At 64.3% G+C, this 56,685-nt stretch carries 52 protein-coding genes and 1 riboswitch (1 of these 53 cut by a window edge); of the genes, 35 read left to right on the top strand and 17 right to left on the bottom strand.

Annotated features, from left to right (window positions below; translation table 11 throughout):
• Positions 1–473, bottom strand: partial view of a flagellar basal-body MS-ring/collar protein FliF gene (fliF, locus tag BUS12_RS32135; RefSeq protein WP_074301336.1) — the start only. Its footprint begins 1,315 nt before the window's first position; the window shows 473 of its 1,788 coding nt (coding positions 1–473); it begins with the start codon at positions 471–473; the stop codon falls past the left edge of the window.
• A 266-nt stretch (positions 474–739) separates the two neighbouring features.
• Here fliF and fliE point away from each other — a divergent pair, with 266 nt between their 5' ends.
• From fliE to BUS12_RS32160, 5 genes are all read left to right on the top strand, one after another.
• Positions 740–1,075 (top strand): flagellar hook-basal body complex protein FliE, encoded by a 336-nt coding sequence (fliE, locus tag BUS12_RS32140; RefSeq protein WP_074301337.1) that lies wholly within the window; start codon positions 740–742, stop codon positions 1,073–1,075.
• Positions 1,076–1,317: 242 nt separating this feature from the next.
• Positions 1,318–1,761, top strand: coding sequence for a flagellar export chaperone FliS (gene fliS, locus BUS12_RS32145; protein ID WP_074301338.1), 444 nt, complete (start codon positions 1,318–1,320; stop codon positions 1,759–1,761).
• Positions 1,758–2,084 carry a flagellar protein FliT gene (locus BUS12_RS32150; RefSeq protein WP_074301339.1) on the top strand — a complete coding sequence of 109 codons (327 nt, stop codon included), beginning with the start codon at positions 1,758–1,760 and terminating at the stop codon, positions 2,082–2,084. Before fliS ends, BUS12_RS32150 begins: the two co-directional genes overlap by 4 nt.
• A 72-nt stretch (positions 2,085–2,156) precedes the next feature.
• On the top strand, positions 2,157–3,737 hold the full coding sequence (locus tag BUS12_RS32155) for a flagellar hook-length control protein FliK (protein WP_074301340.1): 1,581 nt from the start codon (positions 2,157–2,159) through the stop codon (positions 3,735–3,737).
• On the top strand, positions 3,737–4,057 hold the full coding sequence (locus BUS12_RS32160) for an EscU/YscU/HrcU family type III secretion system export apparatus switch protein (RefSeq protein ID WP_074301341.1): 321 nt from the start codon (positions 3,737–3,739) through the stop codon (positions 4,055–4,057). The genes BUS12_RS32155 and BUS12_RS32160 overlap by 1 nt, the downstream gene beginning before the upstream one ends.
• A gap of 73 nt (positions 4,058–4,130) precedes the next feature.
• Here the strand turns inward: BUS12_RS32160 and BUS12_RS32165 are convergent, their stop codons facing one another.
• Together BUS12_RS32165 and BUS12_RS32170 are read right to left on the bottom strand one after the other, a co-directional pair.
• Positions 4,131–5,549: a coniferyl aldehyde dehydrogenase gene (locus BUS12_RS32165; RefSeq protein ID WP_074301342.1), complete on the bottom strand. Its 1,419-nt coding sequence runs from the start codon at positions 5,547–5,549 to the stop codon at positions 4,131–4,133.
• Between the two features lie 123 nt (positions 5,550–5,672).
• Complete coding sequence (locus tag BUS12_RS32170) at positions 5,673–7,352, bottom strand: isovaleryl-CoA dehydrogenase (RefSeq protein WP_074301343.1); 1,680 nt, start codon at positions 7,350–7,352, stop codon at positions 5,673–5,675.
• A 329-nt stretch (positions 7,353–7,681) separates the two neighbouring features.
• On the opposite strand from BUS12_RS32170, the gene BUS12_RS32175 reads away from it, so the two are divergent.
• Positions 7,682–9,322, top strand: a complete 1,641-nt coding sequence (locus BUS12_RS32175; protein ID WP_074301344.1) for a GMC family oxidoreductase — start codon at positions 7,682–7,684, stop codon at positions 9,320–9,322.
• A 419-nt stretch (positions 9,323–9,741) separates the two neighbouring features.
• Positions 9,742–11,472 (top strand): OmpA family protein, encoded by a 1,731-nt coding sequence (locus BUS12_RS32180; RefSeq protein WP_074301345.1) that lies wholly within the window; start codon positions 9,742–9,744, stop codon positions 11,470–11,472.
• Between the two features lie 16 nt (positions 11,473–11,488).
• Here BUS12_RS32180 and BUS12_RS32185 read toward each other — a convergent pair whose 3' ends face one another.
• Positions 11,489–12,466, bottom strand: coding sequence for a LysR family transcriptional regulator (locus BUS12_RS32185; RefSeq protein ID WP_074301346.1), 978 nt, complete (start codon positions 12,464–12,466; stop codon positions 11,489–11,491).
• A 231-nt stretch (positions 12,467–12,697) separates the two neighbouring features.
• On the opposite strand from BUS12_RS32185, the gene BUS12_RS32190 reads away from it, so the two are divergent.
• The 12 genes from BUS12_RS32190 (at position 12,698) to BUS12_RS32245 (ending at position 26,202) form a co-directional block, all read left to right on the top strand.
• Entirely contained in the window at positions 12,698–13,471 is a 774-nt protein-coding gene (locus BUS12_RS32190; protein ID WP_074301347.1) for a glycosyltransferase family 2 protein, read from the top strand.
• Between the two features lie 120 nt (positions 13,472–13,591).
• A riboswitch (S-adenosyl-L-homocysteine riboswitch) is annotated at positions 13,592–13,727 on the top strand.
• A 33-nt stretch (positions 13,728–13,760) separates the two neighbouring features.
• Positions 13,761–15,182: an adenosylhomocysteinase gene (gene ahcY, locus BUS12_RS32195; protein WP_074301348.1), complete on the top strand. Its 1,422-nt coding sequence runs from the start codon at positions 13,761–13,763 to the stop codon at positions 15,180–15,182.
• Between the two features lie 175 nt (positions 15,183–15,357).
• Positions 15,358–15,711: a phage holin family protein gene (locus tag BUS12_RS32200; RefSeq protein WP_074301349.1), complete on the top strand. Its 354-nt coding sequence runs from the start codon at positions 15,358–15,360 to the stop codon at positions 15,709–15,711.
• 33 nt (positions 15,712–15,744) lie between these two features.
• Entirely contained in the window at positions 15,745–16,587 is an 843-nt protein-coding gene (metF, locus tag BUS12_RS32205; RefSeq protein ID WP_074301350.1) for a methylenetetrahydrofolate reductase [NAD(P)H], read from the top strand.
• A 221-nt stretch (positions 16,588–16,808) separates the two neighbouring features.
• Positions 16,809–18,452, top strand: coding sequence for an ABC transporter substrate-binding protein (locus BUS12_RS32210; RefSeq protein WP_074301351.1), 1,644 nt, complete (start codon positions 16,809–16,811; stop codon positions 18,450–18,452).
• A gap of 202 nt (positions 18,453–18,654) precedes the next feature.
• Positions 18,655–20,283 (top strand): ABC transporter substrate-binding protein, encoded by a 1,629-nt coding sequence (locus tag BUS12_RS32215; protein ID WP_074301352.1) that lies wholly within the window; start codon positions 18,655–18,657, stop codon positions 20,281–20,283.
• Positions 20,284–20,402: 119 nt separating this feature from the next.
• Positions 20,403–21,413: an ABC transporter permease subunit gene (locus BUS12_RS32220; protein WP_074301353.1), complete on the top strand. Its 1,011-nt coding sequence runs from the start codon at positions 20,403–20,405 to the stop codon at positions 21,411–21,413.
• A gap of 87 nt (positions 21,414–21,500) precedes the next feature.
• Complete coding sequence (locus tag BUS12_RS32225) at positions 21,501–22,418, top strand: ABC transporter permease subunit (RefSeq protein WP_074301816.1); 918 nt, start codon at positions 21,501–21,503, stop codon at positions 22,416–22,418.
• The gene (locus BUS12_RS32230; protein WP_253190240.1) at positions 22,419–23,552 is read left to right on the top strand and encodes an ABC transporter ATP-binding protein; all 1,134 of its coding nucleotides are present in this window, start codon (positions 22,419–22,421) and stop codon (positions 23,550–23,552) included.
• Positions 23,549–24,577 carry a peptide ABC transporter ATP-binding protein gene (locus tag BUS12_RS32235; RefSeq protein ID WP_074301354.1) on the top strand — a complete coding sequence of 343 codons (1,029 nt, stop codon included), beginning with the start codon at positions 23,549–23,551 and terminating at the stop codon, positions 24,575–24,577. The genes BUS12_RS32230 and BUS12_RS32235 overlap by 4 nt, the downstream gene beginning before the upstream one ends.
• Positions 24,570–25,721 (top strand): TraB/GumN family protein, encoded by a 1,152-nt coding sequence (locus BUS12_RS32240; protein WP_074301355.1) that lies wholly within the window; start codon positions 24,570–24,572, stop codon positions 25,719–25,721. The genes BUS12_RS32235 and BUS12_RS32240 overlap by 8 nt, the downstream gene beginning before the upstream one ends.
• Positions 25,722–25,779: 58 nt before the next feature.
• Positions 25,780–26,202: a type II toxin-antitoxin system VapC family toxin gene (locus BUS12_RS32245; RefSeq protein ID WP_083640699.1), complete on the top strand. Its 423-nt coding sequence runs from the start codon at positions 25,780–25,782 to the stop codon at positions 26,200–26,202.
• Here the strand turns inward: BUS12_RS32245 and BUS12_RS32250 are convergent.
• The 6 genes from BUS12_RS32250 to pxpB form a co-directional block, all read right to left on the bottom strand.
• A complete protein-coding gene (locus BUS12_RS32250) occupies positions 26,191–27,990 on the bottom strand; it encodes a tetratricopeptide repeat protein (RefSeq protein WP_074301356.1) in 1,800 nt (599 codons plus the stop codon). The two genes, BUS12_RS32245 and BUS12_RS32250, sit on opposite strands and share 12 nt — an antisense overlap.
• Positions 27,991–28,192: 202 nt before the next feature.
• Positions 28,193–29,149: a DUF979 domain-containing protein gene (locus tag BUS12_RS32255; RefSeq protein WP_074301357.1), complete on the bottom strand. Its 957-nt coding sequence runs from the start codon at positions 29,147–29,149 to the stop codon at positions 28,193–28,195.
• Positions 29,146–29,889 (bottom strand): DUF969 domain-containing protein, encoded by a 744-nt coding sequence (locus BUS12_RS32260; RefSeq protein WP_074301358.1) that lies wholly within the window; start codon positions 29,887–29,889, stop codon positions 29,146–29,148. The genes BUS12_RS32255 and BUS12_RS32260 overlap by 4 nt, the downstream gene beginning before the upstream one ends.
• 330 nt (positions 29,890–30,219) lie before the next feature.
• Positions 30,220–30,972, bottom strand: coding sequence for a 5-oxoprolinase subunit PxpA (pxpA, locus tag BUS12_RS32265; protein WP_074301359.1), 753 nt, complete (start codon positions 30,970–30,972; stop codon positions 30,220–30,222).
• Between the two features lie 18 nt (positions 30,973–30,990).
• On the bottom strand, positions 30,991–32,043 hold the full coding sequence (locus tag BUS12_RS32270; RefSeq protein ID WP_074301360.1) for a 5-oxoprolinase subunit C family protein: 1,053 nt from the start codon (positions 32,041–32,043) through the stop codon (positions 30,991–30,993).
• Positions 32,040–32,693: a 5-oxoprolinase subunit PxpB gene (gene pxpB, locus BUS12_RS32275; protein ID WP_074301361.1), complete on the bottom strand. Its 654-nt coding sequence runs from the start codon at positions 32,691–32,693 to the stop codon at positions 32,040–32,042. Before pxpB ends, BUS12_RS32270 begins: the two co-directional genes overlap by 4 nt.
• A gap of 214 nt (positions 32,694–32,907) precedes the next feature.
• Between pxpB and BUS12_RS32280 the strand changes: the two genes are divergently transcribed.
• A complete protein-coding gene (locus BUS12_RS32280; protein ID WP_074301362.1) occupies positions 32,908–33,420 on the top strand; it encodes a winged helix DNA-binding protein in 513 nt (170 codons plus the stop codon).
• Positions 33,421–33,515: 95 nt separating this feature from the next.
• On the opposite strand, the gene BUS12_RS32285 is transcribed toward BUS12_RS32280, so the two are convergent.
• Positions 33,516–34,067 (bottom strand): 5-formyltetrahydrofolate cyclo-ligase, encoded by a 552-nt coding sequence (locus tag BUS12_RS32285; protein ID WP_253190241.1) that lies wholly within the window; start codon positions 34,065–34,067, stop codon positions 33,516–33,518.
• 77 nt (positions 34,068–34,144) lie between these two features.
• Here BUS12_RS32285 and BUS12_RS32290 point away from each other — a divergent pair, with 77 nt between their 5' ends.
• The 4 genes from BUS12_RS32290 (at position 34,145) to BUS12_RS32315 (ending at position 39,868) form a co-directional block, all read left to right on the top strand.
• On the top strand, positions 34,145–36,115 hold the full coding sequence (locus BUS12_RS32290; RefSeq protein ID WP_074301363.1) for a lytic transglycosylase domain-containing protein: 1,971 nt from the start codon (positions 34,145–34,147) through the stop codon (positions 36,113–36,115).
• A gap of 74 nt (positions 36,116–36,189) precedes the next feature.
• Positions 36,190–37,143 carry a complex I NDUFA9 subunit family protein gene (locus BUS12_RS32295; RefSeq protein ID WP_074301364.1) on the top strand — a complete coding sequence of 318 codons (954 nt, stop codon included), beginning with the start codon at positions 36,190–36,192 and terminating at the stop codon, positions 37,141–37,143.
• Positions 37,144–37,329: 186 nt separating this feature from the next.
• Positions 37,330–38,565, top strand: a complete 1,236-nt coding sequence (locus BUS12_RS32305) for a multifunctional CCA addition/repair protein (RefSeq protein WP_074301366.1) — start codon at positions 37,330–37,332, stop codon at positions 38,563–38,565.
• A 167-nt stretch (positions 38,566–38,732) separates the two neighbouring features.
• Positions 38,733–39,868, top strand: a protein-coding gene (locus BUS12_RS32315; protein WP_253190019.1) for an IS3 family transposase whose coding sequence is annotated in 2 segments (ribosomal slippage) — positions 38,733–38,991 and positions 38,991–39,868 — 1,137 coding nt in all. Because the reading frame shifts where the segments join, the coding sequence is not laid out codon by codon here.
• A 593-nt stretch (positions 39,869–40,461) separates the two neighbouring features.
• Here the strand turns inward: BUS12_RS32315 and BUS12_RS32320 are convergent.
• Both BUS12_RS32320 and BUS12_RS32325 read right to left on the bottom strand, forming a co-directional pair.
• Positions 40,462–40,656, bottom strand: a complete 195-nt coding sequence (locus tag BUS12_RS32320; RefSeq protein WP_074301820.1) for a DUF2905 domain-containing protein — start codon at positions 40,654–40,656, stop codon at positions 40,462–40,464.
• Positions 40,657–40,731: 75 nt separating this feature from the next.
• A complete protein-coding gene (locus BUS12_RS32325; RefSeq protein WP_074301367.1) occupies positions 40,732–41,919 on the bottom strand; it encodes a class I SAM-dependent methyltransferase in 1,188 nt (395 codons plus the stop codon).
• A gap of 13 nt (positions 41,920–41,932) precedes the next feature.
• Between BUS12_RS32325 and BUS12_RS32330 the strand changes: the two genes are divergently transcribed.
• The 6 genes from BUS12_RS32330 to BUS12_RS32355 all read left to right on the top strand — a co-directional run bounded on the left by BUS12_RS32330 (position 41,933) and on the right by BUS12_RS32355 (position 48,907).
• On the top strand, positions 41,933–42,757 hold the full coding sequence (locus BUS12_RS32330) for an SDR family oxidoreductase (protein WP_074301368.1): 825 nt from the start codon (positions 41,933–41,935) through the stop codon (positions 42,755–42,757).
• Positions 42,758–42,836: 79 nt separating this feature from the next.
• The gene (locus BUS12_RS32335) at positions 42,837–43,232 is read left to right on the top strand and encodes a dihydroneopterin aldolase (RefSeq protein WP_074301369.1); all 396 of its coding nucleotides are present in this window, start codon (positions 42,837–42,839) and stop codon (positions 43,230–43,232) included.
• Positions 43,233–43,235: 3 nt separating this feature from the next.
• Positions 43,236–44,243, top strand: coding sequence for a tRNA 2-thiocytidine(32) synthetase TtcA (gene ttcA, locus BUS12_RS32340; RefSeq protein WP_074301370.1), 1,008 nt, complete (start codon positions 43,236–43,238; stop codon positions 44,241–44,243).
• 167 nt (positions 44,244–44,410) lie between these two features.
• On the top strand, positions 44,411–45,772 hold the full coding sequence (gene glmU / locus BUS12_RS32345; protein WP_074301371.1) for a bifunctional UDP-N-acetylglucosamine diphosphorylase/glucosamine-1-phosphate N-acetyltransferase GlmU: 1,362 nt from the start codon (positions 44,411–44,413) through the stop codon (positions 45,770–45,772).
• Between the two features lie 64 nt (positions 45,773–45,836).
• On the top strand, positions 45,837–47,654 hold the full coding sequence (glmS, locus tag BUS12_RS32350; protein ID WP_074301372.1) for a glutamine--fructose-6-phosphate transaminase (isomerizing): 1,818 nt from the start codon (positions 45,837–45,839) through the stop codon (positions 47,652–47,654).
• A gap of 320 nt (positions 47,655–47,974) precedes the next feature.
• Complete coding sequence (locus BUS12_RS32355) at positions 47,975–48,907, top strand: LysR family transcriptional regulator (RefSeq protein WP_074301373.1); 933 nt, start codon at positions 47,975–47,977, stop codon at positions 48,905–48,907.
• 35 nt (positions 48,908–48,942) lie between these two features.
• On the opposite strand, the gene BUS12_RS32360 is transcribed toward BUS12_RS32355, so the two are convergent.
• The gene (locus tag BUS12_RS32360; protein ID WP_074301374.1) at positions 48,943–49,614 is read right to left on the bottom strand and encodes a peroxiredoxin-like family protein; all 672 of its coding nucleotides are present in this window, start codon (positions 49,612–49,614) and stop codon (positions 48,943–48,945) included.
• An 85-nt stretch (positions 49,615–49,699) separates the two neighbouring features.
• Positions 49,700–50,266: a carboxymuconolactone decarboxylase family protein gene (locus tag BUS12_RS32365; protein WP_074301375.1), complete on the bottom strand. Its 567-nt coding sequence runs from the start codon at positions 50,264–50,266 to the stop codon at positions 49,700–49,702.
• Between the two features lie 400 nt (positions 50,267–50,666).
• Between BUS12_RS32365 and BUS12_RS32370 the strand changes: the two genes are divergently transcribed.
• Positions 50,667–52,838, top strand: a complete 2,172-nt coding sequence (locus BUS12_RS32370; RefSeq protein ID WP_253190242.1) for a TonB-dependent receptor — start codon at positions 50,667–50,669, stop codon at positions 52,836–52,838.
• A 14-nt stretch (positions 52,839–52,852) separates the two neighbouring features.
• Positions 52,853–53,548, top strand: coding sequence for a PepSY-associated TM helix domain-containing protein (locus BUS12_RS32375; protein ID WP_171991743.1), 696 nt, complete (start codon positions 52,853–52,855; stop codon positions 53,546–53,548).
• Between the two features lie 5 nt (positions 53,549–53,553).
• Here the strand turns inward: BUS12_RS32375 and BUS12_RS32380 are convergent, their stop codons facing one another.
• Together BUS12_RS32380 and BUS12_RS32385 are read right to left on the bottom strand one after the other, a co-directional pair.
• A complete protein-coding gene (locus tag BUS12_RS32380) occupies positions 53,554–53,892 on the bottom strand; it encodes a hypothetical protein (RefSeq protein ID WP_074301376.1) in 339 nt (112 codons plus the stop codon).
• A 96-nt stretch (positions 53,893–53,988) separates the two neighbouring features.
• On the bottom strand, positions 53,989–54,333 hold the full coding sequence (locus BUS12_RS32385; RefSeq protein WP_074301377.1) for a hypothetical protein: 345 nt from the start codon (positions 54,331–54,333) through the stop codon (positions 53,989–53,991).
• Positions 54,334–54,642: 309 nt separating this feature from the next.
• Between BUS12_RS32385 and BUS12_RS32390 the strand changes: the two genes are divergently transcribed.
• The 3 genes from BUS12_RS32390 (at position 54,643) to BUS12_RS32400 (ending at position 56,631) form a co-directional block, all read left to right on the top strand.
• On the top strand, positions 54,643–54,891 hold the full coding sequence (locus BUS12_RS32390) for a hypothetical protein (protein ID WP_074301378.1): 249 nt from the start codon (positions 54,643–54,645) through the stop codon (positions 54,889–54,891).
• A 109-nt stretch (positions 54,892–55,000) separates the two neighbouring features.
• Positions 55,001–55,663, top strand: a complete 663-nt coding sequence (locus BUS12_RS32395; protein WP_074301379.1) for a lytic transglycosylase domain-containing protein — start codon at positions 55,001–55,003, stop codon at positions 55,661–55,663.
• A gap of 182 nt (positions 55,664–55,845) precedes the next feature.
• On the top strand, positions 55,846–56,631 hold the full coding sequence (locus BUS12_RS32400; protein ID WP_074301380.1) for a DUF2242 domain-containing protein: 786 nt from the start codon (positions 55,846–55,848) through the stop codon (positions 56,629–56,631).
• Positions 56,632–56,685: the final 54 nt, after the last annotated feature.

Genomic DNA, 56,685 nt, shown 5'->3' on the forward strand with positions numbered 1-56,685 from the left:
AATTTCTCGTTGTCCATCAGTTCGAAGCCGACCGAGCCGCTCTTCGGCAGGCCCTGGGAGGCGAGGCGCAGGCGCATTTCGTGCACCTGCTCGGCCGGCACCAGAATCGCGCCGCCGCCGTCGGAGAACTTGTAGGGAATATTGGCTTGCTGCAGCGCGGTGATGATCGAGCCGCCATCCTGATCGGACAGGTTGCTGTACAGCACCTTGTAGTCAGGGGCGCGCGACCATAGCCACAGGCCGACCACCACGGCCAGCAGCACGGCGACCGCGAAGATCAGCGGTGCGCGCGGGTTGCCGCGCATCTGCGTCAAACCTGATAGGCGCTGCGTAAAGTTGCCGCCGAGACCCCCACCGCCGAGGTCCGCGGCGCCGCCGGCCTGGCCGGCGCCGGCGGCGCCGCCAGGCGCTTGCGCGCCGGCGAGGCCCATACGGGCGTCGGGGTTGATCAACGAGTTGGCTGACGAATCCATGCGTCGGGTATCTCCGGGATGCCTGGGGTCCTGCCGCCTGCCGCCACACCGGGGTCGGCGGGCGCACGGACAGAGACTTTCACCATGGGAATTATGCGCAGCCACGGACAACCCGATTGCTCGAATAGAGCAGGGTTTCCCCCCTAGTTTCGGGCCTTTCGAAATAAGGCCGCTGATATTCTCTCGCTCAGATCGGCAGGGGTTGCTGCGGCAGCCATCGCTGCGGCAGCCGCCGCTGCGCCGCTCTACCTTCCTCTGGAGAGAACATGACAATGCCCGTGAACGCGCTTTCGTCGGCGCTGCAGCAAATGCAGGCGATGGCCGCGCAGGCCGCCGGCGGCACTGAACCGGCGGTGGATCAGGCTGGTGCGGCGAGCTCGAGCGGTTTTGCGTCGGCGCTCAAGGCGTCGCTCGACAAGATCAGCGACGACCAGAACACCGCGGCCGGCGAGGCGAAGGCGTTCGAAGTCGGCGCCTCCAACGTGTCGCTGAACGACGTGATGATCGACGGGCAGAAGGCTAACCTGGGCTTCCAGTTCGGCCTGCAGGTGCGCAACAAGCTGGTTTCGGCCTACAACGACATCATGCAGATGTCGGTCTGAAGCGATGGCCGGCACGGGTGCGCGGTGCGCGGGCGGGGGCCCGCGGCCGGGACCCGGCGCGCCGCCAGCCTGCAAGCCGCAATGCCGATTTTTACGCAAATTCGCCTTAAACCTCCTTACAGCGGCCTAAAGCTTTTCGGTTGCCCATCCGATAACCCAAGTAGAGGCAGGAGTCCGAGCGCGACGACGCGTCCGGTGAGACGTCTCATACTTTCCGAATCCGCAGTAAAGGAGGAGCGCCGATGTTTTCCCCAGGACACGCTGGAGCCAACGCATACGCACGTGTCGGCGTCGAGACAGGGGTGATGGGTGCGAATCCTCATCGTCTGGTCGTCATGCTCTATCAGGGCGCCCGCCAGGCCATCGCCCAGGCACGCATGCACCTGCAGCAAGGTGGCGTGGCGGCCGTGGCCGCACGCGGGGAGGCGATCAGCAAGGCGATCCGGATTATCGAAAGCGGGCTGCAGGCATCGCTCAACGTCGAAGCAGGCGGTGAGATTGGAGAACGTCTGAACGCGCTGTATAGCTATATGGCGCGTCGTCTGTTCGAAGCCAACGTAAAGCAGAGCGAGGCGATGCTGGTCGAGGTCGACCGCCTGCTGGCCACGCTCGAAGAAGCGTGGATCGGGATTGCCCCGGAGATCGCGCGGATGGCGGTACAGCCGTCCGCGGAAAGTATGAGATGACTTCGAACGCAGAATATTTTGCCCGCTACGAGGCGATCGCAGCGATTTCCGCACGCATGCTGATAGCAGCCCGTCGCGCCCTGTGGAACGATCTGGTGCCGTTACAGGAAGAGTACCGGCACCTCGTCGATGCGTTGAAAGACGCGGAAACCGGGGTGAAGCTCGACGAGTTGGAGCGCGCGCGCAAATTCGACCTGATCCGCCGGATTCTGGCGGACGACGCGGCGATCCGCGATCTCGCCAACCCGCGCATGGCGAACCTGTCGGCGCTGTTTGCCGGCCGGCCGGCCCGGGTGCTCAAGGAATTGTACGGAGCCCGCTGAGCTTTTTTGACTGCGATAAATTGACTGCGTTAGCCGCGCGCAGTTGAAGGTAGTAAATCCAAAGGAACCGGCATGAACGGAATCGACACGGCCATCGCTTCGCTGCTTGCGAGCCGGGTCGACAGTCTGCTCAATATCGCTCCCGGCGCGCCGTCCACCGCGCAAGCGGGGGCGTCCGCGCTGAACGTCGACACCCCCGTTACGCCCGGCGCGCCCGAGGTGCCGACGCCACCGCCGGCTTCCGCGCAGACCGCCTTGTCGGCGGTGGCGCTGACGCTCAATGCGATTGCGCTCTCCGGTGGCGACGTCACGCCGGCCATTCTCGGCCAGTTGCCCATCTGGCCCGCCGCACCGGCGCTCGACGTCGAGATGGCTGAACTCCCTCTGTTCGATTCGGCAGGTGGCCAGGCTGCGGAGGCGGGCAATGCCGCCCTCGCAGGCAATCCGAACGCCGCGAACGCCGCGAATGCGACGGGCACCTCAGGCACAGCCAATCCCACCAGCGCGACAGGCACGGGCGCCACGGCGGCCACCAGCGTGGCCGCGTCGCCGGTGCCGGTAGCCGCCTTGGCCGCCGCGCTCGAGCAGACCGTGGCAGGCAGCGGCCTGTTCTACGAGGCGCATCTGGCGCAGTGGCTCGCCGGCCAGTTCTCGCCGGCCGATCTCGCCAACGAACCGCAAAACCGCGTCCTCGATCCCGCCGCGCAGTTGCCGCTCGACTGGGCGGCCGATGCCGATGCGGGCGCGCAGCCGGGCTCGGCGTCGGCCTCAGCCTCGGCGCAGCAGGGCCGCGCCGGCAACACGCAGACCGCGAGCGGCGCCGAAGGGAACAGCGCGGCCCGCCCGATGACGTCGATCCTCTCGCCCCAGGCCGCGCGCTTCGCCGCCGGGGAAGTGCTGGCGAATTCCTTGTCCGATCTGTCCGCCCAGCCCGAACGCTCCGCTTTGCATGCGGCCGTCACCCAGACGAGCGATACGCCGAGCCAGGCGACCCAATCGGTTGCCGCGGCGATCAATGCCGCGACGGTTCCGCTGGTGCGCCAGCAACTCGACATGCTCGCCACGGGCCAGTTTCGCTGGACCGGCGAAGCGTGGCCCGGCGCGAAACTCGACTGGACCATTCAGCAGGAGGGCGACGAGTGGGAGCGCGGTGGTGGAGGGGCCGGCGCGGAGGAGGACTATCCGTGGCGTACGCGGCTCACGCTGTCGTTGCCGATGCTCGGCACCGTCGATACCGAACTGACGCTCACCGGCAACCGGCTGTCCGCGCGGGTGCTCGCCAGTCCACTCGGCGCGGCGCGGCTCGTGGAGCAAAGCGAAAGTTTCAAGCAGCGCCTCGCCGCCGCCGGGATTGAATTGAGCGGTCTGTCGATTCGCGAGGTGGGCGGGGCGGCACCGGCGGGTTCGTCGAACGCGGCTGCTGCGGCCGCGGCTCAGGCCGCAGCCTCGGCTTATGCGCGTACGGCACCGGCCGACGACGCGCCGGCGGACACGCCGCGCCGCGGTTTCCGTACGGAGCGCGCCGAGCGCACGGAACGTCCCACGCGTCCGGAGCGTGCCGACCCGCCGACGCGTCCGTCACGCCCAGGCCGCCCGGACCGTGCCCAATGGCCGACCACGACGCCGGACACCGATTTCGACTGGGACATGTGATGAGCCGCACGCATCGCAAGAGCGCCGCCGCGCTCGTCTACGACGCCCAGAACAGCGACCTCGCGCCGCGCGTGATCGCAAAGGGCTACGGCCTGCTCGCGGAAATGATCATCCAGCGCGCCAAAGAGGCGGGCCTGTATGTGCACGAGGCGCCTGAGATGGTCTCGCTGCTGATGCAGGTGGACCTGGATGCGCGCATTCCGCCGCAGCTCTATCAGGCGGTGGCCGAGCTGCTTGCGTGGCTGCACCGGCTGGAAAGCGGCGCGGCGGACGAGCCGCCGTCGAGCGCGCTCGAGCCGATCGAACCGATCGGGCGGTGAACGCCGGCCAGGCCAGGCATCGGGTGCGGGCGGCCTGAACGGGCCCGAGCCCGCGTCGCCGCCTGTTTCAATCCTAGAACCGCAGCATCAGTTTGAGCAGCGCGTTGACGCGCTTGCCATACGGCGGCGAGATCAGCCCCCGCGCGTTCCAGCGCGCCTGGGTGAGTACCGGCTTCATCTTCGAGAAGGTCGCGAAGCCTTCATAGCCGTGATACGCGCCCATCCCGCTGGCGCCGACGCCGCCGAACGGCAGGCTCTCGCAAGCCAGATGCATCAGCGTTTCGTTGACCGCCATGCCGCCCGAGATGGTCTCCTGCTCGACACGCCGGATGGTCGCCGCATCGTCGTCGTACAGATACAGGGCGAGCGGACGCGGCCGGGCGTTGATCCATGCGATGGCGTCGTCGAGCGTGTCGTACGGTACGATCGGCAGCAGCGGCCCGAAAATCTCCTCCTGCATGAGCGCGGTCTCGTCGGCCGCGTTGGTCACGGCGATCAGCGGAAAGCGCCGCGTCGCGGCATCGGCGCCGCCGTCGGCGAGCGGATGGAGTTGCGCGCCGGCCGCTTGCGCCTCGTCGACGAGGCGCTGCAGCCGCGCGAAATGACGCTCGGAAATGATCGACGTGTAGTCGCGATTGCGCGCGAAATCCGGATACATCGCCGTCATGCGCGCGCGGGCCCGTTCGATGAAGGCCTGCTCCTTGCCGCGCGGCACCAGCACGTAATCGGGCGCGATGCAGGTTTGCCCGGCGTTCAGCGTTTTGCCGGCGACGAGGTTGTCCACCGCGTTGTCGAAGCGCGCATGCGGGCCGACGATGGCGGGCGATTTGCCGCCCAGCTCGAGCGTGACGGGCGTCAGATGCTCGGCGGCCGCGCGCATCACTTCATGGCCCACCTTGGTCGAGCCGGTGAACAGCAGATGATCGAACGGCTGCGCGCTGAAGGCGGCGGCGAGCGCGGCGTCGCCGTTGACCACGGTGACGTGGTCGCGCGAGAAAGTCTGCGCGATCAGTTGTTCGAACAGCGCCGAGGTGCGCGGCGTCAGTTCCGACATCTTGATGATGGCGCGGTTGCCGGCCGTGAGGGCGCTCACCAGCGGACCGCCGGCGAGCAGGATCGGATAGTTCCACGGCACGATGATGCCGACCACGCCGAGCGGTTGCGGGATCACCTTGGCGCGCGCCGGCAACAGCCACTTGTTGGTGCTGCGCCGCTCGGATTTCATCCAGCGCTTGCCGTGCCTGAGCGCGCCGTCGATTTCCCCTTTCAGGACGAGGAATTCCGCGAGCAGGATTTCTTCCTTGGCGCGGTTGCCGAAGTCCGCGTTCATGGCGTCGGCGAGCGCGTCGCGGTTGTCGCGCAGCATCGCGCTCAAGGCCTTCAGATGCGCGGCGCGGGTCTCCCATGACGGATACGGCGCGCGCAGATACGCCTGGCGTTGTTCGCGCAGCAGCGCTTCGAGCGCGGCAATCTCCGGCAGATCGTTCTTCATGTCCACTCCCTTGATGGTTGTCGATGCGCGGTGGGCCGCGCTTATTGGCTTGCTGATGCGGATGGGCGATGCGGATGGGCGATGCGGTTGGCAAACCGGCGAGGTGCAGGCCAGTGCGGTGCATCAAGCCGGAAAGGCCCGCTCGATAATCGCCGCGTGATCGAACGTGGCCGGCAGCGTGCCGTACACGCGCCCGCTCTCGCCGCAGCCGTCGGCGAGGCGCGTCGCGATGAACGCATCGGCCACCGCCGTCGGCGCGTAGCGCACGAGCAGCGTCGCCTGAGCAGTCAGCACGATCTGCTGCGCGATCCGCCGCGCGGACGCTTCGCGGGTTTCCGGCGCCGCCTTGAGCGTCGCGGCGAGGCGCTCGAGCGCGGCCGTTAGCGCGGGATGCCCCTGCGCATCCGCACGCCACGCGGCGAACAGCGCCTGCGCGGCATCGGCTTCGCGTTCCATGGCGCGCAACACGTCGAGGCACATCACGTTGCCCGAGCCTTCCCAGATCGAATTGACCGGCGCCTCGCGATAAAAGCGCGCCATCGGCCCTTCTTCGACGTAGCCGTTGCCGCCCCATACCTCCATCGCTTCGCCGGTGAATTCGAGTGTCCGCTTGCATACCCAGTACTTCGCGGCCGGCGTGACGATGCGTCGCCAGGCGCGTTCTTCGGGTGCGCTCGCGGCATCTTCGAACGCCCGGGCAAGGCGCATGAACAACACGGTCGCCGCTTCGGATTCCAGCGCGAGGTCGGCCAGCACGTTGCGCATCAGCGGCTGCTCGGCCAGATGCCGGCCGAACGCGCTGCGATGCCGCGCATGGTGGATCGCCTGCACGAGCGCGGCACGCATCAAGGCGGCGCTGCCGATCACGCAATCGAGCCGCGTGTAGTTGGCCATTTCGATGATGGTCGGCACGCCCCGTCCTTCCTCGCCGATCAGGATGCCGAACGCGTCGAGAAATTCGACTTCGCTGCTCGCGTTCGAGCGATTGCCGAGCTTGTCTTTCAGACGCTGGATCTGCACGGCGTTCTTGCTGCCGTCCGGTGCGAAACGCGGCACGAAGAAACAGGACAGGCCCTCGTGATCGCCGGTGCGGGCGAGCACCAGATGGGCGTCGCATTGCGGCGCGGAAAAGAACCACTTGTGGCCGACCAGCCGGTACTCGCCGCCGCGCCCGCCGCCGGCGCTTCCCGTGGCGTAAGCGCGGGTCTGATTGCTGCGTACGTCCGAGCCGCCCTGTTTCTCGGTCATGCCCATGCCGATCATCGCCGAGGTTTTTTGCGCGAGCGGCAGGTCGCGCGGATCGTGTTCGCGTGCGTAGAGCTTGTCGCGCAGCGTCTCGAACAGCGCGGGTTCGCGCTGCAGCACCGGAATGCTGGCGAAGGTCATGGTGAGCGGGCACAGCGAACCGGACTCGAGTTGCGCGTGCAGGAAGTAGCCGGCACAGCGCGCGGCCATCGCGCCGCGTTGCGGATCGGAGAACGGCAACGCGTGCAGTCCTTCGCGCCGCAGCAAGGACAGCAGACTGTGCCAGGCCGGATGAAATTCCAGTGCGTCGATGCGCTCGCCGCGCGGGCTGTACGTGAACAGTTCCGGGGTATGGCGGTTCGCCAGATCGGCGAGCGCGAGCGTCTCCGGTGTGGTCAGCGCCGCGCCGTGGCGCAGCAGCGCCTCGCGATGCCACGCGGCGCCGTCGCGCTCGAGGGCGGCGGCGAGGGCGGCATCGCTGGCAAACAGGTTGTAATTCGCCAGTGGCGGAACCTGATTGGTGACGTCGTGGGTTGTTCCGGGGCCATGCCGTTCCATCTGCTGTCTCCGTTCGCCGGATCTGCGCCGGGGGCCGATCGGCGGCGCTGTTTTATCGGGGTCTGCCGTGCCGCGTGTCCGTTAGACAGCGCGTGCGATGCTGCGTTTGAATGTCATGCCGGGAGGCGTTGCGTAGCCTCTACAAGGGGGAAGCCGCCCCCAAGTTCACCTTTCATCATAGGGGCGCGATGCGGGTTTCGTTTAGAGTGATCGCTCTGGCGCGGACCCGCCACGCGGTCACAACGCTCCCTACAATGCGCAGGAAACACACGTAGACAAGTGTGCACGAGACAGGGCGCGCGCCATGCGGCCCGAATCAGGAGGAGCGCATGCAATACGACTACATCATCGTAGGTGCGGGATCCGGCGGCTGTTCGCTGGCGGGCCGTCTCGCGGACGCCTGTCCCGACGCCACGATCGCGCTAATCGAAGCCGGGCCGCACACGGAGCGCAATCTGTTCGTCAACATGCCGGTCGGCGTGGCGGTGGTCGTGCCGAACAAACTCAAGACGAATTACGGCTACGAGACCACGCCGCAGCCGGCGCTGGCGGGCCGGCGCGGTTATCAGCCGCGCGGACGCGGCTTCGGCGGCTCCAGCGCGATCAATGCGATGGTCTACACGCGCGGCCATCCGCTCGATTACGACGAGTGGGCGCAACTCGGCTGCCAGGGCTGGGCCTGGTCGGACGTCCTGCCGTATTTTCGCCGTGCCGAAGGCAACGAACGCGGCGCGGATGCGTGGCACGGCGGCGACGGTCCACTGACCGTCAGCGATCTGCGCTTTCGCAATCCGTTCTCGCAGCGTTTTGTGCAGGCGGCGCTCGAAGCGGGCCACCGCGCCAACGCCGATTTCAACGGTGAGGACCAGGAAGGGGTCGGTTTCTATCAGGTCACGCAGCGCGACGGACGGCGTTGCAGCGTCGCGAAGGCGTATATCTACGGCCACAACCGCCCCAATCTTCACACCCTGGCCGACGCCACGGTGCTGCGCGTGACCTTCGACGGCAAGCGCGCGAGCGGCGTCGAGATCGTGCGCCGCGGCCGTACCGAAACGCTCGAAGCGCGTGCCGAGGTGGTGCTCGCGGCGGGCGCATTCAATACGCCGCAGTTGCTGATGTGCTCGGGCATCGGACCGGCCGCGCACCTGCAATCGTTCGGCGTGCCGGTGATTCACGACGCGCCGCAGGTCGGCCAGAACCTGATCGACCATATCGATTTCACGATCAACAAGCGGGTGGCGTCGATCGAGCCGACCGGTTTTTCGCTGCGCGGTATTGCGCGGATGGCGCCGCAATTCGCCACCTTCATGCGCCACGGCACCGGCATGCTGTCGAGCAACGTCGCGGAGGCGGGCGGCTTCCTGAAGAGCCGGCCCACGCTCGACCGGCCGGATCTGCAATTGCACTTCTGCGCGGCCCTCGTCGACGATCACAACCGCCACATGCATTGGGGGCACGGCTATTCGCTGCATGTCTGCGTGCTGCGGCCGCATAGCCGCGGCACGGTGACGCTCGCCAGCGCGGACATGCGGCAAGCGCCGGTGATCGATCCACGTTTCCTGAGCGATTCGCGCGATCTGGACCTGCTGCTGGAGGGCGCGCATATCGCCCGGCGGATTCTCGATGCGCCTTCGCTGGCAGTGTGCGGCGGCAAGGAGTTGTACACGCATGCGGGCCAGAGCCGCGAGGCGTTGCGCGAGACCATTGCGCAGCATGCCGACACGATCTATCACCCGGTCGCGACCTGCCGGATGGGCAGCGATCCTGCCTCGGTGGTCGATCCGCAGTTGCGGGTGCGCGGCGTGACGGGGCTGCGGATCGTCGATGCCTCCGTGATGCCGACGCTGATCGGCGGCAACACGAATGCGCCGACCGTGATGATCGGCGAGCGGGCAGCGGAGTTCATCGCCGCGACGCGCCGCGCGGGAGCGTCGGCGCAGGTGGGGGCGGCGGTGGGGGCGCATGCGTGACCGCTCGATGGCGTGGTGACGTGCTGGCGCATGTCACTGCCATTACGCGCAACGGCGAGTTTGATATACGACAGGATGAATGGAATAAAGCACGGGCTATTTGACTCATGGCGGCCCGTGTCCAGTCTTTTAATCTGCTTTATCGGACTATCCGAATGACGCGCCTGAATAATCGAAAATTAATCTGACAGATTAATCTGTCGCGTTTGTCTGAATCTTCTCCTCATTCCTAGGTAAGTCTCCCGGTAAGCCGGGGCGAAATGCCCGAACTCCGGCGGTCCTCCACGGGTATTTGAGGGCTATTCCTGATTTATGTAATTAATCTTCCCGATCCATTTTTGAGATTTTCACGCCCCTATACTCTCGCGGCGAAAAAGAGCGTGTCAGGTGGCGCGTTCACTCACTCAAGGAACGAGTCGATGAGTATTAATGTCATTCAACTGATTCAGTTCGCGCTGTCGGACAGCGTGGTGCGGCAACTCTCCGCGCGCTTCGGCCTGCCGGGGCAGTCAACCGAGAAAGTCATCAGCGCAGCCGCGCCGGCACTGGTCGCCGCATTGATGCAAAAGGGCGCCACGCTGGAAGGCACGCGCGCGCTGTTCAGCACGATCATGGCGCCGGAAGTCAACGCGCATATCGGCGAACAACTGCCGCAACTGCTTGCCACCACGGCGGGTTTGAGCCAGCTCGAAGGGATGGGCCGGCAACTGCTGGAACGTGTGACGGATCGCCGGATCGACGGCCTGAGCGACACGGTCGCCGCGCAAACCGGCGTGCCGGCACAGTCAACGCACGCACTGACGGGCATTGTCGGCGCGACCCCGTTTGGCGTTCTGAAGCGCCATTTCCTCGACGCCCAGGGCGGCGCCGGACAATTGCCGACGATGCTCGGCCATCAGTTGCCGTCAATTGCGCCGTACCTGAACGACGGCCTGCTGTCGGCGCTGGGTCTGGGCGGCGTCGCGGCATTCATGGGCAACATCCTGTCGCAACTGAAAGCGGTCTCCGCGCATATCGAACATCCGGCTGCACCGGCCACGCCGGCTGCGCAGCCGGCGCCGTCCGTCCAGCCGGCGCCGCGCGTGCCGGTCGACGCCGTGTTGCGTGAAGAACGGCGCTCCCATCGCTGGTTATGGTGGCTGCTGGCCGCGATTGCCGCGGTGCTGGCGTTCCTGTTCCTGCGCGGCTGCAATCATGAGCAGACGGCGGACGTCGCGGCTCCGGCGCAGCAAGAGGCGTCCGCGCCCGCAGCGGTAGCCGCTTCCGCACCGGCCGTCGCGGCGAGCGAGGTTGCGGCTTCGGCGGTCGCCGCGAGCGCCGTTGAGGCGCAACAGCCGGCCGCCGCTCCGGCGCCTACCAAAGACAGCCAGTTGACCTTCAAGGTCGATCCGGCCGGCAAGCCGACGCTCAACGCCACCGTCGGCAGCGAAGCCGAAAAGGCCGCGTTGCTCGACGCGCTGACGAAGAAGTTCGGCGCCGATCGCTTCGTCGCGAACGTCACCGTCGATCCGGACACCAGGCCGGCCGACTGGCTCTCGCATATCGACGCCTTGCTGCCGCTGCTGGCCCTGCCGGGCGCGGAAGTGAAGGTGGACGGCGCGCGCATCGAACTGAGCGGCGCGGCGGCGAACGCCAAGCTTGGCTGGCTCGACCGCCTGAAGGCGCTGTTCGGCGCGTCGTACCAGATCGGCTCGTTCAACGTGGACCAGGCTGTGGCCGACGCGACGCAGACGTTCCGCAGCGCCGTCAAGGGTCTGCTTGCCCCGGATAGCTCGTGCGCCGTGGCCGATGTCGTCAAGGTGCTGAATCTGCAGGTCGTCAACTTCGCGAGCGCAAGCGCCCACGTGCCGGCCTCGGCTGTCGACGATCTGCGCCAGTCGGGTCAGGTGCTGATGGCCTGCTCGCATAACGGCAAGGCGGCGAAGCTCGAGGTGGCGGGGTATTCGGATAACGTCGGCGGGGCGCAAGCGAATCTGCAACTGTCGAAGAAGCGCGCCGAGTCGGTTCGGGCGTTCCTCATCAGGACCGGCGTGCCGGCTGACTCGTTGACCGCGCAAGGCTATGGCGATGCGCGTCCGGTGGCGAGCAACGACACGGCGAGCGGCCGCTTTGCGAACCGCCGCATCGAGTTCGTCGAGGCTCAGCAGTAAGCGTAAGCCGCGCTACTCAAACCCGGCCGGCGCCGTCCCCCGTCGACGCAACGCCGGCCGGCGCGGCGCCGGTAATACCGATGTCGGGCCAGTGCATCAGGTCGTCGCCGGTCTGCGCCCGCAACGTCTCACGCGCCACCTCGAGCCACGCCCGCGCGGCGTGGGAGAGGTAGCCGTTGCGCCGCCAGCCGATCGCCATTTCCCACGGAATCTCGGGTTCGACGACCGGCCGGCAGGTGAACTGCGTCGCGTCCAGCCGCCGGCAATAGGGCGCGGGCAACAGCGCAATGCCAACGCCGGCCAGCACCAGCGCCGCCATGAAATCCCAGTGACCGCTGCGCCCGACGATGGTCGGCGCGAAGCCGGCCGCGCGACACGCGTTCTGCACCACGTCGTTAAGCGCGAGGCTCTCGCCATAGAACACGAACGGCTCGGCCGCGAGATCCGCGAGCGGCACCTGCTGCAGCGCGTCCCAGCGCGAACCGCGGCGCGCGACCAGCCAGAGCAACTGGTGTGTCATCGGCAGCACATCAATGTGTTCGGGGTCCACGGGCTGCAGCACACCGCCCAACTCCAGCTCGCCGTTGATCAGCGCCGTTTCGATGGCCCGCGAGCCCTGTTCGAACAGCTTCAGTTCGATCTTCGGATAGCGCTGGCGAAATTCGGCAATCGCGGGCGTGAACAGCGATCCGCCCATCGGCGGAATGCCGATGGTCAGCTCGCCGCGTCCGAGCGTGTCCAGATCGTTGAGCTCGGCCTGCAATTGCGCATGCGCGGCGAGCACGTCCTGGCCGCGCTGATAGACGATGCGCCCGGCGTCGGTGAGCACCATCTGGCGGCCGTCTCGCAGCAACAGCGGCGAGCCGATCTCGTCTTCCAGCGACTTCACCATCTTGCTGATGGTGGGCTGCGTGACGAACATCTGCTCGGCGGCCACGGTAAAGCTCTGCTGGCGCACGACTTCGACGAAATAGCGGAGGGCACGAAGTTCCACGATCTCAGGCTCCGGAATTCCAATATGGAATGATTTTTACGATGATGAGTCATTATATTTATGTTGCGGCGCAGCCTAAGCACTTTTGTCGTATGTGACCTGGGGATTGTCACCAGCGCTTCACGCCTCCCGTCCGCCGACGCCACTGCCTTTTCAGGATGGTCTTTGAAAGCGCCGCGCTATCATGATCCCCCTCTCGTACCCGCGCTTTCGCGCCGTTCTCCCCATCCCATGTTGCCCGTTTCGATCGTCATTCCCTGCTACAACGCTGCCGCCACCCTCGCACGCACGCTCGATAGCTGCGTCATCCAGCCCGAGGCGGCGCAGATCGTCGTCGTGGATGACGGCTCGAGCGACGCTTCGATCGAGATCGTGCGCCGCTACGGCGAGCGCGACGCGCGCATCGGTCTGCTGCAGATGCCGGTGAACGGCGGCGCCGCGCGGGCGCGCAACTGGGCCGCGATGCATGCCACACAGCCGCTGCTGGCTTTCATCGACGCCGACGACGAATACTTCCCCGGCGCGCTTGCGGCCGCTAGCGGCTTTCTCGAACAGCATCCCGGCGAAGCCTCGATCCGGCTCGACGTCGAGTACGCGGGCTTTCCGGCGGAGATCGTCGGGCATCCGCAGTTCGACGCGCACGCTGCGACACTGAGCAATACGGTGCCGAGCAGCCTGATCATTCGCCGGCCGGTCTATGCGGCGCTAGGCGGCTTCCCGATGGACGCGTTTTTCCGCCGCAACGGCGGGGAAGACGGTGCGTTTTCGTGGGCCCTGCGCGAACTGTTCGGCAACCCGCGTCTCTCCGACGCCAAGCGGGTGCGCATGCACTACCACCCGCGCATCCATGCCGAGCGCTATTTCCGCATCTGCTTCGGCATGCAGGCGCCGGTTCAGGCGGATCTGGAAGAGTCGTTCCGGCTCTCCGGCCAGTTTCTCGAAGCGGCCAAGGCCGGCATCGCGCAATTGCGCACGCTGAACGCACCGGCCGCCGGGGCGGCCTAAACCCCCAAGAGGCGTCCAGGCGTCCTCAAAAAGCGCCCACGCACCCTCGCAAAGCGTTCAGGCCTCCTCGCAAGCCCCGCGTCACCCCGAGTTCATCTCGATTTGCTACAATCGCCGTTCGTCTTCGAGGAGCGTTGCGACGGGTACCGCGAATCTGCATTCGCTGGCCGCCCGCCAGGCTCGGAGGCTTTCAATCGGACGGCTTGAATGCGCGCAGCGCTTTTCAAGGCGCCCCATCGAACCGCGCTCACGTCAAATTTCTAGTCAATTTCTTAGAAAGGAGGGCGTGATGAACGCCGCAGTTATCGATTCCAAAAATTCCCAGGATTTCCTCGTTGCCGACCTGTCGCTTGCCGACTGGGGCCGCAAGGAACTGAACATCGCTGAAACCGAAATGCCGGGTCTCGTGCAAACGCGCGAAGAATACAAGGCGCGGCAGCCGTTGAAGGGCGCACGCATCGCCGGTTCGCTGCACATGACGATCCAGACCGGCGTGCTGATCGAGACGCTCACCGCGCTCGGCGCCGACGTCCGTTGGGCTTCGTGCAACATCTTCTCGACGCAGGATCACGCCGCTGCCGCGATCGCCAAGGCCGGCACGCCGGTGTTCGCGTTCAAGGGCGAATCGCTCGACGAATACTGGGAATTCTCGCACCGCATTTTCGAATGGCCGAACGGCGAATTCGCCAACATGATCCTCGACGATGGCGGTGACGCCACGTTGCTGCTGATCCTCGGCTCGAAGGCTGAGAAGGACCGCTCGGTCATCGCCAAGCCGACCAACGAGGAAGAAGTCGCGCTGTACAAGTCGATCGCATCGCACCTCGATGCAGACCCGACCTGGTACTCGACGCGTCTCGCGCACATCAAGGGCGTGACGGAAGAAACCACGACCGGCGTGCACCGTCTGTATCAGATGGAAAAGGAAGGGCGCCTGCCGTTCCCGGCCATCAACGTCAACGACTCGGTCACCAAGTCGAAGTTCGACAATCTGTATGGCTGCCGTGAGTCGCTCGTCGACGGTATCAAGCGCGCCACCGACGTGATGATCGCCGGCAAGATCGCCGTGGTCGCCGGTTACGGCGACGTGGGCAAGGGCTGCGCGCAATCGCTGCGCGGTCTGGGTGCGACGGTGTGGGTCACGGAAATCGATCCGATCTGCGCACTGCAGGCGGCGATGGAAGGCTACCGCGTCGTGACGATGGAATACGCCGCCGACAAGGCCGACATCTTCGTGACGGCCACCGGCAACTTCCACGTGATCGGCCACGACCACATGAAGGCGATGCGTCACAACGCGATCGTCTGCAACATCGGTCACTTCGATTCGGAAATCGACATTGCGTCGACCCGTCAGTACCAGTGGGACAACATCAAGCCGCAAGTCGACCACATCATTTTCCCGGACGGCAAGCGCGTGATCCTGCTGGCTGAAGGCCGCCTCGTGAACCTCGGTTGCGCAACGGGCCACCCGTCGTTCGTGATGTCGAACTCGTTCACGAACCAGACGCTCGCACAGATCGAACTGTTCACCGAAGGCTCGAAGTACGAGAACAAGGTGTACGTGCTGCCGAAGCATCTCGACGAGAAGGTTGCGCGCCTGCATCTGGCGCGCATCGGCGCGAACCTGACCGTGCTGTCGGACGAGCAGGCCGGCTACATCGGCGTCGACAAGAACGGTCCGTTCAAGCCGAACCACTACCGTTACTAAGCAAGACCAGCCCAGGCCGCCGCTGCGGCGTGCAACCCGCTGTCACCGCAGCGCGCGCCGCACGCCGCGGCGTCACGGCATGAGACAAAGGCGCTGCCTGTACGGCGAGCCGCCTTTGTTTCAGCGCCGGCCTGTTCCGCTCGATTCCGGACTTTCAGCCTAAAAGGAGCTTTACATGACCGTGCTGCTGACCTGGGTGATCAATGCGCTCGCACTCCTGATCATCACGTACCTGGTGCCGTCGATCCACATCCGCAGCTTCGGCACCGCGCTGATCGTTGCCGTGGTGCTCGGGTTGATCAACGCCGTGCTGCGCCCGGTGCTGATCCTGCTGACGCTGCCCGTTACGATCGTTACGCTCGGACTCTTCATTCTGGTCGTCAATGCGCTGTGCTTCTGGCTGTGCGCGTCGCTGCTGAAGGGCTTCGAAGTGTCCGGTTTCTGGTCGGCGTTCTTCGGCTCGATCCTGTACAGCATCGTTTCATGGCTGCTGTCCGCGCTCATCTTCGGCAATCGCAGTTTCGGCTGAGGTGAGCTTCATTTTTAGAAGGGCGATTGAGTCATGAATCCGCTCGAACTTTCATTCGAATTTTTCCCGCCCAAGACCGCGGACGGCGTCGAGAAGCTGCGCGCCACGCGCGCGCAACTCGCGCCGCTCAAGCCGAAATTCGTCTCTGTGACTTTCGGCGCCGGCGGCTCGACGCAGCAGGGCACGCTCGACACCGTGGTCGATATGGCGAAGGAAGGGCTGCAGGCGGCGCCGCACCTGTCGTGCATCGGCTCGTCGAAGGAAAGCCTGCGGGCGATCCTCAACGAGTACCGCTCGCATGGCATCCGCCATATCGTCGCGCTGCGCGGCGACCTGCCGTCCGGTATGGGCGAAGTGGGCGAACTGCGCTACGCGTCGGAACTGGTGAGCTTCATTCGCGCCGAGTTCGGCGACTGGTTCTGGATCGAGGTGGCAGGCTATCCGGAATACCATCCGCAGTCGCGCTCGCCGCGCCACGATCTGGAGAACTTCGCCCGCAAGGTGAAGGCCGGCGCCAATTCGGCCATCACGCAGTACTTCTTCAACGCGGATGCGTATTTCCGCTTTGTCGACGACGCGCGTAAGCTCGGCGTCGACGTGCCGATCGTGCCCGGCATCATGCCGATCACGAACTTCTCGCAGTTGATGCGCTTCTCCGAGATGTGCGGTGCGGAAGTGCCGCGCTGGGTGGCGCGCCGGCTGGAGAGCTTCGGCGACGACCGCGAAGCGATTCGCGCGTTCGGCCTGGATGTGGTTACGGACTTGTGCGGGCGTCTGGTCGATGCCCGCGTGCCGGGACTGCATTTCTATACGCTCAACAACGCAGCGGCCACCAAGTCGATCTGCGACCGGTTGGGCGGTTCACTGGCCGCGTAATCCGGCACCTGAGCGGGCGCATAAGACTTGTGTTTCACCCGCGCGGCCGGCTGGCCGCGCGGTTCATTTCCCCCACCGCTTCGCGCAAGGCGATTTGGTGCGCCGCCGCAGACGCGCTCGCTCCACCGCAAGGTCCGGAGAGTAGAAGCGTGTATTGAAGCTGAATATTGTGCTGTCTATGATCAAGGCGCAGCCGGTCCGGCTGCCGACCGGAGAACGTCATGACAGTGTCATCCATGCTGTTCGTAGTTCGCCAGTATTGCCTGCCCGCATTGACAACCCTGGCCGTCTCGACGGCATGCTTGACACCCGTCGCCGCCCCCGCTGCGACGCTGCCTGACAAGACCCTGGTGTTCTGCTCCGAAGGCAGCCCAGCCGGTTTCGACACCGCGCAGTACACCACCAGCGTCGAGTTCACCGCCGGCTCCTATACGGTCTACAACCGGCTGGTCGAGTTCGCCCACGGCAGCACCGACATCGAACCCGGGCTTGCCGAGAAGTGGGACGTTTCCCCGGATGGCCTGCAATACACGTTTCATCTGCGCCATGGGGTGAAGTTTCAGACCACCTCGTTCTTCAAGCCAACCCGCGAATTCAATGCGGACGACGCCGTGTTCACCTTCGAGCGCATGCTCGATCCGGATCAGCCGTTTCATAAGGCGTATCCGGTGCCGTTCCCGTACTTCAGCGATCTGGGGCTGGCGAAGAACATCGCGAAGATCGAGGCGCTCGACCCCTACACGGTGCGCTTCACGCTCAAGCAGGTGGATGCGCCGTTCCTGCAGCAGATCGCGATGCCGTTCGCGTCGATTCTGTCGGCGGAATACACCGATCAATTGCTGAAGGCCGGCAAGGCCTCCGACATCAATCTGTTCCCGGTCGGCACGGGGCCGTTCATCTTCCGCAGCTACACCAAGGACGACACCATCCGCTTCGACGGTAATCCGGACTACTGGAAACCGGACGTCGTGAAAGTGAGCAAGCTGATCTTCGCCATCACCGTCGACCCGGCCGTGCGGCTGCAAAAGCTGAAACGCGGCGAGTGCCAGGTGATGAGCTACCCGCGTCCTGCGGATATCGCGGCGGTCAAGGCCGACTCGTCGCTGGCGATGCCGAGCGAGGTGGGCTTCAATCTGGGCATCCTCGGCTACAACACGACCAAAAAGCCGCTCGATAACGTGCTGGTGCGCCGTGCGCTGGATATGTCGATCAACAAGAAGGCGATCATCGAGTCGGTGTACCAGGGCGCGGGCCAGATTGCCACCAATCCGATGCCGCCTACCCAGTGGGGCTACAACAAGAGCCTGAAAGACGCGCCCTACGACATCGACAAGGCCAAAGCGCTGCTGAAGGAAGCCGGTTATCCCGACGGCTTCGACCTGACGCTGTGGGCCATGCCGGTCCAGCGCCCCTACAATCCGAACGCGCGGCTAATGGCTGAAATGCTGCAGTCCGACTGGGCGAAGATCGGCGTGAAGGTGAATATCGTTACCTTCGAGTGGGGCGAGTACATCCGCCGCGCCCACGCCGGCGAACACGAGGCGATCCTGATTGGCTGGACCGGCGATTACGGCGACCCGGACAACTGGCTCGGCGTGTTGCTCGGCTGCGATTCGGTGAAGGGCAGCAACTTCTCGAAGTGGTGCTACAAACCCTTCGACGACCTGATCACTGCGGCGCGCAGTACCACCGACCTTGCCCAGCGCACCAAGGATTACATGGACGCTCAGGTGATCTTCAAGGACCAGGTGCCGTTCACGCCGATTGCCCACTCCACCGTTTATCAACCTATTTCAAAAGAGGTGACGGGCTTCAAGATCGACCCGTTCGGCCCGACGCAATTCCTCGGCGTGGGACTGAAATGAGCGGATATGGGTGCTTTTGCACCCGCTTTTAGCCTCAGAGACGTCACGCGGCCCGTCAATCCGGTGTTGACGGGCCTCAATCTATGCCTAACAAGTGTTTCCGATCGTGAACACAAGGAATTTCCTCCGCTTGTTGCCGCAAGCTATGCTCAAGTAATATCGCGCTACGCCGGTGCAAGCCGGCCCCGAACCTGGAGGAAACATGAAGCAAAACAATCTGTTGCGCGCCGCGCGGATCACGACGCTCGTCGCAGCTGCAGCGGCATCGATGGTGGGCGCGAGTGTCGCGCGTGCCGAGATCCCGAATAAAACCCTGGTCTACTGCTCAGAAGGCAGCCCTGCGGGTTTCGATCCAGCCCAATACACCACGGGCACCGACTTCACCGCCAACACGTTCACCGTCTATAACCGCCTCGTCGAGTTCGAGCGCGGCGGCACCAAGGTCGAGCCGGGCCTCGCCGAAAGCTGGGATGTCTCGCCGGACGGCAAGACCTACACGTTCCATCTGCGTCACGGCGTCAAGTTCCAGACAACCGCCTACTTCAAGCCGAGCCGCGAGTTCAACGCGGACGACGTCCTCTTCACGTTCACGCGCATGCTCGATCCGACCATGCCGTTCAACAAGGCGTATCCGGCGCAGTTCCCGTACTTCACGGACATGGGCCTCGACAAGCTGATCGCGAAGGTCGAAAAGGTCGATCCGTACACCGTGCGCTTCACGCTGAAGGAAGTGAACGCCCCGTTCATCCAGAACATGGCGATGGAGTTCGCGTCGATCCAGTCGGCCGAGTATGCGGATTCGCTGCTCAAGGCCGGCAAGGCCGCTGATCTCAACCAGAAGCCGGTCGGCACGGGCCCGTTCATTTTCCGCAGCTATACGAAGGACGCCACGATCCGTTTCGACGGCAATCCGGATTACTGGAAGCCGAACGACGTGAAGATCTCGAAGCTGATCTTCGCGATCACCCCGGATGCCGGCGTGCGCGTGCAGAAGCTGAAGCGCGACGAATGCCAGGTGATGAGCTATCCGCGTCCGGCGGACATCGCGCCGCTGAAGACGGAAACCAGCATTTCGATGCCGTCGCAACCGGGCTTCAACCTCGGCTACCTGTCGTATAACGTCCAGCACAAGCCGCTCGACAAGGTCGAAGTGCGCGAGGCGCTCGACATGGCGATCAACAAGAAGGCGATCATCGATTCCGTCTACCAGGGCGCGGGCCAGTCGGCCACCAATCCGATGCCGCCGACCCAATGGTCGTACGACAAGAACCTGCCGAGCCTCTCCTACGATCCGGAGAAGGCCAAGGCGTTGCTCGCCAAGGCGGGTCTCGCGAGCGGCTTCGACATCACCCTGTGGGCGATGCCGGTGCAGCGTCCGTACAACCCGAACGCGCGTTTGATGTCGGAAATGATCCAGGCCGACTGGGCCAAGATCGGCGTGCGCGCGAAGATCGTCACGTACGAGTGGGGTGAGTACATCAAACGCGCTCACGCGGGTGAGGACGACACGATGCTGATCGGCTGGACCGGCGACAACGGCGATCCGGACAACTGGCTCGGCACGCTGCTCGGCTGCGAAGCGATCAACGGCAACAACTTCGGCAAGTGGTGCTACAAGCCGTTCGACGATCTGATCCAGAAGGGCCGCACGACGATCGATCAGGGCGAGCGCACGAAGATCTACACGCAGGCCCAGCAGATCTTCGCGCAGCAACTGCCGTTCTCGCCGATCGCGCACTCGACGGTGTATCAGCCGGTGAGCAAGAAGGTAATCGATATGCGCATCGAGCCGCTCGGCTATGCGCGCTTCGACGGTGTTGGCGTGCAGTAAGACTGACGCAGTCCGTTTTTCGCACGGTTAGAAAACTGGTCGAAATGGTCCGGCGACCGGGGTGTCAAGCCCTCGTCGCCGGTTGTGTTTTCCGTTCATCAAGACCATAGGGACGAACCATGTTCCGCTTCGTTTTGCGCCGCATCGGCATGGTGATACCGACCTTCATCGGCATCACGATCCTTGCGTTCGCGCTCATTCACCTGATACCCGGCGACCCCATCGAAGTGATGATGGGCGAACGTGGCGTCGATCCGGCGATGCACGCCGCCGCGATGCACCGGCTCGGACTCGACGAGCCGCTGCCGATGCAATACGTCCACTATCTCAAGCGGGCAGTGCACGGCGACCTCGGGATGTCGATCATCACCAACACCAGCGTGATGGACGAGTTCCTCGCGCGCTTTCCCGCCACCGTCGAGCTGTCGATCTGCGCGATGCTGTTCGCGCTGGTCATCGGGCTGCCGGCCGGCGTGTTCGCGGCCTTGAGGCGCGGCACGGTGGTCGATCACGGCGTGATGGGCACCGCGCTCACCGGCTATTCGATGCCGATCTTCTGGTGGGGCTTGATCCTCATCATGCTGTTCTCGGTGAAGCTCGGCTGGACGCCGGTGTCGGGCCGCATTGCGGTCGAATACGACATTCCGCACGTCACCGGCTTCATGTTGATCGACTCGCTGATGTCGACCGATGAAGGCGCGTTCAGGTCCGCCCTGAGCCACCTGATCCTGCCGGCCATCGTGCTCGGTACGATTCCTTTGGCGGTGGTGGCGCGGATGACGCGCTCCTCCATGCTCGAAGTGCTGCGCGAGGACTACATCCGCACAGCGCGCGCCAAGGGTTTGCCGCCGGGGCGTGTGATCGTCGTGCATGCGCTGCGCAATGCGCTGATTCCGGTGGTGACCGTGATCGGGCTGCAGGTCGGCACGCTGCTGGCCGGCGCGGTGCTGACCGAGACGCTGTTCTCCTGGCCGGGCATCGGCAAATGGCTGATCGATGCGATTAGCCGGCGCGACTATCCGGTCGTGCAGGGCGGTATCCTGTTGATTGCCACACTCGTGATCGTCGTGAATCTGATCGTCGATCTGTTGTACGGCGTGTTGAATCCGCGCATTCGCCATACGAGGTAAAAGGACCATGCACCCCCACGCTCACATTCGTTCGCTTCCCCCCAAGGGGGCTCATGCCTCCCTTGAGGCGGCTCGGCGGGAGGCATGATGGCCGACATACAAAATACAGTCCCCACAGCAGTGACCCCACCGAGCGGCCGGGCACTGGCCGCCCGTGAATTCTGGGCCAACTTTTCCCGCAACCGCGGCGCGGTGGTCGCAGGCGTCATCGTGCTGCTGCTGATCTTCGTGGCGATCTTCGCACCGGTGATCGCACCGCACAGTCCGATCGAGCAATACCGCGACTACGTGAAGATCCCGCCCGCCTGGCTCGACGGCGGCAACTGGAAGTTCATCCTCGGCACCGACGAAGCCGGCCGCGACATGCTGTCCCGCTTGATGTACGGCGCGCGCCTGTCGTTCTGGATCGGCTTCGTCTCGGTGGTGCTGGCGCTGATTCCGGGTGTCGTGCTCGGGCTGATCGCCGCGTTCTTCGAGAAGTGGGCCGATACGCCGATCATGCGCATCATGGACGTGCTGCTCGCGCTGCCGTCGCTGCTGCTCGCGGTGGCGGTGGTCGCCATCATCGGCCCGGGCCTGATCAACACCATGCTGGCGATTGCCATCGTCGCGTTGCCCGGCTATGTGCGTCTGTCGCGCGCCTCGGCGCTCGGCGAGTTGCAGAAGGAATACGTGACGGCTTCGCGGGTCGCGGGCGCGGGCACGCTGCGTCTGATGTTTTCGCAAGTGTTGCCCAACTGCACCGCACCGCTGATCGTGCAGGCGACGCTCGGGTTTTCGTCGGCAATTCTCGATGCGGCCGCGCTCGGCTTCCTCGGCCTCGGCGTGCAACCGCCGGCGGCGGAGTGGGGCGCCATGCTGGCTTCGGCGCGCGACTACATCGACAACGCCTGGTGGATCGTGACCTTGCCGGGCCTCGCCATCGTGATCTCGGTGCTGGCGATCAACCTGCTCGGCGATGGCCTGCGCGACGCGCTCGACCCCAAACTGAAGCGGATGGCCTAGATGGAACAACCCCCACGCTCATTTCATTCGCTGTCCCCCGAGGGGGCCGGTCAGCCCGCTTCGGGCGGCCGTGCGCGTGCTGACCAGAAGTTACTCACCATCCGCAACCTCGCAGTGAATTTCAACGGCCTGCCGGCCGTCGACCGCATCAACCTGGACGTGGCGCCGGGCGAAGTGGTCGGCGTCGTGGGCGAATCCGGCTCGGGCAAGAGCGTGACGATGATGGCCCTGATGGGCCTGATCGATGCGCCGGGCAAGGTCAGCGCCGACGAGGTCACCTTCGACGGCAAGGATCTGCTGAAGGCCTCGCCGAAGGAGCGCCGCAAGATCATCGGCAAAGACATCGCGATGGTGTTCCAGGACGCCCTCACCAGTCTGAACCCGAGCTATACAGTCGGCTATCAGATCAAGGAAGTGCTGAAGCTGCACGAAGGGCTGCGCGGCGCCGCGCTGCACCAGCGCGCGCTCGAACTGCTCGACCAGGTCGGCATTCCCGATGCGAAGAACCGCATCATGTCGTTTCCGCACCAGATGTCGGGCGGCATGAACCAGCGCGTGATGATCGCGATGGCGGTCGCCTGCAATCCGAAGCTGCTGATTGCCGACGAGCCGACCACGGCGCTCGACGTGACGATCCAGGCGCAGATCATGGAACTGCTGGTGAAGCTGCAGAAGGAGCGCGGCATGGCGCTTGTGCTGATCTCGCACGATCTGGCCGTGGTGTCGGAAGTCGCGCAGCGCGTGGCGGTGATGTACGCGGGCGAGGTGATCGAGACCAACAAGGTCCCGGATATCTTCGCGGCGCCGCATCATCCGTACACGGAAGCGTTGCTGGCGGCGATTCCCGAACACAATGTCGGCGCGGTGCGTCTGGCGGCGTTGCCGGGCATGGTGCCGGGACGCGACGACCGGCCGAAGGGATGTCTGTTCGCGCCGCGCTGCAAGTATGTGGTGGACGACTGCACCAAGGCGCGGCCCGCGTTGGCGCCGTTGCCGGGCCTTGCTGATGCAACCGCGAACGCAACCGCAGACGCAACCCCGAACGCAGCCACGGAGGTAACCAGGGTACGCTGTATCAAGCCGCTGAACCTTACCGGCGACGCGAACGTCCACACTCACGGAGGCGCACGATGAATGCAGTACCCGAAACGCGCCGCCCGACGGAGCCGAGGGAGCAGGCGGGCGATCACGTACTGGTCGCCGATCAGCTGGCGCGGCACTACTCGGTGCGCCGCGGCATGTTTGGCCACGGCACGGTGAAGGCGTTGAACGGCGTGTCGTTTTCGCTCGACCGCGGCAAGACGCTGGCTGTGGTCGGCGAGTCCGGTTGCGGCAAGTCGACGCTCGCGCGTCAACTGACGATGATCGAAGGACCGACGGCCGGCCGTCTCCTGATCGACGGTGAAGATGTGGCCGGAGCCGACCAGGCGAAGATCGCCGCATTGCGCCGGCGCGTGCAGATGGTGTTCCAGAATCCGTTTGCCTCGCTCAATCCGCGCAAGACCGTCGAGCAGACGCTCGGCGAGCCGCTCGCCATCAACACGCAGTTGAGCGCGGGCGAGCGCGCCGAGCGGATCGCGCAGATGATGCGCACCGTCGGCCTGCGGCCCGAGCACGCCAAACGCTATCCGCATATGTTCTCGGGCGGTCAGCGTCAGCGCGTGGCGATTGCGCGCGCGATGATTCTCGATCCGCAGATCGTCGTCGCCGACGAACCCGTGTCCGCGCTCGACGTGTCGATCCAGGCGCAGATTCTGAATCTGTTCATGGATCTGCAGGAGCAGTTCAAGACCAGCTACGTGTTCATTTCGCACAACCTGTCGGTGGTGGAGCATATCGCTGACGATGTGATGGTGATGTACTTCGGCGGCGTGGTCGAACTGGGCGACAAGAAGCGGATCTTCACGAATCCGCGTCATCCGTACACGCGGGCGCTGATGTCGGCGACGCCGTCGATCTTCGAGGCGGATCGCAGCATCAAGATCAAGCTGCAAGGCGAGATGCCGTCGCCGCTTAGTCCGCCGTCGGGCTGCACGTTCCATCAGCGCTGTCCGTATGCGATCGAGCGCTGCCGCAGCGAGGAACCGAAGCTGCGTGAAGTGGATGGACGTCAGGTGTCGTGCCACCGCGCTGAGGAGGTGGGGGACGTGGATGCCTGAAGCGTTGGCGGCGCGTCGTCCTGCGCGCCGCCTGCGTGAAGGCGGCTGTCGCGCCGTTTTCGCGCGGCGCTGGCGAACGTGGCTGCTGGGATGCGCCGCGCTTGCCTGCGTCTTACCCGGTTCGGCTACGCCGGTCGCCACGGCTTACGCTGCGGGCGCGGCTGCGAATACCCCGGCGCAAAGCGGCAGGCCGGCGTTGCCGGTGCCTGCCGTGCCGGGGGCGCCTGGCCAGCCGCGCGCCACCTTGCCCGGTTTCAATCCTCCACCCGCGAACTCCGGCAACACGGCGAGCGGTCCGGTGCGCACGCAACCGGCGCATATGCCGTTCTACGTCGCGACGCGCGGCACCACCACCCTCTATATTCTCGGCACGCTGCATGTCGGCGATCCGGCCGACTATCCGCCGAACAAACCATTCCGTCCGCAGATTCTGGCCGCGCTCGCGGCCTCGCCGACGCTGGCGCTGGAACTGTCGCCGGACGACCTGCTGGTCTCGCAGGACGATGTGTCGAAATACGGCGTGTGCCGGAGCGAGTGCCTGCCGAAGTATTTGCCGGAATCGCTATGGCACAAGCTCGAAGTCCGCTTGCGCGGCAATCCGGCGGCGCTCGACGAGATCAAGCGAATGCGGCCGTGGCTCGCTTCGCTGCTGGTCGAAACCTACGACTCGTTGAGTGCGGGGCTGCAGACGGAATACGGCACCGAGGCGCAGTTGCAGAACGTCTATCTGCGCACGCGCGGCAAGATTGTCGGGCTTGAGACGCTTGGGGAGCAGATGCGCGCGTTCACGAGCCTGTCGTCCGCGCAGCAGCGCGAGATGCTGGCGCAGGACCTGGTGCAGACGCCGGCCGGCAACCTCGCGGATGTGCAGACCTTGCACCGGCTCTGGCAGGTGGGCGACGCGGACGCGATCGCCGCGTGGCAGGCGGCCAAGTCCGAGGTGCTGGCGCGCGACAAGCGGGTGTCCGATTCGATCGACAACAAGATTGTGTACGAACGGAACCGGCGTTTCGTCACGCGGATGCTGTTGATTGCCGGGCCGAACAAACCGGTGTTTGTGGCCGTGGGGGCCTTGCACCTCGGCGGCCCGAAGGGCGTGCTGCAGTTGTTGCGGCAGCATGGGTTTGTGGTGGAGCCGGGGTGAGGGGGGATTTTCGGACTTCCTTACTCTAAAGTAAGGAAATATCGAATCAGGAGGATGTATGGCATCCGCAACTCTCACCTCGAAAGGTCAGGTCACGATCCCGGCTGTCGTCAGAAGCGATCTCGGGCTTGGTGATGCGGCACAATCGTCCAAGGCGAACGCTTTGGTGGAGTCTCTTACTGTAGACGATCCCGGTTATGTGACCCAGGTTGCGCTTATTGAAGTTGTGTGGGTACTCGGGAGTCTTTATGCGGCAGACAGGGCGGACATTGCCAAAGTTGTCGAAACCCTGCTGCGTACGCGTGAGTTGGTGATTGAGTCCGCGGAGACCGTTTGGAAAGCGCTTCGGCTCTTCGCTTCGTCCAAAGCCGATTTTGCCGACTGCGTTATTGAGCGCACTTGCCATGATGCCGGGTGCGAATACACCGCGACTTTCGATGCGAAAGCCGCTAAGACAGCGGGCTTGCGCTTAATCAAGTAGCGCCCTTGCCACGCCCTCAACCACCGGCGTCCAATCCCCCAGCACCGCTTGCCTGAACAGACGCGCGTTCGGATACCACGGCGAATCGCTGCGATGTTCCAGCCAGCGCCAATCGGAGTTGGCCGGCAGCATCACCCACACCGGCTTGCCCAATGCGCCCGTCAGGTGAGCAACACCGGTATCCACGGCGATCACCAGATCGAGATTCATCACCAGCGCGGCGGTGTCTGTGAAGTCGTGTAGATCGGCGGTGAAATCGTGCAGGCGGAAGTCGGGCGGCGCATCCGCAAGTTGTGTTTCCGACGGCCCTTTCTGCAGCGAGAACCACGCCACACCCTCCAGCTCGCGCAGCGGCGCGAGGTCTTCGAAGCGCATCGACCGATAGCGATCGTTGCCGAAGGTCGGACTGCCGGCCCACACCAGGCCAATCTTGCGCCGCGAGCCGGCGGCCGTTTCCACGCGTTCGCGCCAGGTGTGCATCCTGGCGTCATCGGCGAACAGATACGGCACGTCCGCAGGAATCGTCGACAGCTCGGTCCCGACACACGACGGCACGCTCATCAGCGGTACCCAGAAATCGTACCGGCCCTCGGCCTTGCCGATACTCCACGCGCGATGCACGCCCGGCACCTGTTGTGCCAGCGGCAGCAGCGGCTCACGGACGCACACATCGACCGTCGCACCCAGCTTCTCGAGCACGCGGGCAAAGCGCAAGAACTGCATCTGATCGCCAAAGCCCTGGTCACCCACCAGCAGGATCGCGCGTCCTTCGAGCGGTTCGCCATGCCACTCCGGCACATCTTCCACCGCAATCGCCGCGTAATCCTGCGGACGCCAGCGCTTCGCAAACTCTGCCCAGCCTTGCGCGTAGTCGCCTCGCTTGAGCAGCGTCCAGGCGAGATTCTGATGCGCGTCGACATACCCAGGGTCGAGTTCGAGCGCACGCCGATAGAACACCTCTTCCTCGTCGAGGCGGCCCTGCGCACCGAGCGAGCCACCCAGGCACACCAGATTGGTGGGATTCGGCTTGAGCGCGACGGCGTACCGGTACTGCTGCTCGGCCTCGGCATAGTTGCCCAGCTTGCCGACCGCGCTGCCCAGATTGATGTGCGCATTGGCAAAGCCAGGCCGCAATTCGAGCGCGCGCCTGAAGCGGACGATGGCCGCCGCGCTGTCGCCTTTCGCCGTCAGCGCATTGCCTGCATTGAAGTGCGCGTCTGCCGAGTACGGATCGAGTGACAGCGCCTGCTCGTAGCAAGCCAGCGCCTCGTCGTAGCGGTCGAGTTTGGCGAGCGCGGTGCCAAGATTCAGATGTGCATCGAGCATCGAAGAGTCAAGCGCCAGCGCCTGACGATACTGATGCACGGCGCCTTCCAGTTCACCTTGCGCCTGCAGGGTCACGCCGAGGTTATTGCGTGCGTCGGGGAAGTCCGGCTGGAATTGCAGCGCTTGCCAATAACACCGGCGCGCTTCTTCGTGCAGCCCAAGCGCCGCGGCGACAAGGCCGCGGTTGCTCCAGCAGGCCGCATTGGTGGGCTCGAGTTCGAGCGCGTGATCCAGCAGATCGGCTGCGGCCGCGTGGTTGCGCCGCTGGTGCTGCAGCACGCCGAAGTAGTGCAGCGCTTCCGTGTGAATCGGGTTGATTGCCAGCGCTTCCTGATAGAGCGGCGCGGCTTCGTCGAGTTGCCCCGCGCGATGCGCGTGGAGTGCATTGGCAACGAGGGCGGCGAGGTAGGACGGTGAGTCTGCGTCGTGCTGCGCGTCACCGGTATGAGGATGCTGTTCCATGAAAACCTGCTTCAGGACGCCGGCGGCACGCGTGCTGCGCGACGCCGGCTGGTGGATGAGAAGACGTCCACCAGCTTAGGTCTCAGGCTTTGCCGCTTCGATCAGACATATCCTAATTTAGCGCGACAGGTCGTCGCGGCGGGCGTTCCCATGGTACCGACCTGTCGCGAAAAGATGCGTCAGGCCGGCCGCGCGGGATGCGCTACAGAAACATCAGGAAGTTCAGCAAGAAGATGTTCACGACCAGCAAGCTCAGGGCCGTGGGCACCTGGACCTTGATCACGGCGTTCTTGTCCGGCAATTCGAGCAGTGCGACGGGGACCATGTTGAAGTTCGCGGCCATCGGCGTCATCAGCGTGCCGCAGTAGCCCGAGAACATGCCGATCGCGACCATTACCGCCGGATTGCCGTGGAACACGCCGACCAGAATCGGCACGCCCACGCCGCCCGTCATCACCGGAAATGCGGCGAAGCCGTTGCCCATCACCATCGTGAATACGGCCATGCCGATGCAGTACACGGCGACCGCCACGAACCGGTAGTCGAGATCGATATAGGCGGTCGTGACGTGCGCGACCGCCTTGCCGACGCCCGCATCGGAGAACACGAGACCGAGCATGCCGAGCATCTGCGGCAGCACCGCGGCCCACGACAACGCATCGACGAGGCGGCGCGCTTCCTTCATCGACTGGCCAACCGTATCGCGCGTCATCACGCAGGCCACGGCGAGGGCGATCACGCAGCCGATCCCGAAGCCGATCAGCGTGACGTTCTTCTGCTCGATCAGCGGCGTGCCGCCGAACGCCAGATGGCTTGCCGCCAGCGTGATCACGACGGTGACCACCGGAATCGTCAGCGCGGGCACGAACAGCTTGTTGCCGAGGCGTTTGGCGCTAGCCTGACGCGCTTCCAGCGACAGCACTTTCGGCCTGGCCGCGGTCACGCCGCCGAACCCGGCGATCAGCGCCATGGCGATCACCAGCACGCCGACCACCGAAGGCGGTATCAGGTCGCCGATCAGGAAAATCAGCGCGTACAGAATCCAGAAGCCGCCGGCGGTGAGGCGGCGCGGATGTTCCTTGTCGGTGAGGATCATGCCGCCGATGATCAGCAGCACAACCCCGAGCAGCCAGAACAGATAGTTGATGGTGAGCGTCATGCCTCGTCTCCCGTGGCCGATCCGGTCTGCGGCAGTGTGCCCGGCGTGTCCTTGCCGCGCAGTTCGCGGTCGAGCTTGCGGTCGAGCAGATACAGCCGGAAGCCGTGAATCAGGAACGCGCAGATCGCCGTGGGGATGCCCCATACGGCGACGTGAATCGGCTCGACCTCGATGCCCGCTTCGCGCAGGAAGGTGGTCATCAGCACGATGGCGCCGAAGGCGACGAAGATGTCTTCGCCGAAGAACAGGCCCACATTGTCGGTTGCCGCGGCGAAGGCGCGCAGGCGGTGGCGCACGGCGTCGGTGAGCTTGCCGTAGCGGCTCTCGGCCGCGCCTTCGGCCATCGGCGCGATCAGCGGACGCACCATCTGCGGATGGCCGCCGAGGCCGGTCAGGCCGACCGCTGCGGTGAGTTCGCGCACCAGCAGATAGACGATCAGAAGACGCCCGGCGGTGGCCGCCTTGATGCCGGCGATCCAGGTCTGGGCCCGCTCGCGCAGGCCGTGCCGTTCCAGCAGACCGATCACGGCGAGCGGCAGCAGGATGATCAACGGGATGTTGCGGGTCTTGATAAAACCCGTGCCGATGGCGGCGAGGATTTTCTCGGGCGGGAAGTGCGCGGCCAGCGCAGTGACGATAGCGGCGGCGGCCACGATCAGCATCGGATTGAAGCGCAACACAAAACCGATGATGATCACGGCCACGCCGATAAGCGGCCATAAATTGACTGCTGTCTGCATCAGGATCTCCAAACAGGGTTGCTAACCTTGCCGCGAATGGCGGCTAACGTGAGGCGGCGCATGGGGCGTGCCCTGCGCCGTCTTGCTGTGCGCGGCTCTGGTTGGCCGCGTCCGTCCACTGCAACTACCTTTGTGCCCTTTAGGCGTACTGACGTCTGCTGCTGCCTGCTGTGCTGCGGGTTCTCTGCTGCCGCCACTACTGCGCGGTTTTCTACCGCGTGACCTGCCTCGATAGACACGTTCGCTACCGCACCTGGCAAACGCCCCGCGCGGGGCGGGGCGTTGCTTGCTTTATGGCCGACCGTTGCGGGGCGCCCCGGTTGCCTGGCTTCAGGCGCGCGCGGCGTTGGCCGCATGCACTTCGATGCCGGCGCTCTCGAGCGCGGCGCGGATGCGGCGCGCAAACGCCAGCGCATGCGGGCCGTCGCCGTGCAGACAGATGGTCTGCGCGTTGAGCGGCACCCAGCGGCCGTCCACCGCCTGCACGCGTTGCTCGCGCACCATTGCGAGGGTGCGCGCAAGCACTTCTTCCTCGTCGTCGAGCAGCGCGCCCGGCTCCTTGCGCGGCACGAGCGAGCCGTCCGAGCGATAGCCGCGGTCGGCGAAGACTTCCTCGATGGCGATCAGGCCCGCTTCGCGGGCGGCCGTCACGAGGCCGCTGTTGGCGAGCGCGAACACCGCCACGGACGGGTCGAAATCGTGCACGGCGGAGACGATCGCATCGGCGATCTTCGGGTCGCGCGCGGCCTGGTTATACAGCGCACCGTGCGGCTTGACGTGCGCGATGCGTCCGCCTTCGGCCTGGGCGATCGCCGAGAGCGCGCCGAGCTGGTACAGCACGCCGGCGTAAATCTCGCTGGCGGGCAGGTCCATTTCCTTGCGCCCGAAGTTCTCCGGGTCGTTGAAGCTCGGATGCGCGCCAATCGACACACCCTTCTTGACGGCCCAGCGCACGCAGTCGTGCATCGCGTTCGCGCCGCCCGCGTGCCAGCCGCACGCAATATTGGCCGAGCTGACGAGGTCGAGCAGCGCCTCATCGGAGCCGCAGCCCTCGCCGAGATCGGCATTCAAATCGATTTCCATAATTTCCTCTACTTGGTCTTACAACGCTGCTAGCGCCGGCTGGCGTGCACAGCGTTCCTCATGCATCGTGATCGCGGCGTCGATCTGCCGCAGATACGCCCGTTCTTCCAGCAAAGCCTGCCGCGCCTCTTGGGGCGTGGTCGGGATGAAACGAATCGCGCCGTTCAGGCGCACCTGGGCGAGCTTCCACAGATCGGCCTGGATCACCGCGCCGATCTTCGGATAGCCGCCGGTGGTCTGCGCGTCGCTGAGCAGCACGATCGGCTGGCCGTTCGGCGGCACCTGGATCGTGCCCGGCAGCACCGCGTGCGACAGCAGGTCGGTCTTGTGCGTACGCTTGAGCTCGGTGCCGGCGAGCCGGTAGCCCATGCGGTTGCTGTTCGGTGTGACGAGCCATTCGTTCGACCAGAACGCCTCTTGAGCGTCGGCCGGGAAGTGGTCGTATTCGGACCCTTGCAGCACGCGGATAGGCGCGGCCCAGGCCACGCCGGACGGGTGCCGGCCGCGGCGCAGCGGCTCGTGGACGAGCACGAACTTGCACCAGGCGGGCGCCTTCACGCCGAATTCGGGCGCTTGTGGACTAAAGCCGCGACCCGCGTGCGGCGCCGGCGCGCCGACCGGCAGACGGTCGCCGTCGCGCAGCGCCCGGCCGCCGAGGCCGCCGAACTGGCCGGCGAGGTCGGTGCTGCGCGAGCCGAGCATCGGCAACACGTCAATGCCGCCGGCCACGCAGACGTAGCCGCGCATGCCGCGCTTCGCCGCTTGCAGCGTCAGTTCCTGGCCGGCCTGGACCGGCAGGCTCCACCATGAATAGACTGGCTTGCCGTCGAGCGTGGCGCCGAATTCGGTGCCGGTGATGGCGATCCGGGTAGCGCGCGGAAAGCGTAGCACGGTGGGCCCAAAGGTGATCTCGAGGCAGGCAGCGTCCGGCCGGTTGCCGACGAGGCGGTTGCCCACCTCCAGCGAGAGCCGGTCGAGCGCCCCGCCCATTGCCACGCCGAGGTGCCGGTAGCCATGTCGGCCCAGATCCTGAACCGTGGTCAGAAGACCCGCGCGAATCACGTCGATCATGCTGCGATCCCCGCCACGGTGAAGCGCACCCGGTCGCCCGGCTGCAGCAGGGTGGGCGGCGAGCGCGCCGGATCGAACAGCGGCACGGAGGTGCGGCCGATCAGTTGCCAGCCGCCCGGCGACGTGGCCGGATAGACGCCGGTCTGCTCGCCGCCGATACCGACCGACCCCGCCGGCACTTCGAGCCGCGGCGATGAGCGGCGCGGTGTGTGCAGCGCCTCTTCGAGCCCGCCCATATAGGCAAAGCCGGGTTGGAAGCCGAGGAAGAACACGACGTACTCGCCCGCCGAGTGGCGGTTCACCACCTCTTTCACCGACAGCCCCGTGTGACTGGCCACCACCTGCAGGTCCGGGCCGAACTCGCCGCCGTACTGCACCGGAATCTCGACCTCGCGGCCGGCGGCGGGGGCGTCGCCGGTGGCGTCCCAGGCCGTCTGCAGCAAGTTGGCGAGCGCCGCGCTATCCGCTTCCAGCGGATCGAACACGATGGTCAGGTTGTTCATGCCGGGCACGACCTCGAGCACGTGCGGCCAGCCGCGCGCCGCTTCGGCGGCCGCCCAGACGCGCCGCTGGCAATCGAGCGTCGCGGGGGCGGGGGCCTCGCAGACTAGCGCGGCATCGCCGAACTGAAAGATTCGTGGTTGCGTCATCGCTGATTCGTTGGGTGGGTCGGAGACTTTGCCAGACTGGCAAGCGCTCCGCTCATAAGTGGATATCGGCACCAGGCGCGTCAACCATGATGCATAGCGTACATTATCAATAAAATATCAACAATTTCTCAATAAGCGTTTTCGCCAGGCACCCAAAAAGAGGCGCTCGTCGTACACTTCGTGCACCTCTATTCGTGCATTGAGAACACCCGTCATGTCGCGTCAACCGACCAAAATCGTCTCCTCGGAACATCTGGTTTCGGAAACAAGCGCGGAGCTGTCGGAGCTGGAGTACGGGCTCATCATGGCGAGCAACGCGTTCAACCGCTGGATGGTGCGGTGCATGTCGGCGGCGGGCGAAAAGGATATGACCGCCATCGAAGTGTCGCTGCTGCATCACGTCAGCCACCGCGAGCGCCGCAAGAAACTCGCTGACATCTGCTTCGTGCTGAACATCGAAGACACCCACGTCGCCACCTACGCGTTGAAGAAGCTGGTAGCTAGAGGGTATGTAAAAAGCGAAAAGACCGGCAAGGAAGTGTTCTTCTCGGCGACGCAATCGGGCCGCGATCTGTGTCTCAAGTACCGCGAGGTGCGCGAAAGCTGCCTGATCGCCACGCTCAAGGAAAGCGGTCTGACGAATGAGCAGATCGGCGAGGCCGCGCAGTTGATGCGCAACGCCTCCGGGCTGTACGACACCGCGGCGCGGGCGGCGGCATCGCTTTGAGCCGGGCTTGAACCGGGCGTGGGAAACGGTGCGGTGGCTCTTTATCTTTAAGCGCCGTGATCTTCAGGCACCGTGACGATGTGACGCGGTGAGGCTCAGTTGGCTTGCTGCGCCTGCTCCGGATAACAAGCCGCCTCGGTGACGATCATGTCGAGCGGGATGTCGTGGGCTTCGCGCTGCAGCGCGTCGATGCGGCAGGCTTCGCAGGCCACGCCGATGGTGATGGGCTTCTTCTTGCCGGGCCACGACGCGAGCGTGCGGTCGTAATAGCCGCCGCCATAACCCAACCGGTAGCCTTGCGCATCGAAGCCGACGCACGGCACGAACAGCAGGTCGGGCACCACCACCTCTTGCGGGACCGGCTCGGGAATCCGGTGATGGCCGGTCTTCATTGGCGTGTCAGGTGCCCAGGCGTGGAATTCCAGCGCTTCGCCGCGCGTCCTGACCACGGGCAGACTCGCCTGCCGCTGCCCACCGGGCGCGAGCCAGATGGCGATGGCCGCACGGGCGTCGAACTCGCCCGGCAGCGGCCAGTAAAAGCCCACGCAGGCCGGTTCGTAACGTTTCAGCGCATCGAGCAGGCGGCGGCTCAACGCCTCGCTGTCCGCCGGCCCGAGAGCCGCATGTACACGTGTTTCCAGCAGCATTTTACGGAGCGCGTTTTTCGATTCCGGGAAGGGGTTGCGTGCTATGCTTGGGTTCAATTCGCGCTCCAGAAACAACGATGTCAAAACGCCTCTTTCGAGTATATCGCGCGGCCGGTCTTGCGCTTGCCGCAGCGGCACTCGTCGCGTGCAGCACGGCCTCGGCCGTGAAGCCTGTTCCGCTTTCGCAACTCTCCAACGACGACCAGACTTTCATCCAGCTGCGCGAAGCCGCGCGCGATAACGATCCGGGTCGCGCAGCGCAACTGGCGGCGATGATTCCGGACTATCCGGCGCCGTCGTATGTGGAGTACTTCCAGATCAAGCCGCAGTTGTTCGATTCGACGGGGCATCCGCGCGTCGATGCGCCGGACGCGCCGGTGTTGTCGTTCCTGCAGAAGTACGACGGCCAGGCGATTGCCGACCGGTTGCGCAACGACTACCTGGTGGTACTCGGCGCGCGTCACGACTGGAATAACTTCGACCAGCAATATGCGCGCTTCGTGCTCAACGACGATACGCAGGTCAAGTGCTACGCGCTCGAATCGCGCGCCGCGCACGGTGAGAACGTGGCGGACGCGGCGCGTGCGCTGCTGGTCGACCCGAAGTGGTACGGCGACGGTTGCGTCGACCTGATCACCTCGCTTGCCTTGAACCAGCAGTTCAGCGCGGACGACGTCTGGCAGCAGATCCGCCTCGCTTACGAACAGAACTACACCAGCACCGGCAGCAAGCTGGTCGACGCGCTCGGCAACCAGCGCCCCGACCCGGTGCTGTTCGATCAGGCGGCGAGCACGCCGCCGCTGCTGCTCGCGCGTGGCGTCGGACCGGATGCGCAGTCGCATCAACTGGCGCTGCTGGCGATCACGCGTATGGCGCGCAACGACCCGGCAATGGCCGCGGCTACCTTCGCGTCGGTGGCGCCGTCGCTCAGTTCGCCGGAGCGGGCGATCGGCTGGGGCACGATTGCCTACCAGGCCGCGGCCAAGCAGATGTCGACCGCGGTGGACTGGTACCGGCTGTCGGCGAATGCGCCGTTGCTGTCGAACCCGGCCTACGAATGGCGTACCCGTAGCGCACTGCTGGCAGGCGACTGGACGATGGTGCGCTGGTCGATCGAGCAGATGCCGGCGGCATTGCGCAGCCAGCCGTCGTGGGTGTACTGGCACGCGCGTGCTCTCAAGGAAGGGGGCAACACCGCGCAGGCCAACCAGGAATTCGCCCAGATCGCTTCGGGCTACAACTTTTACGGCCAGCTCGCTACGGAAGACCTGGGCCAGAAGATCACCGTGCCGCCGAAAACCATGGTGTCCGACGCCGAAGTGCAGCAAGCGGCGAACACGCCGGGCCTGGCGCTCGCGCAACGCTTCTATCAGCTCAATCTGCGTCTCGAAGGCAATCGCGAGTGGAACTGGCCGCTGCGCACCATGAGCGACCGGCAACTGCTGGCGGTGGCCGAGTACGCGCGCCGTATCGAACTGTATGACCGCACCGTCAACACGGCGGACCGCACGAAGACCGAGCACGATTTCTCGTTGCGCTACCTGTCGCCGTTCCGCGACATCGTCGAGCGCGATGCGCAGACCAATGGGCTCGACGTCGAATGGGCGTATGGCTTGATCCGCCAGGAGTCGCGTTTCATCATGAATGCGCGCTCGGACGTGGGCGCGAGCGGCCTGATGCAGTTGATGCCGGGCACCGCGCAATTGGTGGCGAAGAAGATTGGTCTGGGTCCGATCTCGCGCGAGCAGATGAACGACATCAACACGAACATCCTGCTCGGCACCAACTACCTGTCGATGATCTACAATCAGTTCGACGGGTCCGCCGTACTCGCCACCGCCGGCTACAACGCCGGTCCGGGCCGTCCGAAGGCATGGCGGGAAGGGCTGGCGCATCCGGTTGAGGGCGCGATCTTCGCGGAGACGATCCCGTTCAACGAGACCCGCGACTACGTCAAGAATGTGCTGTCCAATACGGTCTACTACGCGGCACTGTTCGAAGGCCGTCCGCAATCGCTGAAGGCGCGTTTGGGTTATATCGCACCGTAAGCGTCGTGCCGCCGCGCGTCACGCGGCGGCGCCTCACTCCAGCCGTTGCCGCGGCTTCCACCAGGGAGTCGGAAATGCGACATCAAGCCATTGCGATCATCGGCGGCTCCGGTTTTATCGGCAGCCATCTCGTCAACGCGCTCGTCGAGCTCGGCAAAGACGTCCGCATTGCTACGCGCCAGCGCTACAACGCCCGTCATCTCACGCTGCTGCCAATCGACGTGATCGAAACCGATGTGTTCGATCCGGTCGAGCTCGCGCGCTTCGTCGAGAATGCCGACGCGGTGATCAACCTCGTTGGCACGTTGCATGGCGGACGCGGCACGCCGTATGGCCCGGAATTCGCGAAGGCGAACGTCGAGTTGCCGACGAAGATCGTGGCCGCATGCGAAGGCAAGGGCGTGCATCGGCTGATCCATATCAGCGCGCTCGGCGCCGACCAGAATGGCCCGAGCATGTATTTGCGCTCCAAGGGCGACGGTGAAAAGGCGGTGCGCGCCTCCACGCTCGCCACGACGATTTTCCGGCCTTCGGTGGTGTTCGGTCCTGAGGACGCGTTCCTGAACCAGTTCGCGTTCTTGCAGCGGATCTTTCCGGTGATTCCACTGGCGAGCCCGGATGCACAATTCCAGCCGGTGTTTGTCGGCGATGTCGCGAAGGCCATCGTCAACGTGCTCGATCTCGATGCCGCCAGCGGTCGCAGCTACGAGTTGGGCGGCCCGACCGTCTATACGCTGGAGCAACTGGTGAAGTACTGCGGCGACGTGATCGGCCGTCACGCGCGGATCATCCGTCTGCCGGATGCGCTGGCGCGGCTGCAGGCGCTGACTTTCGAAATCGCGCCCGGCGAGCCGGTGATCTCGCGCGACAATCTGGATTCGATGAAGGTGCCGAGCGTGCTGAGTGGGCCGCTTGCGCCCGAGCTGGGCCTTGAGCCGGCCAGCATCGAGACCATTGCGCCCGTGTATCTGACCGGAGCGTCGCCCCGCTCGCGCTTCAATGCGTTCCGCGCCAACGCCGGGCGTTGAATTCCCCGTTTTTCATTTTCTCGCTTATCAGGCAATGAAACTCCTTATTGGTGACAAGAACGATGGGTCGTGGCCATTGCGTCCGCGGCTGCTGTTGAAACATGTCGGCATTCCGTTCGAGGCAGTGTGCATCGAGTTGTTTGCAGCCGGCTCAAAAGCCGCGACTCCTGTCTACGATACGTGCGCATGAATATCTACGTGGTAGGCGGCGCGATCCGCGACGAGTTGCTGGGTGTGCCGGTTCAGGACCGCGATTACGTGGTGGTGGGCGCGACGCCGGAGCAGATGGTGGCGCAAGGCTACCGTCCGGTGGGTAAGGACTTCCCGGTATTCCTGCATCCGCAGACGCACGAGGAATATGCGCTGGCGCGCACCGAGCGCAAGACGGCGGCGGGTTATCACGGCTTCCAGTTCTTCTATGCGCCGGACGTCACGCTCGAGGAGGATCTGGCGCGGCGCGACCTGACGATCAACGCGATGGCTCGCCAGTTGCAGCCGGACGGCACGTTGACGGGGCCGGTGATCGACCCGTTCGATGGACAGGCCGACTTGCAGGCGCGCGTCTTCCGTCATGTCAGCGATGCATTTCTTGAGGATCCCGTACGAATCTTGCGCGTCGCGCGTTTTGCTGCGCGCTTCACTGATTTCACGGTGGCGCAGGAGACGCAGGTATTGATGCGCAAGATGGTGAGCGCGGGCGAGGTGGATGCGCTGGTGCCGGAGCGGGTGTGGCAGGAGTTGTCACGCGGCTTGATGGAGGCACGGCCGTCGCGGATGTTCGAGGTGTTGCGCGAGTGCGGCGCGCTTGTGCGGATTTTGCCGGAGATCGATGCGTTGTGGGGCGTGCCGCAGCGGGCTGACTACCATCCGGAGGTGGATACGGGTGTGCATGTGATGATGGTGGTGGATCATGCCGCGGCGCAGGGGTATGCGTTGGCGGTGCGGTTTGCGGCGCTTACGCACGATTTGGGGAAGGCGACTACGCCGGAGGATGTGTTGCCGCGGCATATTGGGCATGAAGGGCGTAGTGTGGATTTGCTTAAGCCTTTGTGCGAGCGGTTGCGGGTGCCGAATGAGTGTCGGGATCTGGCTGTTCTCGTTGCGCGGGAGCATGGGAATATTCATCGCGTGATGGATACGGGTGCCGCTGGGGTTGTGCGGTTGTTTGAGCGGTGTGATGCGCTTAGGAAACCTGCGCGGTTTGCTGAGGCTTTGCAGGCTTGTGAGGCCGATGCTCGGGGACGGTTAGGGTTTGAGGCCAGCGAGTATCCGCAGGCTGAACGGCTTCGTGTCGCTCTTGTCGCTGCGCGGGCTGTTGATGCGGGGGCTGTCGCGCTTGGTCTTGCTGAGAAGCCTTCGCTTATTAAAGATGCTGTGCATCGGGAGAGGGTTAGGGCTGTTGGGCGGGCTTTGGGGGAGTAGTTGGGTTTTTGCCTGCGGCGGCTTGGTTTGGTTGTTGTTCTTGGGGTGTTGGCCTTTCCTTGATTTCTTAGTGGTCTATTAGCTTCGCCCCTGTGCGGGGCAGCACTGTAGTGGTCCAATGACTCTGGACACCTCTAAAGGGGATAATTCTCCAACCGAGGTGAGAAATGAGCAGACGGAACATAACTGACGAATTCAAGGCAGAAGCGGTGCAGCTGGTGGTTGCGCAGGGCTACTCGTTCGCGAAGGCCAGCGAAGCGCTAGGTGTTGGCGATACGGCGTTGCGGCGGTGGGTGGCGCAGTGGCGCGCCGAGCAGGTCCAGCCGCCGCGCACGCAGGTGCAGGTCAAAGCTGACCAGCGGCGTATCCGGGAGCTTGAGGCGCGGGTGGTCGAGCTTGAACGTGAGCGCGACATACTAAAAAAGTCCACGGCCTTCTTCGTCAAGGAACTGGATCGCTCCTCGAAGTGATCCGTTCGCTGAAGAAGGCCTGGCCGGTGAGTCTGATGTGCAGGTTGCTGAAGGTGCCGCGAAGCAGCTACTACGCGTTCGCGGGACGGGTTTGCAAGCCGGCAGCTTCACCCGCGCTACTCAGAACTGTGCGCCAGATCCACAGCGAGAGCCGCAGCAGTTACGGCAGTCGCAGGATGGCGCGGGCGCTGCAGCAGCAAGGTCACGCGATCGGACGCTACCGGGCCCGTTCGCTGATGCGCGAGGCGCAACTGGCGGTGGCGCGACGGCGAACGCACCGCTATCGCAAGGCCGAAGGTGAAGCACTGGTGGCGCCCAACCTGCTGGAGCGCAAGTTCGAGCCGGGTGCGATCAACCGGGTATGGGCCGGTGACATTACGTATGTGAGAACGCGGCAGGGCTGGTCCTATCTGGCGATCGTGATGGATCTGCATTCGCGTCGCATCGTGGGCTGGGCGTTTGCCTTGCAGGCGGATACCGAGCTGGTGATCCAGGCGCTACAGCAGGCCCGCAGCAGCCGGCGCCCAGCCCCCGGACTGATGTTCCACTCCGACCAGGGCTGCCAGTACACCAGCGAACGCTTCGTGAGTGATCTGAAGGCAAACGGGATGGTGCAGAGCATGAGCCGAAAGGGAAACTGCTGGGACAACGCGGTGGTCGAGCGCTTCTTCAGAAGCCTGAAGAGTGAATGGATCGGAGAACAGGAGTACTGCAGTCACGAACAGGCCCAGCGCGATATCGCGGGTTACGTGGCTGACTTTTACAACTACCGGCGCATCCATTCGGCGGCCAATGATTCGCCACCGGCGCGTTATGAGGCTTCTATTTACTGAAAACCCCTTTGTGGGTGTCCAAAGGGGCTTGACCACTACACACTTACTTTCTTTGCCGCCGCAAAGAAAGTAAGCAAAGAAAGCGGGCTCACACCGCCAGCGTTTAGTGAGCCATCTCGGTCTACCTCCGGAAACGGCCCAACACGAGACCCGCCCTCGCATTTCCACCGCTCGTGACAAGGCAGTCATTCGTTCCAGCGTTGCGCTACGCGCTCCGCCGGCGGGCATAACGCCTTCTGCAATTTCGGTAGGATATCTAATGTTAATTGACAGTACTATTTGTCCAGGAAGACCCCGCCTTCCCATGCAGACCCATCCGCGACGCACGTAGTGCGGAGTGGGGTGGATGAGTGCTGTGTCAATAACGTGTGGGGTGCGAGGGCGGGTCTTGTCTTGGGCCGTTTCCAGTGGTGGACCTAGATGGCTCGCTAAACGCTGGCGGTGTGAGCCCGCTTTCTTTGCTTACTTTCTTTGCGGCGGCAAAGAAAGTAAGTGCTGCCCCGCACAGGGGCGAAGCTAATAGACCACTAAGAAATCAAGGAAAGGCCAACACCCCAAGAACAACAACCAAAGCGCCGCAGGCAAAAAAGCAACTACAAAACCCGAGCAATCACCGACAAAATCATAGACAAAACAAGCGTAGACATAAAAGGAAACGGATATTCCTTCCCGAACAACCGAAGGGTGACATCCCCGGGCATCCGCCCAATCCCAATCTTGCGCAGCCAGGGCCAGCACGACGACAAAATGGCCACAGCGATAAACGTAGTCAACAACCACCGGATCATCGCAAAGCCCCTAACGGAAACGAACCCTAACGAAAATGCAAACCAGAAGCACAAACCAACCCGAACGGGCTCAAATCAAAGAGTATGCGTCCGGTCGCCACTGGCAAACGCATCGAGCGTCTCCTCGATGCCCCGCGAAAACGCAATCACCTTGAACAACTCCCCCATCTCCGCCTCGGATAACAACTTCTGCACCGAACTGGCCGCCGGTAAAAACCGCGCCGTATCCGTCGGATCAATCTCGCCCAGCACCTCGGTAATCCCCGCATTCAACAGAAACCGCGCCTGCGACGTATACCCCAGCAAATCCGCCCCCGCCTCGACGCCCGCCTCGGCAATCCCCGTAAACTCCACGTGCGCCGTAATGTCCTGCAAGCCCGGATAAACAAACGGATCGCCATGCGCCCGATGCCGGTAATGGCACATCAACGTCCCCCCCGCACGTTGCGCATGGTAGTACTCGTGGCGCGGAAACCCATAGTCGATCAGCAACGCCGCCCCCCGCGTCAGCATCGTGCAGATCGTCCGCGTAAAAGCCCGCCCCGCGTCGTGCGTCTCCGTGACGTACTCGCCATCCACTTCAATCTCCGCCAGAAACTCAACGTCCTGCGCTGAGTTCACCGGCCGGTCTTCGAAGTCGAACACTCCCTCATGCAACGTCACGCCGCGTTCGTGCCAGACACCCCCGGTATGCGCGAAGAGTCGCACCGGCATCGCGTCCAGAACCTCGTTGCCGATCACCACCCCCTCGAACTGCTGCGGCAACGCATCCAGCCAGCGTACCCGCGCGGCCAGCGCCGGCGCCTCCGCCTCCAGCGTCGCGCGTTGGCGTTCCCGCAACTCGCCCGACAGATCGACGATCGAATACGTGTCGAATTGCGCGCCCAGCGCATCCAGCGCCTTCAGCAGACCCGCCGCCAGCTTGCCCGTGCCCGCACCGAATTCCATCAGGTGACGCGTGCCGCTCGCCTCCAGCGCCTGCGCGACCGGTCGGGCCAGCGTCGCGGCGAATAGCGGCGAGAGTTCCGGCGCCGTGACGAAGTCGCTGCCATCCTCCGGCCGACGGCCGAATTTCACCGAGCCGCCGCCGTAATAGCCCAGTCCCGGCGCGTACAAGGCGCGCTCCATATAGCGGTCGAACGGCAGCCAGCCGCCCGCTTGCGCGATCTCCGCACGGATCTGCCCAGCCAGCGCTTCCGACTGCGCAAGCGCGGTCGGGCCGGGAGCAGGTAAACTATCGGGTTGGTGAGCTTTCGGATTCATCCGCGTATTGTAAATGACCGTCCCCTCCGATACTTCCGCAGTCCACGCCCGTCCGGCCGCCGTCGCGCGCGTCGTGCTGATCACCGGCGCCGCCCGGCGGATCGGTCGCGCCCTCGCGCTCGGCTTTGCCAGCCGGGGCTGGGACGTCGCCGTCCATTACGGGAAGTCGAAGGCCGAAGCCGACGAAGTGGTCGCCGAAATCACCGCGCTCGGCCGTCGCGCGGTCGCGCTGCAGGCGGACCTCGCCGTCGAGGCTGAGGTCGCCCGGCTCGTGCCGGACTGCACCGCAGCGCTGGGCCGGCCGGTGTGTATCGTCAACAATGCCTCCCAGTTCGACGAAGATACCGCCCAGAACGTCGGCTACGAAGCTCTGCTGAGCCATATGGCCGCGAATGTCGGTGCACCGCTCGTGCTGGCGCGTATGCTGTACGAGGTCACGCCGGACGCGGCGCGCAGCGACGAAACGCAGCGCGCCGTCGTCATCAACGTGCTGGACCAGAAGCTGTACAACATGAATCCGGACTACCTGTCCTATACGCTGTCGAAGGCCGCGTTGCAGACCGCCACCGTGGCGCTCGCCCAGGCGCTGGCGCCGAAGCTGCGCGTGGTGGGTCTCGCGCCCGGTCTGACGCTGCAGTCGGGCGACCAGACGCCGGAAGGTTTTGCCGCGGCTCATCGCGTCACCCCGCTCGGCCGTGCGTCGCGGCCCGAGGATATCGTCGCCGCCGCGCTGTATCTGGCCGAGGCGGCGGGTGTGACCGGGACGACGCTGGTCGTCGACGGTGGTCAGCACCTCGTGCCGTCCCCGCGCGACGTGATGTTTTTGACGGGCGCCTGAACGCGCGCGGCCCCATTGGCCGTCGCGCATTGAAGCGCCCCCTTGCGTGCCCTGCACGCCTTTTTTGACTGGAACGACCATGTTTGCCGCTCTTTCGCACCCCCGGCTAGCCGATTGCCGCCGGCTTTTTCTGCGCAACTACGAAGTGCACATCAACATCGGCGTGCACGACTTCGAAAAGCGCGGCGAGCAGCGCGTCGTGATCAACGTCGAACTGTACGTGCCGCTCGCATTGTCGACGCCCGTCGAAGACAAGCTGCGCGAAGTCGTCGACTACGACTTCATGCGCTCCACCATCGCGCGCCGCGTCGAGCGGGGGCACATCCATCTGCAGGAAACGCTCTGCGACGACCTCCTGACCGCGCTGCTCGCCCATCCGCAGGTGCGCGCGGCTCGCGTGTCCACGGAAAAGCCGGACGTGTATCCGGACTGCGATGCAGTCGGCGTCGAAGTCTTCCGCATCAAAGAGGATTGAGCCATGAACGCTCCTGAAATCCTGAGCGCCGAGTCGCAGCAGGCCGCCACGGCCGAAGCGACGAGCGCCGCCGAACGCCCCGTCAAGCCGGCGCTCACGCGGCGCGAGCAGAAAGAGGCGTACGAGAACAACAAGCTCTTCAAGCGGCTCGCGCGCCTCGTCGGTCAGGCGATCGGCGACTTCAACATGATCGAGGAAGGCGACAAGGTGATGGTGTGCCTGTCGGGCGGCAAGGACAGCTACGCCATGCTCGACGTGCTGATGCGCCTGCGTGAACGGGCGCCGATCAACTTCGACATCGTCGCGGTCAACCTCGACCAGAAGCAGCCGGGTTTCCCGGAGCACGTGCTGCCGGAATACCTGAAGCAACTGGACATTCCGTTCCACATCGAGAACCAGGACACCTACAGCATCGTCAAGCGGCTGGTGCCGGAAGGCAAGACCACCTGCTCGCTGTGCTCGCGGCTGCGGCGCGGCATCCTGTACCGGGTGGCGGGCGAACTGGGCGCGACCAAGATCGCGCTCGGCCATCACCGCGACGACATCCTGCAGACGCTGCTCCTGAACCTGTTCTACGGCGGCAAGCTGAAGGGCATGCCGCCCAAGCTGCAATCGGATGACGGCAAGAACATCGTGATCCGGCCGCTCGCCTATGTGAAGGAGACGGATCTGGAGAAATACGCGGAGTTGCGCGAATTTCCGATCATCCCGTGTAACCTGTGCGGCAGCCAGCCCAATCTGAAGCGCGCGGAAATGAAGGCGCTGATCCGCGATTGGGAGAAGCGCTTCCCGGGCCGCGTCGAGAATATGTTCAACGCGCTGTCGAACATCGTGCCGTCGCATCTGATGGATCACAAGCTGTTCCCGTTCGCCGATCTGCGCGCGACGGGCGAGGCCGATCCGCACGGCGATATCGCTTTCGACGAAGAACCGTGCTCGACCGATGCCGGCGAAGGCCTGACGCTCAATGGCGCGAAGCCGATTTCGATCGTGCAGTTCGACGATCTGTGAAGTGACGCGGGTTCTTTCGCTTCTTCAGCTACTTCTGCTTCGATAAGCCCCGGAAGCCCCACGCTTCCGGGCTTGCGCGCCGCCGGCGTGGGCTTTGACGGCGGGTTCGCCGTCATGAGCCGCATGCTAGAATTAACGGCTCCAAACTCGTCCCCCTCGCCGACGCCATGAACATTGTGATTTTGGCGGCAGGCACCGGTAAGCGCATGCGCTCTGCGCTGCCCAAGGTGCTCCATCCCCTGGCCGGCCGGCCGCTCCTGTCTCACGTCATCGACACCGCCCGTACGCTCAAGCCCACCCGTCTCGTGGTGGTGGTAGGCCATGGCGGCGAGGCCGTGCGCGCGGCGGTGGCAGCGCCCGATGTCCTGTTCGCCGTGCAGGAACAGCAACTCGGCACGGGCCACGCGGTGCAGCAGGCCTTGCCGCTGCTCGATCCCATGGTGTCCACGCTGGTGCTGTACGGCGACGTGCCGCTTACGCGGGCAAGCACGCTCAAGCGGCTCGTCGACAGCGCCGCGGAAGGTTGCTACGGCGTGCTCACCGTGACGCTCGACGATCCGTCGGGCTACGGGCGCATCGTGCGCGACCAGACCGGCTGCGTGGTGCGCATCGTCGAGCAAAAGGACGCGACGCCGGAACAGTTGCGCATCGCCGAGATCAACACCGGCATCGTCGTCACGCCCACAGCCCAACTCGGCATGTGGCTCGCCTCGCTGAAGAACGACAACGCGCAGGGCGAGTTCTATCTGACCGACGTGGTCGAGCGCGCCATCGAAGCCGGTTTCGAAGTCGTCACGGCGCAACCGGACGAAGAATGGGAAACGCTCGGCGTCAACAGCAAGCAGCAACTGGCCGAGCTCGAACGGATCCATCAGCACAACGTCGCGGATGACTTGCTGGCGGCGGGCGTGACGCTCGCCGACCCGGCGCGTATCGATGTGCGCGGCACGCTCGAATGCGGGCGCGATGTCTCGATCGACGTGAACTGCGTATTCGAAGGGCGCGTGACGCTGGCGGACAACGTGACCATCGGGCCGAACTGCGTGATCCGCGATGCGACGCTCGGCGCGGGCACGCGGGTCGAAGCCTTCACGCATATCGAAGGCGCCGAAATCGGTGCGAACGTGGGGCTGGGGCCGTATGCCCGGCTGCGGCCCGGGGCCTCGCTGCAGGACGAGTCGCATGTCGGCAACTTCGTCGAAGTGAAGAATGCCGTGATCGGCCATGGCTCGAAAGCGGGCCATCTGACCTACATCGGCGACGCGGATGTCGGCGCGCGCGTGAATATCGGCGCGGGCACCATCACTTGCAATTACGACGGCGCGAACAAGCACCGCACGATCATCGAAGACGATGTGTTCGTCGGCTCGGATACGCAGTTTGTCGCGCCGGTGCGCGTCGGGCGCGGTGTGACGATTGCCGCGGGCACGACGATCTGGAAGGACGTCGCGGAGAACGTGCTGGTGCTGAACGACAAGACGCAGACCAGCAAGACGGGCTTCGTGCGTCCGACCAAGAAGAAAAGCTGAAGGGCACCTGGCGTGCGACCGCTGCACGCTCTGATACTGAACCCCTGCAAAGGACCAAGACTCTATGTGCGGCATTGTTGGCGCGGTTGCGCAACGTAATATCGTTCCCGTCCTGATCGAAGGACTGCGTCGCCTCGAATATCGCGGCTACGATTCATGCGGCGTTGCCGTGCTGGCCAACGGCGAGCCGCAGCGTGCGCGCAGCGTCGCCCGGGTGGCGGATCTGGATGAGCAGGTGCGCGAGAGCCGCCTCGAAGGCATCACGGGGATCGCCCATACGCGCTGGGCCACGCACGGCGCGCCCGTCACGAACAACGCGCACCCGATTTTCTCGCGCAATGCGCTGGCGCTCGTGCATAACGGCATCATCGAGAATTACGAAGGCCTGCGTGAAATGCTGCGCGGCAAGGGCTACGAATTCGTTTCGCAGACCGATACGGAAGTGATCGCGCATCTGGTGCATAGCCTGTATCAGGGTGACCTGTTCGCTGCGGTGCGTGCCGCGGTTCAGCAATTGCACGGCGCGTATGCGATTGCGGTGCTGCATAAGGACCAGCCGCATACGGTGGTGGGCGCGCGGCAGGGTTCGCCGCTCGTCGTCGGACTGGGCGAGGGTGAGAACTTCCTCGCCTCGGATGCGCTGGCGCTGGCCGGCAGCACCGAGCGCTTCATCTTCCTCGAAGAAGGCGATGTGTGCGAGCTGACGCTCGAAGGCGTGCGCATTGCGGACCGTGAAGGCTACGAGGTGCAGCGCGAGGTGCGTCAGGTGGCGGCGTATGGTGGCGCGGTCGAGCTGGGTCCGTATCGCCACTTCATGCAGAAGGAAATTTTCGAGCAACCGCGTGCGATCACCGACACGATCCCGCAAGCCGAAACCTTCGATGCGACGCTGTTCGGCGAGGGCGCGGACAAGGTGTTTGCCGGCATCGACAGCTTGCTGATTCTGGCTTGCGGCACGAGCTATTACTCGGGGCTGACGGCGAAGTACTGGCTGGAATCGATCGCGAAGATCCCGACTCAGGTCGAGATTGCGAGCGAGTATCGCTATCGCGAGTCGGTGCCGAATCCGAAGGCGCTGGTGGTGGTGATCTCGCAGTCGGGCGAGACGGCGGATACCCTCGCGGCGCTGAAGCATGCGCAATCGCTTGGGCATTCGCATACGCTGGCGGTGTGCAACGTCGGCACGAGCGCGATGGTGCGGCAGACCGAGTTCTCCTTCCTGACGCATGCGGGCCGCGAGATCGGCGTGGCGTCGACCAAGGCGTTCACGACGCAACTGGTTGCGCTGTTCACGCTGGCGGTGACGCTCGGCAAGCTGCGCGGTCATGTGAGCGCGGCGCAGGAAGCGGATTACATCAAGCAGTTGCGGCACTTGCCGGCGGCGCTCAACAGCGTGCTGGCGCTGGAGCCGCAGATCATTGCGTGGTCCGAAGAGTTTTCACGCAAGGAACATGCGCTGTTCCTCGGGCGTGGGCTGCATTATCCGATCGCGCTTGAAGGTGCGTTGAAGCTCAAGGAGATCTCGTATATCCATGCGGAAGCGTATCCGGCGGGTGAGTTGAAGCATGGGCCGCTGGCGCTGGTGACGGAGGCGATGCCGGTGGTGACGGTGGCGCCGAACGATGCGCTGCTCGAGAAGCTGAAGTCGAATATCCAGGAAGTGCGCGCGCGCGGCGGTCAGCTTTATGTGTTCGCGGATGCCGATACGAAGATCGTCAACGACGAAGGGCTGCATGTGATCCGCATGCCGGAGCATTATGGGTTGCTGTCGCCGATTCTTCATGTGGTGCCGCTGCAGTTGCTGGCTTATCACACGGCGTGTGCGAGAGGGACGGATGTGGACAAGCCGAGGAATCTGGCTAAGTCGGTGACGGTGGAGTGAGGGTATGTTGGTCGCGTGCGTCTGCTGGAGAGCACTAATACCCCTGGACGGTCATCACGATGAAACGCCGCGCGGAGTACATGACTGCACTTGAGCAGGCCAGCGTCCACCGTAACATCAAGTCTCTAGCCACCTTCATCAAGGAAGAGATGGAGCAGTGGTCGCCCATGCGGAAGTAAGTCCGACAACGCGTCGCGAACGCTCATTTCAGCCCCGGCGTTCCCGTTGTCGCGGCCAGGAGTCTGAAGCGATAGACTTGCCGCTGTAAACCTCTCCAGCCGCGACAGCGACTTCAGGGTCATTCAGGGAGACGCAACGGCATGGACCGCATGGCAGCAATGGAAACGTTCGTCAGCGTCGTGGAGGCGGGCTCGTTCTCGGCGGCTGCGAAGCGTCTCAAGCTCGGCCAACCGGCCGTCTCGAAGTCGATCGCGCAACTCGAGGAGCGGCTCGGCGTGCGACTCCTGTTGCGCTCGACACGCGGCCTGACGCCCACCGATGCCGGTCAGCGTTTCTACGAGCACGCGCGGCGCGCAATCGAAGAAGTGGATCTTGCCGAACAGGTCGTGCGCGACGCGTCGACCGGGCTGTCCGGGGTGTTGCGCATCAGCGCCGCGGTGACCTTCGCGCGTCTGCACATTCTGCCGGCGCTCAAGACCTTTCTTGACCGGCACCCTAACCTGCAGATCGACATCGTGCTGGACGATCGCACCATCGACCTGCTCGAAAAAGGTGTGGACGTCGCGTTGCGCATGGGCTCGCTCGACGATTCGACCATGACCGCACGCCGCATTGCGCAAAGCCGCCGGCTGGTTGTCGGCACGCCCGGCTATTTCAGCGAAGCGGGCGTGCCGAAGACGCCTGCGGACCTGAGCCAGCACCAGGTCGTGGTCTATTCGTTGCGGGGCGGCGGTGAGTCGTGGGCGTTCAGCCAGCACGGCAAGGAAGTGGCGGTGGTCGTGTCCGGGCGCGTCAGTGTGAGCGCCGCCGAGGGCATGCGCACGACGGTACTCGGCGACATGGGCCTCGCGATCGCGTCGGAATGGATGTTTTCTCCTGAGCTTGCCAACGGCACGGTCCAGGCTGTGCTGACCGATTGGGAATTGCCCTTGATCGACCTGTGGGCGGTATTCCCGGCCGGACGCCTCGTCAGTGCGAAGGCGCGTGCCTTCGTCGCCTTCGTGGAGGAGATACTCGGCGCCCCTGTCAGCAGCAAGGGCGGCACGCCCTCGGAAACCGGGCGTGCCGATTGACGCGCTGCAGTCTCCGGCAGGGCATACGGTGAAGCTCAGGCTCTCGCCGTCGCTTTCTCCAGAACCGGGAACATGTCCGACGGGTCGGGGCGGCGCGTGTAATCCGGGTTGACCTCGGAATACAGCACGATGCCGTCCTGTCCGATGACGTAGCGCGCAGGCATCGGCAAGGTCCAGCTAGGGTCGTTGTTAAACGCCGGCAGATCGTTCTTCAGGTTCTTGTAAAGCTCCACCAGATAGTCGGGCAACGCAAAGCGCAGTCCGAAGTCGGCGCCCGTCTGACCGTTCACGTCGCTCAGCACCGGGAAGCCCAGCTCGTTGGTGCGCACGGACTTGCGGCTATTGACCGGCGTCTGCGGCGAGATTGCCACGATGTTCGCCCCATAGGCCTGAATCTCCGGCAACACTTCGTTGATCGCCTGCAACTCGATGTTGCAGTACGGGCACCACACGCCGCGATAGAAAGTCACGACCAGCGGGCCCTTCACGAGCAACGCCGCGGAAGACACGTCGTTGCCGTTTTGATCCTTGAGGTTGAAGTGAGGCGCGCGGTCGCCGGCCTTGATTGCGCGTCCCGCCTGCCCGCTCGCAATCAGTTCCGCGGTGGCGCGCTCCATCACCGGATGAATTTCCGGCGGCGCGTGAAACGGCGGCTTGCCCGCCTTGAAGTCGGCCCGAAAGGCGTCGAGTTTGTCTTGCAGTGACATGAGCGTTCTCCGTTAAGAGATATCTACGAATCAGTTGATGCATGGGCGCGGGTCGGACGGAGCCACTGGGGCTCCCGACGATGGCTCAGGCGGCGACAGCGGCAGGTTTGGTCCACTCGTTACCGGCCATGAACGCGTCGAGCTCGGTGTGGACGATGTGGTTGGTGTAGTTGCTCATCACCTTGGTCGCCACGCCGAGGATCACTTCGAGGACGTTCTGACGGGTGTAGCCTGCGGCGAGAAAGGCGTCGACGTCGGCGTCGGGAACGAAGCCCCGCTCACGCACCACGAGCGTCGTGAATCGATGCAGCGCTTCGAGCTTTGCATCCGGCAGCGGCGTGCCGGCGCGCAGCGCGGCGATCACGCCCGCGTCCATCTTGATCATCTTCGCGAGTGTGCTGTGACCGGCCATGCAGTAGTGGCAGTTGTTTTCGAAATTCGACGTCAGGTAGACGACCTGCTGCTCGTGCGGCGTGAGTGTGCTCTTCGAGAAGAGGTCCCACAGTGCCGAGTAACCGGCCAGAAGCGCAGGCGACTCTGCCATGTGCGCCTGAAGGTTGGGGACAAAGCCAAAGGCACGTTTGGTGTCTTCGAGGCCGGCCTTCGACAAGGACGGTGCGTTGTCGATCGTGTAGGTCGGGAAGGTGCTCATCGTTTGCTCCGGTGGGTTGACGGTGAGCAAATGATGACGGCGAGCGCCGGCGCGAAGAAGGCAGGCGCCGTCGATAACAGTCATTCCTGGCGGGCATAAAGCGACGGGCGGGCCGGGACCGGTAGCGAAAAAATTCAAAGCGGAAACTTGAATTCGCGATCTGCAAACCGCGCCCATGCTGCGAAAAAGAGGTTTGCGTTAGAGCCCATCCCCATCCGCCGAAAAGCCATCTGTTACGGTTCGGAAAGCTTGCATCCATTCCGCTTTCAAACGATAATGATTCGCATTTATGTTTGTAATAATATCGCGGCAACCGGCACCGGAGCGGTCCGGCTTGCGTTGAGCGAGCGTTTGGAACGGGGAAACTTTCATGCACGGCGGCGGTACACGGCAACACCCATTGGCACATCGACGTAAGCGGAACTGGATCGGCACATTGCTGGCGGCGAGCGTGATCAGCACTTCGGCGCAAGCGGCGGATACGACCGAGACGCCGGACAGCAACACCAAAAGCAGTGCCAAACCTGGCGCGGAAAGCCGCGTAGGTGAGACCTCAGATGACGCCGGTCAACTTGCACCGGTGAAAATCACCGGTGAGAAGTCGCAGCATTTTGCTCCGGCGAGCGTCGAGACGGGGCCCTACAAGGGACTCGACGCGCTCGACGTGCCCGCCACCGTCAACGTGGTGACGCGCGACGTGATGGACGCGCAAGGCGACACGGGGCTATACGACGCGCTACGCAATGTGGCGGGCGTGACGCGCCTGCAACTGAACGGGCTGGCGTACGACAATCTGGCGATCCGCGGCATTGCGCTCGATAACCGCTCGAGCTACTACATCGACGGCATCCTGCCCATCGACAACAACGTCTGGATGCCGATGGAAGACAAGGAGCGCGTCGAAGTGCTGAAGGGCGCGTCGGCTCTTTACTACGGCTTCACCGTGCCGGCCGGCGTGGTCAACATGGTCATGAAGCGGGCGGGCGCTGAACCCGTCACGAGCGTCACGGCACTCGCCGATTCGAACGGCTCGTACGGTGCCGCGGTCGATCTCTCGCGGCGCTTCGGAAGCGACGATCAGTTCGGCATTCGCGTCAACGCGATGGACGAACACGTCGAGACGCCGATCGACGGCGATCGCGGCTATCGCAAGTTCGTCAGCGCCGCGCTCGACTGGAAGATCAGCAGCAAGCTGAAGCTGCAATACGATTTCGAACACGTCGAATCCAGCATCGTCGAGCAGGCGGGCATCGTGCCGCTCACGGCAAAGAACGGCGTCATCACGCTGCCTGCCATCCCCGATCCGTCGAAGCTGCTGGTCAGCAACGCGCATCCGACCCAGGCGAGCGCCAATAGCCAGTTGCTGCGTGCCGACTACGCACTGTCCGACAACTGGAGCGTGGATTTCTCGATCGGCCAGTCGATCACGCGTCGCGACCGTTGGGCGTGGGTGTTCCAGAAGTACAACCTCGCGACGGGCGCCGGCTCCTTGCAGGCCAGCCAGCAGAACGGCCAGATGTACGAGAACAAGAACGTGCGGCTCGAAACGACCGGTGCGTTCAGGACAGGGCCGATCGGCCATACGCTGACCGCCGGCGTCATGCAGAACTGGCTGTTCCAGCCGGACTTCACGACCTACTTCTACACGGCGGCTCAGAATCTCTACGACCCGGTACCTGTCACGAAGTTGACGCCAAGCGGCACGCCGAAGCCGTTCTACGCGCAGCACGTGCGCAACAGCGGCGTGTACCTGTTCGACCAGGTCGATCTGACCTCGCGCCTGCAATTCATCGCCGGTGCGCGCCGCTCCGAGTACATGAGTTCGCAGGCGGGCACGCCGAGCCAGGACATCAGCAAGACATCTCCCTCCGGTAGTCTCAGCTATCGGCTCACGCCTGACACGAGCGTCTACGCGAGCTATGTCGAGGCGCTCGAATCGGCCGGCAGCGCGCCCGCGACGGCCGCCAATGCGAACCAGATCCTGCCTGCCGCCGTGAGCCGCCAGGAGGAAGTCGGCATTCGCACGCGGGTAGCGGACCGTGCGCTGGTGTCGCTCGCGCTGTTCAATCTGCGCCAGCCTTCGGCCGACACCAACGCCGACAACATCTACGCGATGGACGGCAATGCGCGCTTTCGCGGCATCGAGTTCTCGGTGCAGGGCGATGTGACGAGAGATGTTTCGCTGACGGCATCGACGGTCTATCTCGACGCGCGGCAACTCGACTCGTCGGATCCGACGCTGGTCGGCAAGACGCCGGAGAACACGCCGCACGTCACGGCGAGCCTCTTCGCCGAATATCGTGTGCCGGTGCTCGCAGGCTTGTCGGTCAATGGCGGGATGTACTACGTGGGACCGCGGCCCGTGAATAGCGCCGATCAGGCGTGGATCGGCGGCGCCACCATTTACACGGCTGGCCTGCGCTACGCGACGCGCCTGTACGGCAAGCGCGTTTCGCTCCAGGCCAACCTGGAAAACGCGACCAACAAGCGCTACTGGAGCGCTGCGGGTTCGAACCAGTTAGCGGTCGGCCTCGGCCGCACGCTCGAGCTCACGTCGACCATCGACTTTTGATCAAGGGATATCCGTTGAACGACATCGCAACCCGGACCGCCACGAATCCGGAATTCATCGAGCAGCGTCGCTCCCGCACGGGCGGCACGCGCTCGTTGCGCAGCACCTTTCTCAAGTGGCTGCGCAAGGTGCACGGCTGGATCGGCTTGTGGGGCGCGGTGCTGGGCCTGCTGTTCGGCGTGACCGGTTTTTTGCAGAATCATCGTGCGACGATGAAGATCAAAGTGGGCGGTCCGGTCGTGTCGACCGTGCAGATGCCCGTGCAGTCCGCTCAGTTCAAGACGCCGCGCGAACTGGCCGGCTGGCTGCGCACCGAACTGAAACTCGACCGGCCCGCGGAGCGCGTCACGCGCGATCCGGCCGGTCCGGTCACGTGGGGCGATCAGTCGGTCATTCAGCCGGAGCACTGGGCGGTGCGCTTCAACGCGCCGAACTATGTCGTCAGCGCGGACTACTGGAAGGGGGGCACGTTCGTCAGCGTCGAGCGTCGCGAGCAAGGCGTCATTGCGACGCTCGAAGGCTTGCATCGCTCGACGGGCGCGAGCGCCGGCTGGATTCTGCTTGCCGATTCGATTGCCGGCAGCATGGTTCTGCTGTCGTTGACGGGCGTGATTCTATGGACCGAACTGAACCGCAGACGCACGATCGGTGCGCTGATCTTCATGGTCTCGATCGCCACGACCCTCGTGCTGGGCATGCAGACGCTCTAGGCCCGCTACGCAGGAGCGAACACTACCGCGCCGACATTGTCGATGTGCGTAAAGCTGCGAAAGAAACGGTACGTCTCATCGCCGACGGTGATCTGATTCGTGCCGGGATGCGTGTACTCGAGGATTTCGTCGGCCACGGCTGTCGCCAGGGTTCCGTGCGCGGTCAGTTGGGTTTCCTCGTCAGACGGATCGCCGACATACACCGAACAGACGTCGGCGCCATGGCGCATCATGACGAGGCACTTGCCCTTGTCGAGCGAGAGTTCAAGATACCCGGCCAGCGCCCGCAGCGATTCGGGCGGCTGCCCTTGCGGGCGGTAGGTCGCATCTGAAGTGATAGCCATCGTGCCGTCCCCCGTCAAAGACGTTTCGTCCTGAACCGAAGCTTACCCCTAAGGCAGGCACGGTCTCACTTCACTATACGTTCTCCACCCACGCGCTCAAAGCGCCTCGTGACAAAGCGCCATCATTCTCTGCACCATGGTGCTCGCGCCGTTGAGTTCCATCTCGTTGGTGAACAGCGCGTTCACGCTGGACAGCCGCACGGCGACGCCTGCGTCCAGCAAATCCTGACTGGCGATCTTCAGCGCAAGCTGACCGATCAGCACGCGGTCGAGCCAGTGCATCTTCAGGCGGTTCTTCTTGAGCCACTGACGGCAGCACTCCACCACATGGTCGACGCGCCATTCCTGAGTCAAGGCATACGAGGCGGCTGCAATCGCGACGAGGAAACACAGCAAGTCGGGACGCGCACTGTCGGGCTCGGTAAATTCAGGTTTGTTCATGTATCGGCCTGCCTACTGTCGTTACTCAGCGACCACACATATGGGCGCGAGCTGGAGAATCAACATCGGATTCCATGCGGAAGTCTAAACGCGATCGCGTTTTCAGGCGCTTGACGTCCCACCTCGGATCTTGCGCCTCAGTCATTGCGCCGAGGCTACCGTAACCTTGCGTTACCGATGTCGTACTGCCGTTGCACTCGCCGTAAGGCGCGTCTTTTATACTGCGAACCGTTGTCCGTCACCCGGCGCTCAGGTATCGATCTTCGTAGATACGCCTGCCGCGCCCATCCACACACGAGTTATCGACACATGAACGCAAGTCGCATCAGGTTTGCCCTCTTCAGCGCCGCGCTGGCGCTCGCCACGATCGGAACCGCCCACGCGGCGGGTTGCATCAAGGGCGCGGTGGTCGGCGGGGTCGCCGGTCATTACGCGGGACATCATGCGGTGGTGGGGGCCGTGGGCGGTTGTCTCGTCGGCCGGCATCTTGCCAAACAGCACGCGCAACAACAGGCCCAGCAGCAGGCGGCGATGCACCAGCAGGTACAGGCGCAGTAATCCGCTCGATCCACCTCCCACGCGGTTTTGACTATGTTCTGACGAATAGGTGCCTATTTTTCGGGCATCGGTATAATGAGAGGCTTCTCCTCTCGAACGGTCTTCGCTCATGAGCCGCTTACTCTGTCTGATCATGCTGTCGCTGGGCCTGGTGCAGATCGCAGCGGCCGATGAAACCGACCCCGACCACGAGCGCATCTCCGCGTACCTGACGCAAAAGTTCGGCGTGGCCCGGGCCAAGGCCGAGCAGATCTCGGATGCCGTCCAGACCGCGGCGGCGAAGTATTCGCTGCCGCCGGCGCTGCTGCTGGCAATCATCTCGATCGAATCCCGCTTCAAGGAAAAGGCCAAGGGCCCGCGCGGGGCGACGGGCCTGATGCAGGTGGTGCCTGCCGCGCACCGCGGGCTGCTGCGGAACGTCAAGGACCTCACCGACCCTGGCGCCAACATCGAGGCCGGCTCCGCCATCCTGCACGGCTACATGCAGTCGGCGGGCGGCGATCTGAGCCTCGCACTGAAGAGTTACGGCGGCTCGCTGGCCTACGCGCAAAAGGTCAGCATGCGGGTCCAGACCTTCGCTCCCGTGGTCGCGAAGCCGGACGACGCACCTTCTGCCGCCGCGCAACAGGCGGCGTGCGACGCCCACGCCACCGACGACTGCCCGGCGCCGGCGAGCGGCGCCCGTTCGTTTTACATTCCGTCGGCGAACGCCGCCGCGGCCGGACCGGCCGCGTTTGGCCTGTCGGCTGCAGCACCGGCTTCGGCGCCCTGACGGCATCGCGGCACGCAACCGGCCGCAGCCCCTGGCCCGGTCAGCGTGCGCCACGTTGACGAACACCCTACAAACCTTGTTGTTTCAACGTGTTACGTCGTCTGCGGGTTGTTTTCCGCTCCACCTGGCAACCGCTCTACAATGCATGCCATTCGACGTTAAGTCGTTCGCCTCCCAGAATCATGCGCACCTCATTTTCCAAACTCACCGCAGCGTCGCTGCTCGGATTGCTCGCGCTCGCCGCCTGTTCGAGCGCACCCCAGCCGAAGTTTCAGCAGGAACAGTTCGATACGGGCGCAAGTCCCTTCGCGCGTAATTTCAACGCCAGCACCACCGACACCTGTGAAGCTGCCCGCCGCGCGCTGCTAAGCCAGGGCTATATGACGACGTTGACGCACCCGGATACCGTCGACGGCACGAAGAATTTCCAGCCCACCGGCGATTCGCATATCGTGGTGGAGTTTCACGTCGTCTGTACGCCGGGCGAGGAAACCGCCGATACGAGCATCGTCTACGTGAACGCGGTGCAGAACGGCTTTGCGCTGAAGAAAAGCGATACGTCGGCGAGCGTCGGGCTGAGCGTGCTCGGTTCGCTGTCGCTGCCGATCCGCTCCAACAACGACGCGATGGTGAAGATCTCCAGCGAGACGATCCCGTCGGGCACGTTCTACGATCGGTTCTTCGCCCTGCTCAATCACTACCTGCAGACGGTCGTACGGACTATGCCGGTCAAATCCAATGATGTGACGAGCACGCCGCTTCCGGCTCCCGCTGCGGTTCCGGTCGTCGCTCCGGTGCCGCTGGTGCCGGCGCCGAAGTTGGCGACCACGCCCGTAGTGGCGCCGCCTTCGAGCGCGTTGAACGTGCCGTTATTGACGCCGGTGGCGCCCGCTGCGCTGGAATTGCCGGATGCGTTGGGCCGTCCCGACATGACGCAGGCTGCCAGCGCACCGAGCGTGAGTCCCTAAGGCCTTAACGCGCTAACACTTACGCTCGGCAAGGAGCGCGCTGCGCTGATCATT

Source organism: Paraburkholderia phenazinium, from assembly GCF_900142845.1.
Classification (GTDB): domain Bacteria; phylum Pseudomonadota; class Gammaproteobacteria; order Burkholderiales; family Burkholderiaceae; genus Paraburkholderia; species Paraburkholderia phenazinium_A.

Coding starts and splice junctions, on each gene's coding strand:
- fliE (WP_074301337.1), top strand. CDS start 740: ATGACAATGCCCGTGAACGCGCTTTCGTCGGCGCTGCAGCAAATGCAG.
- fliS (WP_074301338.1), top strand. CDS start 1,318: ATGTTTTCCCCAGGACACGCTGGAGCCAACGCATACGCACGTGTCGGC.
- BUS12_RS32150 (WP_074301339.1), top strand. CDS start 1,758: ATGACTTCGAACGCAGAATATTTTGCCCGCTACGAGGCGATCGCAGCG.
- BUS12_RS32155 (WP_074301340.1), top strand. CDS start 2,157: ATGAACGGAATCGACACGGCCATCGCTTCGCTGCTTGCGAGCCGGGTC.
- BUS12_RS32160 (WP_074301341.1), top strand. CDS start 3,737: ATGAGCCGCACGCATCGCAAGAGCGCCGCCGCGCTCGTCTACGACGCC.
- BUS12_RS32165 (WP_074301342.1), bottom strand. CDS start 5,549: ATGAAGAACGATCTGCCGGAGATTGCCGCGCTCGAAGCGCTGCTGCGC.
- BUS12_RS32170 (WP_074301343.1), bottom strand. CDS start 7,352: ATGGAACGGCATGGCCCCGGAACAACCCACGACGTCACCAATCAGGTT.
- BUS12_RS32175 (WP_074301344.1), top strand. CDS start 7,682: ATGCAATACGACTACATCATCGTAGGTGCGGGATCCGGCGGCTGTTCG.
- BUS12_RS32180 (WP_074301345.1), top strand. CDS start 9,742: ATGAGTATTAATGTCATTCAACTGATTCAGTTCGCGCTGTCGGACAGC.
- BUS12_RS32190 (WP_074301347.1), top strand. CDS start 12,698: ATGTTGCCCGTTTCGATCGTCATTCCCTGCTACAACGCTGCCGCCACC.
- ahcY (WP_074301348.1), top strand. CDS start 13,761: ATGAACGCCGCAGTTATCGATTCCAAAAATTCCCAGGATTTCCTCGTT.
- BUS12_RS32200 (WP_074301349.1), top strand. CDS start 15,358: ATGACCGTGCTGCTGACCTGGGTGATCAATGCGCTCGCACTCCTGATC.
- metF (WP_074301350.1), top strand. CDS start 15,745: ATGAATCCGCTCGAACTTTCATTCGAATTTTTCCCGCCCAAGACCGCG.
- BUS12_RS32210 (WP_074301351.1), top strand. CDS start 16,809: ATGACAGTGTCATCCATGCTGTTCGTAGTTCGCCAGTATTGCCTGCCC.
- BUS12_RS32215 (WP_074301352.1), top strand. CDS start 18,655: ATGAAGCAAAACAATCTGTTGCGCGCCGCGCGGATCACGACGCTCGTC.
- BUS12_RS32220 (WP_074301353.1), top strand. CDS start 20,403: ATGTTCCGCTTCGTTTTGCGCCGCATCGGCATGGTGATACCGACCTTC.
- BUS12_RS32225 (WP_074301816.1), top strand. CDS start 21,501: ATGGCCGACATACAAAATACAGTCCCCACAGCAGTGACCCCACCGAGC.
- BUS12_RS32230 (WP_253190240.1), top strand. CDS start 22,419: ATGGAACAACCCCCACGCTCATTTCATTCGCTGTCCCCCGAGGGGGCC.
- BUS12_RS32235 (WP_074301354.1), top strand. CDS start 23,549: ATGAATGCAGTACCCGAAACGCGCCGCCCGACGGAGCCGAGGGAGCAG.
- BUS12_RS32240 (WP_074301355.1), top strand. CDS start 24,570: ATGCCTGAAGCGTTGGCGGCGCGTCGTCCTGCGCGCCGCCTGCGTGAA.
- BUS12_RS32245 (WP_083640699.1), top strand. CDS start 25,780: ATGGCATCCGCAACTCTCACCTCGAAAGGTCAGGTCACGATCCCGGCT.
- BUS12_RS32250 (WP_074301356.1), bottom strand. CDS start 27,990: ATGGAACAGCATCCTCATACCGGTGACGCGCAGCACGACGCAGACTCA.
- BUS12_RS32255 (WP_074301357.1), bottom strand. CDS start 29,149: ATGACGCTCACCATCAACTATCTGTTCTGGCTGCTCGGGGTTGTGCTG.
- BUS12_RS32260 (WP_074301358.1), bottom strand. CDS start 29,889: ATGCAGACAGCAGTCAATTTATGGCCGCTTATCGGCGTGGCCGTGATC.
- pxpA (WP_074301359.1), bottom strand. CDS start 30,972: ATGGAAATCGATTTGAATGCCGATCTCGGCGAGGGCTGCGGCTCCGAT.
- BUS12_RS32270 (WP_074301360.1), bottom strand. CDS start 32,043: ATGATCGACGTGATTCGCGCGGGTCTTCTGACCACGGTTCAGGATCTG.
- pxpB (WP_074301361.1), bottom strand. CDS start 32,693: ATGACGCAACCACGAATCTTTCAGTTCGGCGATGCCGCGCTAGTCTGC.
- BUS12_RS32280 (WP_074301362.1), top strand. CDS start 32,908: ATGTCGCGTCAACCGACCAAAATCGTCTCCTCGGAACATCTGGTTTCG.
- BUS12_RS32285 (WP_253190241.1), bottom strand. CDS start 34,067: ATGCTGCTGGAAACACGTGTACATGCGGCTCTCGGGCCGGCGGACAGC.
- BUS12_RS32290 (WP_074301363.1), top strand. CDS start 34,145: ATGTCAAAACGCCTCTTTCGAGTATATCGCGCGGCCGGTCTTGCGCTT.
- BUS12_RS32295 (WP_074301364.1), top strand. CDS start 36,190: ATGCGACATCAAGCCATTGCGATCATCGGCGGCTCCGGTTTTATCGGC.
- BUS12_RS32305 (WP_074301366.1), top strand. CDS start 37,330: ATGAATATCTACGTGGTAGGCGGCGCGATCCGCGACGAGTTGCTGGGT.
- BUS12_RS32320 (WP_074301820.1), bottom strand. CDS start 40,656: ATGATCCGGTGGTTGTTGACTACGTTTATCGCTGTGGCCATTTTGTCG.
- BUS12_RS32325 (WP_074301367.1), bottom strand. CDS start 41,919: ATGAATCCGAAAGCTCACCAACCCGATAGTTTACCTGCTCCCGGCCCG.
- BUS12_RS32330 (WP_074301368.1), top strand. CDS start 41,933: ATGACCGTCCCCTCCGATACTTCCGCAGTCCACGCCCGTCCGGCCGCC.
- BUS12_RS32335 (WP_074301369.1), top strand. CDS start 42,837: ATGTTTGCCGCTCTTTCGCACCCCCGGCTAGCCGATTGCCGCCGGCTT.
- ttcA (WP_074301370.1), top strand. CDS start 43,236: ATGAACGCTCCTGAAATCCTGAGCGCCGAGTCGCAGCAGGCCGCCACG.
- glmU (WP_074301371.1), top strand. CDS start 44,411: ATGAACATTGTGATTTTGGCGGCAGGCACCGGTAAGCGCATGCGCTCT.
- glmS (WP_074301372.1), top strand. CDS start 45,837: ATGTGCGGCATTGTTGGCGCGGTTGCGCAACGTAATATCGTTCCCGTC.
- BUS12_RS32355 (WP_074301373.1), top strand. CDS start 47,975: ATGGACCGCATGGCAGCAATGGAAACGTTCGTCAGCGTCGTGGAGGCG.
- BUS12_RS32360 (WP_074301374.1), bottom strand. CDS start 49,614: ATGTCACTGCAAGACAAACTCGACGCCTTTCGGGCCGACTTCAAGGCG.
- BUS12_RS32365 (WP_074301375.1), bottom strand. CDS start 50,266: ATGAGCACCTTCCCGACCTACACGATCGACAACGCACCGTCCTTGTCG.
- BUS12_RS32380 (WP_074301376.1), bottom strand. CDS start 53,892: ATGGCTATCACTTCAGATGCGACCTACCGCCCGCAAGGGCAGCCGCCC.
- BUS12_RS32385 (WP_074301377.1), bottom strand. CDS start 54,333: ATGAACAAACCTGAATTTACCGAGCCCGACAGTGCGCGTCCCGACTTG.
- BUS12_RS32390 (WP_074301378.1), top strand. CDS start 54,643: ATGAACGCAAGTCGCATCAGGTTTGCCCTCTTCAGCGCCGCGCTGGCG.
- BUS12_RS32395 (WP_074301379.1), top strand. CDS start 55,001: ATGAGCCGCTTACTCTGTCTGATCATGCTGTCGCTGGGCCTGGTGCAG.
- BUS12_RS32400 (WP_074301380.1), top strand. CDS start 55,846: ATGCGCACCTCATTTTCCAAACTCACCGCAGCGTCGCTGCTCGGATTG.